Below are 57,320 nucleotides of genomic sequence, written 5' to 3'. Positions count from 1 at the left end.
CCGGCAACCTCGACCAACTGGAGCGCCAGGCCGGCGCCGCGGCCGCTGCCGGCGTGCAGCTGTTGCTCTGCCCCGAGCTGTGGCTGGGCGGCTACAACGTCCCGCAGCGCATGAACGAGCTGGCCGAAGCCGCGGACGGCTCCTCTGCCCGGCGCATCGGCGAGCTGGCGCAGCGCTTCGGGCTGGCCATCGCCTACGGCTACGCCGAGCGCCATCCGCAGGGCGGCAAGCCGTACAACTCGGTGCAGGTGATCGGCCCGTGCGGCAGCGCTCTGGGCCACTACCGCAAGGCGCACCTGTTCGGTGCCATGGAGCGGGAAGTGTTCAGCGCCGGCGACGTGCTGGAAGCCCCGTTCGACTATGCCGGCTGGCGCATCGGCCTGCTGATCTGCTTCGACGTGGAATACCCCGAGGCGGTGCGTACCCACGCCTTGAACGGCGCCGGGCTGATCCTCATCCCCACCGCGCTGACCCCGGAATACGGCGCGGTGCCGGGGGTGATAGTTCCGGCGCGGGCGGTGGAGAACCAGCTGTTCGTCGCCTACTGCAACCACTGCGGCGTGGAGGACGGGCTGGCCTTCCTCGGCGGCTCCTGCATCGTCGCGCCGGACGGCGAGCGCCTGGCTGCCGCCGGGCCCGCGGAGAGTCTGCTGATCGTCGATCTCGACCCACAGCAACGCGCTCGCCAGGCCGAGACTTTCCCCTACCTGCCGTGCCGTCGGCCTGAGCTGTATGGGGCACTGACCCGCTGAGTGCGGGCCCTGCAGCGGTGCGCGGGTTCGCACCGTGGTGGTGCGTGACGCATCGGGCTGGTGCGGGCCTGCCCAGCTTTTTCATATACCCCGAAGACAAATTTAATAATTTTCCTTGGCAAGGCCTTGGGCGACCATCCAATCCACATTCGAACAACAACGTCCCTCGAGGGCGAGCGAAGCAGGAGTGCCCTGGTGTACGAGCTCAACGATTGGCGGCAGCGTGCTGCCCGGCAGACCTTCATCGATAGCGCGCTGATTGGCGGCCGCCGTGTCAGTGCACAGGATGGCGCCACTTTCGCCGCTCTCGACCCGGCGACCAATCGCCTGCTGGCCAATGTCGCCGCCTGTGGCGCGGCCGAAATCGACGCCGCCGTACGGGTCGCCCGCCAGGCCTTCGAGACCGGCCCCTGGGCGCGCATGGCGCCGCGTGAGCGCAAGGCCGTGCTGCAGAAGCTCGCCGAGCTGATGATGGCCAACCGCGACGAACTGGCCCTGCTCGACACCCTGAACATGGGCAAGCCGGTGATGGACGCCTGGAACATCGACGTGCCCGGCGCCGCTGGCGTGTTCTCCTGGTACGCCGAAAGCCTCGACAAGCTTTATGACCAGGTCGCACCGACCGCGCAGAACGCCCTGGCCACCATCACCCGCACGCCGCTCGGCGTGATCGGCGCCGTAGTGCCGTGGAACTTCCCCCTCGACATGGCCGCCTGGAAGCTGGCGCCCGCGCTGGCCGCCGGCAACTCCGTGGTGCTCAAGCCCGCCGAGCAGTCGCCGTTCTCCGCCCTGCGCCTGGCCGAGCTGGCGCTGGAAGCCGGCATCCCCGAAGGCGTGCTGAACGTCGTGCCGGGCCTGGGTGAAACCGCCGGCAAGGCGCTGGGCCTGCACCCGGACGTGGACGCCCTGGTGTTCACCGGCTCGACCCAGGTCGGCAAGTACTTCATGCAGTATTCCGCGCAGTCCAACCTCAAGCAGGTGTGGCTGGAGTGCGGCGGCAAGAGCCCGAACCTGGTGTTCGCCGACTGCCGCGACCTCGACCTCGCCGCCGAGAAGGCCGCCTTTGGCATCTTCTTCAACCAGGGCGAAGTCTGCTCGGCCAACTCGCGCCTGCTGGTGGAGCGTTCGATCCACGACGAATTCGTCGAACGCCTGATCGCCAAGGCCCGCGACTGGACGCCGGGTGACCCGCTGGACCCGGCCAGCCGTGCCGGCGCCATCGTCGACAACAAGCAGACCGCTGGCGTCATGAGCTGCATCGATCGCGCCCAGAGCGACGGCGCCACGCTCGCCTGTGGTGGTCGCCAACTGAGTTTCAACGGGTCGGACAACTTCATCGAGCCGACCATTTTCACCGGCGTGCGCCCGGAGCAATCCCTGGCCCGCGACGAAGTGTTCGGCCCGGTGCTTGCAGTCATCCCCTTCGACAGCGAAGAGGAAGCCGTGCGCCTGGCCAACGACAGCATCTACGGCCTCGCCGCTTCCCTGTGGAGCGACGACCTGCACCGCGCCCACCGCGTGGCGCGCAAGCTGAACGCCGGCACCGTGTCGGTGAACACCGTGGACGCGCTGGACCCGGCGATTCCCTTCGGTGGCGGCAAGCAGTCCGGCTTCGGCCGCGACCTGTCGCTGCACTCGTTCGATAAATACACGCAGCTCAAGACCACCTGGTTCCAGCTGCGCGACTAACTGCAAGACAGGCTGCCGGGTTCGTGCCCGGCGCCTGAGCAACGCCCCAATTGCTAACCGAACCGTTCGAGACGGCCGGTGAGACTGCCCAGGTAAGTCCGTCGCCCTCGATCCCCTGAAGACCCCTCAGGCCGGCTGCCGGAGCACCGCCGAGGGATAGAGGAGAAAGTCGATGACCGACAAGACTCGCGCGCCACGTGATACCCGCGACTACCAGAAAGCGGACGCGGCCCACCACATCCATGCCTTCCTCGACCAGAAGGCGCTGAACGCCGAAGGCCCGCGCGTGATGGTGCGCGGCGAGGGCCTGCACCTCTGGGACAATGACGGCAACCGCTACCTGGACGGCATGTCCGGCCTGTGGTGCACCAACCTGGGCTACGGCCGCAAGGACCTGACCGCCGCCGCCACCGCCCAGCTGGACGAGCTGCCGTACTACAACATGTTCTTCCACACCACCCATCCGGCGGTAATCGAACTCTCCGAAACGCTCTTCAGCCTGCTGCCCGACCACTACAGCCACGCGATCTACACCAACTCCGGCTCCGAGGCCAACGAGGTGCTGATCCGCACCGTGCGCCGCTTCTGGCAGATCGAAGGCAAGCCGCAGAAGAAGATCATGATCGGCCGCTGGAACGGCTACCACGGCTCCACCCTGGCGGCCACCGCGCTGGGCGGCATGAAGTTCATGCACGAGATGGGCGGCCTGATCCCGGATATCGCGCACATCGACGAGCCTTACTGGTTCGCCGCCGGCGGCGAGCTGACCCCGGCCGAGTTCGGCCGTCGCTGCGCGCTGCAGCTGGAAGAGAAGATTCTCGAACTGGGCGCGGAGAACGTCGCAGGCTTCATCGCCGAGCCGTTCCAGGGCGCCGGCGGCATGATCTTCCCGCCGGAAAGCTACTGGCCGGAAATCCAGCGCATCTGCCGTCAGTACGACGTGCTGCTGTGTGCCGACGAAGTGATCGGCGGCTTCGGCCGTACCGGCGAGTGGTTCGCCCACCAGCACTTCGGCTTCCAGCCGGACACCCTGTCCATCGCCAAGGGCCTGACTTCCGGCTACATCCCCATGGGCGGCCTGGTGCTGAGCAAGCGTATCGCCCAGGCGCTGGTGGAAGAGGGCGGTGTGTTCGCCCACGGCCTGACCTACTCCGGCCACCCGGTGGCGGCAGCGGTGGCGGTGGCCAACCTGCGCGCGCTGCGTGACGAGGGTTGGGTCAATGCGGTGAAGAACGACACCGGCCCGTACCTGCAACAGTGCCTGCGCGAAGTCTTTGGCAACCACCCGCTGGTGGGCGAGATTCAGGGCAGCGGTCTGGTTGCCGCGTTGCAGTTCGTCGAAGACAAGGCGACCCGCAAGCGCTTCGACAACGAGAACGACATCGCCTGGCGCTGCCGCACCATCGGCTTCGAGGAAGGCCTGATCATCCGTTCCACCCTCGGCCGCATGATCATGGCCCCGGCGCTGGTTGCCGGCCGTGCCGAGATCGACGAGCTGGTCGACAAGACGCGCCGGGCGGTGGATCGCACGGCCCAGGAAATCGGCGTGCTGTAACAGCCCGCGCTTCCGCTTTTTTGTAGGAGCGAGCTTGCTCGCGAATAGAGTTCCGGGGAGCGCCGGTGTTTGCGGGCTCCCCTCTCCCTAGGCACCGTTCGCGAGCAAGCTCGCTCCTACGAATAGCCGAAATGCCCAACAACAACGCCGCGAGCGCGAAGACGCCCGCGCGATGGAACCCTTTTGCCCGGCTTCTGGCCGGGGGTACTGCCCAGCAACACAACAACGCCAATCCGGCTGTGGGAGTCGTTCCATGAAAGTGTCCTTGCTCACGCGCATCTCCATCACCTGTGCCCTTGCCGCCGCTGTCGGCAGCGTTAACGCCCAAGCTTCAACCGGGCCCCAAAGCATCACCGTCATCTCCTTCGGCGGCGCCACCAAGGCGGCCCAGGAGCAGGCCTACTTCAAGCCCTTCGAGGCCAGCGGCGCCGGCAAGATCGTCGCCGGCGAATACAACGGCGAGATGGCCAAGGTGAAAGCCATGGTCGATGTCGGCAAGGTCACCTGGGACGTGGTCGAGGTGGAAAGCCCGGAGCTGCTACGCGGCTGCGAGGAAGGCCTGTTCGAGCGCATCGACCCGGCGGCCATCGGCGACGAGAAGAACTTCGTCCCCGGCACCCTCAGCGAGTGCGGCGTGGCCACCTACGTCTGGTCCATGGTCATGGCCTACAACGGCGCCAAGGTCGCCAAGGCTCCGCAGTCCTGGGCCGACTTCTGGAACACCGCCGAATACCCGGGCAAGCGCGGCCTGCGCAAGGGCGCCAAGTACACCCTGGAAATTGCCCTGCTGGCCGACGGCGTGAAGCAGGAAGATATCTACAAGGTGCTCGGCACCAAGGAAGGCGTCGATCGCGCCTTCGCCAAGCTCGACCAGCTCAAGAGCAACATCCAGTGGTGGGAAGCCGGCGCGCAGCCGCCGCAGTGGCTGGCTGCCGGTGACGTGGTGATGAGCGCTGCCTACAACGGCCGCATCGCCGCCGCGCAGAAGGAAGGCGTGAAGCTGGGCATCGTCTGGCCGGGCAGCCTGTATGACCCGGAATACTGGGCCGTGGTGAAGGGCACGCCGAACAAGGCGCTGGCCGAGAAATTCATCGCCTTCGCCAGCCAGCCGCAAACCCAGAAGACCTTCTCCGAGAACATCCCCTACGGCCCGGTGCACAAGGGCACGCTGGACCTGCTGCCGGCGGACGTGCGTGACGCATTGCCCACCGCGCCGGCCAACCTCGAAGGCGCGCGTTCGGTGGATGCGGCCTTCTGGGTCGACCACGGTGAAGAGCTGGAACAGCGCTTCAACGCCTGGGCCGCCCGCTGATTTTCCCTTGATCCTTTTCTGATCCCTGCCCGGCGCTCGCGCCGGGCCTGCCTTGCCAACGACGCGTGAGAAACACAATGACAACGACGCAAAACCAGGCGACGACGCTGGAGCTGAGCACCATCCAGCCCATCGCCGCACATGAACGACACGGCCGCGCCCGCGACCTCTTCACCATCTGGTTCGGCAGCAACATCATGCTGCTGACCGTGGTTACCGGCGCCCTGGCGGTCACCGTGTTCAAGCTGCCGTTCTTCGCCGCTGTGGCGGCGCTGGTGCTTGGCAACCTGGTGGGCGGCGTGTTCATGGCCCTGCACTCGGCCCAGGGCCCGCAGCTGGGCGTGCCGCAGATGGTGCAGACCCGTGGCCAGTTCGGCTCCTTCGGATCCTTGCTGGTGGTCGCCCTGGTGGTGATCATGTACCTGGGCTTCTTCGCCTCCAACCTGGTGCTCGGCGGCCAGGCGCTGCACGCTCGCTTCGAGGTGATCGGCACCAACACCGGCATCCTGCTGGTGGGCGCGATCAGCGTGATCGCCACGGTGTTCGGCTACCGCCTGATCCACGGCTACACCCGCGTGATGTCCTGGCTGTCCGGCGCAGTGCTGCTGGTCAGCTTCGTCTGGCTGGTATTCGTCCACGGCCTGCCGGCGGACCTGTTGCAGCGCAACGAGAACAACATCCCCGGCTTCCTCGGCGCGCTGTCCATCGCCGCCCTCTGGCAGCTGGCCTACGCACCGTACGTGTCCGACTACTCGCGCTACATGCCGCAGGGCACCGGTTCGCGCACCGCATTCTGGTCGAGCTACTGGGGCTGCTGCCTGGGTTCGATCCTGCCGATGCTGCTGGGCGTGCTGGTCGGCCTGTCGGTGGGCGAGGGCGACGTCATCGCCGGCCTGATCGAGATGACCGGCGGCTTCAGCGCCATCATGGTCGCGGTGTTCTCCATCGGCATCGCCGCTACCAACTCGATGAACCTGTACTGCGGCACCCTGTCGGCCATCACCGTCGGCCAGACGCTGATTCCCGCCTGGTCGGCCAAGGCCGGCTGGCGCGCGGTGATCGCCCTGGCGCTGTTCGGCGGCTCGCTGACCATCGCCCTGCTCGGCCAGGACAACTTCATGGCCAACTACACCAACTTCATCCTGCTGCTGCTCTACGTGCTGGTGCCCTGGAGCGCGATCAACCTGGTCGACTACTACCTGATCGCCCACGGCGAGTACGACGTGCTGTCGTTCTTCCGGCGTGACGGCGGCATCTACGGCACCTTCAACTGGACCGCGGTGAACTGCTACATCCTCGGCATCCTGGTGCAGGTGCCGTTCATGTCCACCGCGCTCTACACCGGCGCCGCCGCGCAGGCCATGAACGGTGCGGACATCTCCTGGGTCGTCGGCCTGGGCGTGGTCTCGCCGGTCTACTGGCTGTTCAGCCGCAAGCGCCAGCGCGCCCTGAAGGCAGCCCGCGCATGAGCCGCCGTACCGGGTTCTTCTTCGACGAGCGCTGCTTCTGGCACGCGACCGGGCTGCATGCGCTGATCCTTCCCGTCGGTGGCTGGCTGCAGCCGCCGGTGGGCGGCGGCCATGCCGAGTCGCCCGAGAGCAAGCGCCGGCTGAAAAGCCTGATGGACGTCTCCGGCCTGAGCGCCCAACTGCACCTGTCCAGCGCGCCGCTGGCCAGCGAGGAAGACCTGCTGCGGGTACACCCGGCGAGCTACCTGGAGCGCTTCAAGGCCTACAGCGAAGTCGGCCACGGCGACATGGGCGAGGAAACCATGGTCAGCCATGGCACCTACGACATCGCCCGGCAGTCCGCCGGCCTGACCATCGCCGCGGTGGACGCGGTGCTGCGCGGCGAGCTGGACAACGCCTACGCGCTGTCCCGTCCGCCGGGCCACCACTGCTTGCCGGATCGCGGCATGGGCTTCTGCTACCTGGCGAACATCGCCGTGGCGGTGGAGACGGCCAAGGCGCGCCATGGCATCCAGCGCGTGGCGGTGCTGGACTGGGACGTGCACCACGGCAACGGCACCGAGGCGATCTTCTACGGCCGTGACGATGTACTGACCCTGTCGATCCACCAGGCCGACTGCTACCCCACCGGCACCGGCGCGGTGGACGACATCGGCGAGGGCGCGGGCAAGGGCTACAACCTCAACGTGCCGCTCTATCCGGGCAGCGGTGACGATGCCTACCGCGCGGCCATGGAAACGATCATCGTGCCGGCGCTGGAACGCTTCCAGCCCGAACTGATCGTGGTCGCCAGCGGCTTCGACGCCAACGGCGTGGACCCGCTGGCGCGCATGCTCGCCCACAGCGAGACGTTCCGCTTCATGACCGCCTCCGTGCGCGACGCTGCCGAGCGCCTGTGCAATGGCCGGTTGGTGGTGGTGCACGAAGGCGGTTACGCGGAAGCCTATGTGCCGTTCTGCGGCCACGCGGTGATCGAGGAAATGGCCGGCGTGCGCACCGAAGTGGTCGATCCCTTCCTGCCGATGCTCGAAGGCCAGCAACCCGACGCGGACTTCCGCGCCTTCCAGCGCCAGGCGCTGGAGCGGATGGCAGGCAAACTGCTCGGCTGAGGACGTCGACCTGACGGCGGATAACCGCGAGCGGTTATTCGCCCTACGTTTCGGCCAGGGGCGGGCGTTCGCGTAGTGCGCATAACGCCCCAAGCGTTATCCGCCGCTTGGTCGGGTTATGGCCAAAGCGGCTAGAGTGGGGATTCCATCCAAAACAACGGATAGCGTCCCCATGAAGTTGCTGCTCTTGCTCCTGCCAGCCAGCCTGCTGGCGTTCTCCACTGCCGCCCAGGCCGCCGCCGACTGCGCCGACGCCCAGACCCAGGCGGATATCAATGCCTGCATCGGGTCCGCTTACAAAGCCAGCGACAAGCGCCTCAACGACCTCTACGGGCAGTATCGCCAGCGCCTGGATGCCGGGCAGAAGAAGGCCCTGACCGCTGCGCAGAAGGCCTGGCTGAACTACCGCGACCTCAGTTGCCAGTTCGAGACCTCCAGCGTTGGAGGCGGCTCGGGCTTCCAGATGGCTTACAGCAATTGCCTGGAGACCATGACCGACAACCGCATCAAGGAACTGCAGACGCTGTCCGACTGCCAGGCAGGCGATTTCAACTGTCCCGCGCCCAAGCCCTGATCCTTGTAAGAGCAACTGTTTTTCTCCGGATAGCTCCGTGTTTGCGCTTTCCCCTCACCCCAGCCCTCTCCCAGAGGGAGAGGGAGCAGATCGTGCCGGCTGACGCTGTGGTTTCCTCCTGCACCGCACAGTCCCCTCTCCCCCCGGGAGAGGGTTAGGGTGAGGGCCGATCCGAGCGCAGGAATTTCTGGTGGTAGCGAGCCGCCTTTTTGGAAAAGCATCGAGGGCGCGCTCCTGCAGGGTGAGCCTGTGCCAGTCGATCGGGCACAAAAAAAGGGAGCCTTGCGGCTCCCTGGAGAGACGGCCGCGCGGGGGAGCGCGGCCGGGAGCGGGTGCGCCGTCAGGCGGCGCGGAACAGGCTGTGCGGGTCGATGACGAATTTCTTCGGCACGCCGGCATCGAATTCGCCATAGCCCTTGGGCGCGTCGTCCAGGGTGATGACTTCCACCCCGACGATATCGGCGATCTTGATGCGGTCCCACATGATCGCCTGCATCAGCTGGCGGTTGTACTTCATCACCGGGGTCTGGCCGGTGTGGAAGCTGTGCGACTTGGCCCAGCCCAGGCCGAAGCGGATGCTCAGCGCGCCATGCTTGGCGGCGTCGTCTACCGCGCCCGGGTCCTCGGTCACATAGAGGCCGGGAATGCCGATCTTGCCGGCCACCCGCACCACGCCCATCAGCGAGTTCAGCACGGTGGCCGGAGCCTCGTGCTGCGAGCCCGAATGACCATGGCCGCGAGCCTCGAAGCCCACCGCGTCGACCGCGCAGTCCACCTCCGGCTCACCCAGCAGATCAGCGATCTGCTCGTGCAGCGGAGTGTCCTTGGACAGGTCGGCGATCTCGAAGCCCTGGGCCTTGGCGTGGGCCAGTCGAGTCGGATTGACGTCACCGATAATCACCACGGCGGCGCCCAGCAGGCGGGCCGAAGCGGCGGCGGCAAGGCCGACCGGACCGGCACCGGCGATGTAGACGGTGCTGCCCGGACCGACGCCGGCCGTCACCGCGCCGTGGTAGCCGGTGGGGAGGATGTCGGAGAGGCAGGTCAGGTCGCGGATCTTCTCCATCGCCGCGTCGCGGTTGGGCAGGCGCAGCAGGTTGAAGTCGGCGTAGGGCACCAGCACGTATTCGGCCTGGCCGCCGACCCAGCCGCCCATGTCGACGTAGCCGTAGGCGCCGCCGGCGCGAGCCGGGTTGACCGTCAGGCAGACGCCGGTGTGCTGCTCCTTGCAGGTGCGGCAGTGGCCGCAGGCGACGTTGAACGGCACCGAGACCAGGTCGCCGATCTTCATGGTTTCCACGCCACGGCCGATCTCCACCACCTCGCCGGTGATCTCGTGGCCGAGCACCAGGCCTGCCGGCGCGGTGGTACGGCCACGCACCATGTGCTGGTCGGAGCCGCAGATGTTGGTGGACACCACGCGCAGGATCACCCCGTGGTCGATCTGCTTGCCCTGCGGGTCCTGCATCTTCGGATAGGGGATGTTCTGCACTTCGACCTTGCCCGGGCCGAGATAAACCACACCACGATTGCCAGACATACGCATTCCTCATTGTGTTTGTGGGTACAAAGGCGGGCCTTGCGGCGCGCGGTTTTGCACTGGGATGTCGTGTGTTGCGCGACAGGGCCGGTACGTACTGCTGGCAGCCGGCGGGTCTGTCGGTGTTGCTCGGTGCTTGGGAGCTGGGCGCTTTCAAAAGCCCCTCTCCCTAACCCTCTCCCGCAAGCGGGAGAGGGTATATCCGTGCGTGGCGGGAGCGCCGTTTCAGCCGGCGACTCCGCACTGCTCTTGCCCCCTCTCCTTTCGGAGCGGGGCGCGTAGCCAGAGCTGGGGAGAGGGCGCTCTAGAGCGAGCGCCGCAATCCAGGTGAAACGTAGAAACGTAGGGCGGATGAGCTCCATCCATCCGCCGCTCGGGTCGGCATGGCGGATAACGCCTGTGGCGTTATGCGCCCTACAGGAGCGGTGCCGCTACAGCACCACGGTCCTGTTGGCATTCAGGAACACGCGCTTCTCGATGTGATAGCCCACGGCCTTGGCCAGGGTCAGGCACTCCACGTCGCGGCCCTTGGCGATCAGGTCCTCGGGGTAGTGGGAGTGGTCCACGGGCTCGACGCCCTGGGCGATGATCGGGCCCTCGTCGAGGTCGTTGTTGATGTAGTGGGCGGTGGCGCCGACCAGCTTCACGCCCTTCTGGTAGGCCTGGTGGTAGGGCTTGGCGCCCTTGAAACCGGGCAGCAGCGAGTGGTGGATGTTGATCGCCCAGCCGTCCAGGCGGCGGCACAGCTCGGGGGAGAGCACCTGCATGTAGCGGGCGAGGATCACCAGCTCGGCGCCGGATTCCTCGATCACCTGCCAGACCTTCGCCTCCTGCGCGCCCTTGTCGTTGGGGTCGAGGGCGAAGTGGTGGTAGGGGATGCCGTGCCAGCGCGCCAGCGGTTCCAGGTCCGGGTGGTTGGAGACCACCGCCACCACGTCCATCGGCAGCTGGCCGATGCGCTGGCGGTAGAGCAGGTCGTTCAGGCAGTGGTCGGCCTTGGAGACCATGATCACCACCTTGCTGCGGTAGCCCGGCGGGGTCAGTTCGACATTCATCTGGAAGGGCGCGACGCGGTCGGCGAGGCCGGCGCGGAAGGCCGCTTCGTCGAAGCCGTCGCCGGCGCGGAATTCGATGCGGATGAAGAAGCGCTGCGCCAGGCGGTCGTCGAAGGAGTGGTGCTCGGTGACGTAGCAGCGCTGCTCGAACAGGTAGCGCGTGACCACGTCCACCGTGCCCAGCAGGCTCGGGCTGTCGGCGGTGAGGATCCAGGTTTCGGGGGTGCGGCTCATGGTCTGGCTCCGAAATTTCCTCTCCTTGGAGAGGTTGGGGTGGGCTAACCCTCACCCCGGCCCTCTCCCAGAGGGAGAGGGGGACAAGGCACCGCTTACGCGGCTACTTGCAGGCCGTACTCGGCGCAGGAGTCCTGCAGCCACAGCCAGAAGTAGTCGGAGAAGCTGCGGCGCACCACCAGCTCCCAGGTGTGCTCGCCGGTATGGCGGATCACCAGTTGGGACTTGGCGAAATTCGTGCCCACCGCCTTGCCCACCGGGAAGTTGCTCGGGTGCACGTCGTAGCCGGTGGACTTCATCAGCACTTCGCGGACCTTGGCGCCTTCGAGTTCCAGCAGGGTCTGGCCGCCGCTGACGTTGATCACCGAGTAGTGCAGCTCTTCGCCCAGCGCCTCGCGCAGGCGCTGCTCGATGGCGAATTCCTCGCCGCCGGGGACGATCAGCAGCCACTCGTCCGGGCCAAGCCACTGCAGCGAGGTGCCGCCGTTGGCCACCAGGGTCAGGGCTACCGGCAGCTCCAGGCCCAGGGCCTTGTGCACGCCGCCGGCGAAGGCCGGGTCGTGGGCGTCGCCGCGCAGGGTCAGGTGGCCGAGGAATTTCTTCTCGCGCAGGGTCACGCCGGCGTTGGCCACCTTGCGCGCGGCGAGCTTGTCCAGCTCGGCGTGGTGCAGGGGCGATTCGGCCTGGATGCCGTCTTCGGGGCGTTGCTGGTAGAGATTGGCTTTGCTCATGTTCTGTTCACCTTGGGGACGCTCTGCCCTTGTTATCCCTCACCCCAACCCTGGCTGCGCTCCCCGCTCCTGAGGGAGAAGGGGCCGAGCTGAGTGTGCTGTGAGTGTCGTACTCGCCGGCGGCTCCGAACTGTCCTCTCTCCCTGTGGGAGAGGGTGAGGGCAGCCGGCGGCTCCGAATCAATCCACGTTCTGCCGTTCGCCTTTCGGGTCGTAGAACACCGAGCTGCAGATTTCCGCCTCGATCACGCGGCCGTCCGGCAGCGGGGCGTAGACCTTCTCGCCCAGGCGCTTGAGGCCGCCCTTCACCACCGCCAGGGCAAAGCTGTAGCCCAGGCTGCTGCTCAGGTAGCTGGAGGTGACGTGGCCGACCATGGTCGCCGGCACCGTGTGCTGCGGGGTGAACAGCAGTTGCGCGCCCTCGGGCAGCAGGTCCATCGGGTTGGTGGGCTTGAGGCCTACCAGCTGCTTGCGGTCTTCGCGCTGGCAGTCGGCGCGGTTCATGCCGCGCCAGCCGATCCAGGAGAAGGGCTTGGTGCGACCCACCGCCCAACCCATGTTCAGGTCGTCCGGGGTGACCGAGGCGTCGGTGTCCTGGCCGACGATGATGAAGCCCTTCTCGGCGCGCAGGACGTGCATGGTCTCGGTGCCGTACGGCGTCAGGTTGTACTGGGCGCCGGCGGCGACGATGGCCTCCAGCACACCCATGGCGTAGTTGGCCTGGATGTTCACCTCGTACGACAGCTCGCCGGTGAAGGAGATGCGGAACACCCGCGCCGGTACGCCGGCGACCTTGCCTTCCTTCCAGGTCATGAAGGGGAAGGCGTCCTTGTCCAGGTCGATGTCGGTGACCTCGGCCAGCAGCTTGCGGCTGTTGGGGCCGGACAGGGTGAGGGTGGCCCAGTGGTCGGTGACCGAGGTGAAGTACACCTTCAGTTCCGGCCATTCGGTCTGGTGGTACAGCTCCAGCCACTCCATGACGCGCGCCGCGCCGCCGGTGGTGGTGGTCATGACGAAGTGGTTGTCCGCCAGGCACGCGGTGACGCCATCGTCAAAGACCATGCCGTCTTCCTTGCACATCAGGCCGTAGCGGGCCTTGCCCACGTCCAGCTTGGTCCAGGCGTTGGTGTAGATGCGGTTGAGGAACTCGCGGGCGTCCGGGCCCTGGATGTCGATCTTGCCCAGGGTCGAGGCGTCCAGCAGGCCGACCGACTCACGCACGGCGCGGCACTCGCGGGCCACGGCGGCGTGCAGGTCTTCGCCGCGCTTGGGGAAGTACCAGGGGCGCTTCCACTGGCCGACGTCCTCGAACTCGGCGCCGTTCTTCACGTGCCAGGCGTGCAGGGCGGTGAAGCGCACCGGCTCGAACAGGTGGCCGCAGTGACGACCGGCAACCGCGCCGAAGGTCACCGGGGTGTAGTTCGGGCGGAACATGGTGGTGCCGGTGTCGGCGATGCTCTTGCCCTGGGCGCGGGCGGCGATGGCCAGGCCGTTGATGTTGCCCAGCTTGCCCTGGTCGGTGCCGAAGCCCAGCGCGGTGTAGCGCTTGACGTGCTCGATGGACTCGAAGCCCTCGCGGCAGGCCAGTTCGATGGCGGCGGCGGTGACGTCGTTCTGGGTGTCGACGAACTGCTTGGGCGCGCGCGCCGTGGATTTCTCGTGGGGCACCTGGAACAGCGCGAGGGTGGCGTCCTCGGCGCGCTCGGCGACCACCGGCAGCTCGCCATCGACAGACTTGAAGCCGCCGTCGACAGCGGCCTGGCTGCCGGCCTGGTAGCCGTCGGCCAGGACATCGGCGAGGCGGAACACGCCGTTCACCGCGCCGGCACAACTGCGCTTCTGGAAGGCCAGGCCGGGCACGAAGGCGAGGACGTCTTCACGCCATTCCGGCTTGCCACCCAGGTGCGAAGCCAGGTGCACCACCGGGCTGTAGCCGCCGGAGCTGCCGATGAGGTCGCAGTCCAGCCACTCGCCGGGTGCATTGACCTTGTGGCGGAAGGTGTCGATGGAGGCGACCTTCGCACCGGTCACGCGCTTGCTGCCGCGTGCCTCGATCACTGCGCTGCCGGTGATGACCCGCATGCCGCGCTTGCGCGCCTCCTCGACCCACTCGCCGCGCGGATTGGGGCGGGCGTCGGCGATGGCGACCACCTGCAGACCGGCTTCCTGCCAGTCCAGGGCGACGCGGTAGGCGTAGTCGTTGTTGGTGGACAGCACCAGTTTCTTGCCCGGTGCCACGCCGTAGCGGCGTACGTAGGTGGAAACGGCGCCGGCCAGCATGTTGCCCGGCACGTCGTTGTTGCCATAGACCAGCGGGCGTTCGTGGGCGCCGGCGGCGAGCACCACGCGGTTGGCGCGCACCCGGTGCACGCGTTGGCGCACCTGGCCCAGCGGGGCGGTCTCGCCCAGGTGATCGGTGCGGCGTTCGTGAATGGTGAGGAAGTTGTGGTCGTGGTAGCCGTTGACCGTGGAGCGCGGCAGCAGGATCACGTCCGGGTTGCCTTCCAGCTCGGCGATGGCCTTGGCCACCCACTCCTCGGCGGGCTTGCCGTCGAGGGTCTCACGGGTGTCGAGCAGGCTGCCGCCGAACTCTTCCTGTTCGTCGGCGAGGATCACCCGCGCACCGCTGCGCGAGGCGGCCAGGGCGGCGGCGAGGCCGGCGGGGCCGGCGCCAACGATCAGCACGTCGGCGTGGTGGTTCATCCAGTCGTAGCTGTCCGGGTCCACTTCGGTGGGTGCGCGGCCAAGGCCGGCGGCCTTGCGGATGTACTTCTCGTAGGTCAGCCACATGGACTGCGGATACATGAAGGTCTTGTAGTAGAAGCCGGGCGGCATCAGCTTGCCGCCGACCTTGCCGAAGATCCCCATGAGGTCGTTCTGCACGTTCGGCCAGCCGTTGGTGGCGGTCGCTACCAGGCCGTTGTAGAGCGCCTGCTGGGTGGCGCGCACGTTGGGCACCTGGGTGGATTCGCGCGAGCCGATCTGCAGGATGGCGTTGGGCTCTTCGGCGCCGGCGGCGACGATGCCGCGCGGGCGTGAGTACTTGAAGCTGCGGCCGAGGATGTCGACGCCGTTGGCCAGCAGGGCAGCGGCCAGGGTGTCACCGGCAAAGCCCTGGTAGCTCTGGCCGTTGAAGCTGAAGGTCAGCGGCTTGTTGCGGTCGATGCGACCACCACGGGACAGGCGATTGATCTGGCTCATGTCAGGCCTTCTCCACGGCGGGCTGAACGGCGGGCTTCTTCTCGAAATCAGCGGCGGTGATGCTGGGTTTTTCGCCGATCTTGTAGGTTTCAAGAATTTCGTAGGTCACCGTGTGGCGGGTGACGTTGAAGTACTGGCGGCAGCCGGCGGCGTGCACCCAAAGCTCGTGGTGGATGCCGCGCGGGTTATCGCGGAAGAACATGTACTCGCCCCATTCGGCGTCGGTGCAGGCGGACGGATCGAGCGGGCGCGGAATGTGCGCCTGGCCTTTGGCGTGGAATTCCTCTTCGGAACGCAGCTCGCCGCAATGGGGGCAGAAGATATTCAGCATGGTTGGAGCCTCCCGAGTTTCCTTCCGAGTGACGTGGGGTGGTGGCGCTTCGCCGAACCACCCTCACCCGCCCTTCGGGCACCCTCTCCCAGAGGGAGAGGGTCATCAGTTGTCGCCCTACGGGCGAATGTTCAATGAGCGACGGCCGCGGCGCCGTGTTCGTCGATCAGCGCGCCGGTGTGGAAGCGTTCGATGGAGAAGGGCGCGGCCAGCGGATGCGGCTCGCCCTTGGCGAGGGTGGCGGCGAAGACGTTGCCCGAGCCGGGTGTGGCCTTGAAGCCGCCGGTGCCCCAGCCGCAGTTGAAGAACAGGTTCTTCACCGGGGTCTTGCCGATGATCGGGCAGGCGTCCGGGGTGGTGTCGACGATGCCGCCCCACTGGCGGTTCATGCGCACGCGTGAGAGCACCGGGAACATCTCGACGATGGCCTGCAGGGTGTGCTCGATGACCGGGTAGGAGCCGCGCTGGCCGTAGCCGTTGTAGCCGTCGATGCCGGCGCCGATGACCAGGTCGCCCTTGTCCGACTGGCTGATGTAGCCGTGCACGGCGTTGGACATGATCACGCTATCGATGATGGGTTTCAGCGGTTCGGAAACCAGCGCCTGCAGCGGGTGCGATTCGATCGGCAGACGGAAGCCGGCGAGCATCGCCATGTGCCCGGAGTTGCCGGCGGTGACCACGCCGACGCGCTTGGCACCGATGAAGCCGCGGTTGGTCTCGACGCCGATGACGGCGCCGTCCTGCTTGCGGAAGCCGATCACCTCGGTCTGCTGGATCAGGTCCACACCCAGGGCGTCGGCCGCACGGGCGAAGCCCCAGGCCACGGCATCGTGACGGGCCACGCCGCCGCGACGCTGCACGGTGGAGCCCATGACCGGGTAGCGGGCGCTCTTGGTGCAGTTCAGGTAGGGAATCTCTTCGGCCACCTGCTGTGCATTGAGCAGTTCGCCGTCCACGCCGTTGAGGCGGTTGGCGCTCACGCGGCGTTCGCCGTCACGCATGTCTTGCAGGGTATGGCAGAGGTTGTAGACCCCGCGCTGGGAGAACATGACGTTGTAGTTCAGGTCCTGGGACAGGCCTTCCCACAGCTTCATGGCGTGTTCGTAGAGCAGCGCCGACTCGTCCCACAGGTAGTTGGAACGCACGATGGTGGTGTTGCGCGCGGTGTTGCCGCCACCCAGCCAGCCCTTCTCGATCACCGCGATGTTGGTGATGCCGTGTTCCTTGGCCAGGTAGTAGGCCGTGGCCAGGCCGTGCCCGCCGCCGCCGACGATGACCACGTCATACACCGGCTTGGGCGTGGGCGTACGCCACATGCGCTGCCAGTTCTCGTGGTGGCTCAGGGAATGCTTGAACAGGCCGAAGCCGGAGTAGCGTTGCATGGGGTGCTCCTGAAATCTCTAGTCGCCGTGCCGCCCCTGTAGGAGCGAGCTTGCTCGCGAATGGCCTCGCGGCGGGGCTGGTTCGCGAGCAAGCTCGCTCCTACAAAAGAGCTGCCAGTCTCAACGGTAGACCGGGAAGTCCGCGCACAGGCCCGCCACCTGGGTGGCCACCTTGGCCTCCACGTCGGCGTCGCCCAGGTGGTCCAGCACGTCGCTGATCCAGCCGGCCAGCTCGCGGCACTGTTCTTCCTTCAGCCCGCGGGTGGTCACCGCCGGGGTGCCGATGCGGATGCCGGAGGTGACGAACGGGCTCTGCGGGTCGTTCGGCACGGCGTTCTTGTTCACCGTGATGCCGACGCGGCCGAGGGCGGCGTCTGCTTCCTTGCCGGTCAGGCCCTGCTTCACCAGGCTGATCAGCATCAGGTGATTGTCGGTGCCGCCGGAAACCACGTCATAGCCACGCTCGATGAACACCTTGGCCATGGCCTGGGCGTTCTTGATCACTTGCGCCTGGTAATCCTTGAAGCCGGGCTCCAGCGCCTCCTTGAAGCACACCGCCTTGGCGGCGATCACGTGCATCAGCGGGCCGCCCTGGGCGCCGGGGAAGACGGCGGAGTTGAGTTTCTTCTCGATCTCTTCGTTGGAGCGCGCCAGGATCAGGCCGCCGCGCGGGCCGCGCAGGGTCTTGTGGGTGGTGGTGGTGACCACGTCGGCGTAGGGCAGCGGGTTCGGGTACAGGCCAGCGGCAACCAGGCCGGCGACGTGGGCCATGTCGACGAACAGCAGCGCCCCGACCTTGTCGGCGATGGCGCGGAAGCGCGGGAAGTCGAGGGTCTTGGAGTAGGCGGAGAAGCCGGCGACGATCATCTTCGGCTGGTGCTCCACGGCCAGGCGCTCGACCTCGTCGTAGTCGATCAGCCCGGTGTCGGTGTTCAGGCCGTACTGCACGGCGTTGTACAGCTTGCCCGAGGACGACACCTTGGCGCCGTGGGTCAGGTGGCCGCCATGGGCCAGGCTCATGCCCAGGATAGTGTCGCCGGCATTGATCAGCGCCAGGTACACAGCGGAGTTGGCCGAGGAGCCCGAGTGCGGCTGGACGTTGGCGTAGGCGGCACCGAACAGCTGCTTGGCGCGATCGATGGCCAACTGTTCGACCTTATCCACATGCTCGCAGCCACCGTAGTAACGCTTGCCCGGATAACCTTCGGCGTACTTGTTGGTCAGCCCGCTGCCCTGAGCCTGCATGACGCGCTTGCTGGTGTAGTTCTCCGAAGCGATCAGCTCGAGGTGGTCCTCCTGGCGCGCTTCCTCGGCATCCATCGCCGCGAGCAGTTCGTCGTCATAACCCTGGATCTGGTCTTGCTTGCTGAACATCGCTGGTCTCCCTGCGGCGCGGTGGGGCGCCATGGCCGGTGCGGGGCGCAACTGGCCCCCCTTGGAAGCGATGGTATGACTGGCCCTGTCGGTCCAGATGCCTGCGCACGTCGCGGGGAGGTGCGTTTGCGACATGCCGCCAACGGCGCAGAAGCGAACGGGTGCGTGGAATGGCCCGCGATGGCTGGTCAGAATGCGACATGCCTGGGCCAGGACCGCACGGCGTACGGAGCAGCCGATACGACGAAGCCCCCGGCTGGCGGCTTTGCAAACCCGTGCAATGAAGCTGCCGATAGGAACCGCCCGGCCAAGGGACTAAACTGCGCCCCTCACGAAATGCGAGGACGCCATGAACCGTTCCCTGACTCTGCTTTCCGCCCTGCTGCTCACCGCGACGCTGCAGGGCTGTGGTGACGACAGCAAGCCCGCCAAGGCCGAAGCGCCCGAAGCTGCGAGCGCCGCTGCCGCCGCGACCCCGGCTGGTGACAGCTGCACCGGCCATGTGCTGGAGAAGTCCCTGCCGCCGGCCAAGGCCATCTACGGCTACCCCTACCTGTCCCGCGAGTGCGGCTACGACGACGCCACCATCGTCTATGGCAAGGCCGACGGCAGCCTGCATCTGGTCGTGACCCTGACCGACACCGGCCTGCCGGCGCCCGGCGCAGACCAGCAGGGTGAGGCCGCCAAGCAGTACCTGGCCGCCCAGGCCAAGCTGCGCGACACCACCGCGAAGAACGTCTCGCTGCTTAACCAGGCGCGCCAGGCCGCGCTGCAGAACGGCACCGCCGCGCAGTTCGGCGGCGAGCAGTACCTGCCGCTGATCGACAGCACCCGCATGGGCGACCCGCTGGCCATCAGCGTGCCGGGCCCGGACGACAAGGCCGGCGAATCGAGCCTGACCGGCCTGATCAAGGGCCGTTACGTGCTCAACATGGTCTCGCCGGACAAGCCCAACGGCGGCACTGCCCAGTCCCTGCGCGAGCTGTTCGTGCCCCTCTCCGAGCAGATGGCGCTGACCAAGCTGCCCTGATCGAACGAGAGAGTTCTGACAGGGAATACTCCCACTCTCTGATCCTCCACCTCGCCTCGTTCTGAGGAAAATTCCCGGCGTCGAAATTTCCCAATCGCCAGGAAGAGGTGGAGGACCATGACATTCAAGACGAGAGGCCTGCCGCTATTTCTGGCGGTCCTGCTGTCGCTGTCCGCGCAGGCTACGCAGATGCCCGTGCAACCGGTGCATGAGGTCAAGGCCTACAGCGGCGCCGATGGCGTCAAGGTATGGGTGGAACAGATCGGGCCGCGCCGGGCCAACATGTATCTGGTGCGCATCGGCGGCGTCGATCATGCCTGGAACATGCGGATCCACCGGATGGACGGGCTGAGCCTACTGGATGAGTCGCTGTTCAAGCTGCATTCCCGGCAGGAGGAGCCGGTTGCCCTGGTGCTGCGTGGCGAGTGTGGCGAGGTGATGCTCCCCGGCGAGCGCAGTGGCCGCAAGGTCTGCTACGACCAGGGGCTGTCCGAGACCCAGGACGCCCGGCAGTTCGTGACGGCCTACGTGAACCAGCGCAGGTAAGACTGGCGGGTGCACGAGGGGCGGGGATTTCGCTACGCTGCTGACTGACTTTATGCGCAGTGCCGAGGCAGCCCCATGACCGACAACACCCAACAGTTCGCCAGCGACAACTATTCCGGCATCTGCCCCGAAGCCTGGGCGGCGATGGCCGAGGCCAACCGTGGCCACGAACGCGCCTATGGCGACGACCAGTGGACCGCCCGCGCCTCCGACTACTTCCGCGAGCTGTTCGAGACCGATTGCGAAGTCTTCTTCGCCTTCAACGGCACCGCGGCCAACTCCCTGGCCCTGGCGGCGCTGTGCCAGAGCTACCACAGCGTGATCTGCGCCGAGACCGCCCACGTCGAGACCGACGAGTGCGGTGCGCCGGAGTTCTTCTCCAACGGCTCCAAGCTGCTGCTGGCGCGCACCGACGCTCAGGGCAAGCTGACCCCGGAGGCGATCCGCGAGATCGCCCTGAAGCGCCAGGACATCCACTACCCGAAGGCGCGCGTGGTCACCATCACCCAGGCCACCGAGGTCGGCACCGTCTACCGCCCGGACGAGCTGCAGGCGCTCAGCACCACCTGCCGCGAGCTGGGCCTGCACCTGCACATGGACGGCGCGCGCTTCTCCAACGCCTGCGCCTTCCTTGGCGCCACCCCGGCCGAGCTGACCTGGAAGGCCGGCGTCGAGGTGCTCTGCTTCGGCGGCACCAAGAACGGCATGGCGGTGGGCGAGGCCATCCTGTTCTTCAACCGCGAACTGGCCGAAGGCTTCGACTATCGCTGCAAGCAGGCCGGCCAGCTGGCCTCGAAGATGCGCTTCCTCGCCGCGCCCTGGGTGGGCGTGCTGCAGGACGACGCCTGGATGCATTACGCCAGCCACGCCAACCGCTGTGCACAACTGCTGGCCGAACGCGTCGCCGACGTGCCGGGCGTGCAGCTGATGTTCCCGGTGGAAGCCAACGGCGTGTTCCTGCAGATGTCCGAACCCGCGCTGGAGGCCCTGCGCCAGCTGGGCTGGCGCTTCTACACCTTCATCGGTGCCGGTGGCGCGCGCTTCATGTGTTCGTGGGATACCGAGATCGAGCGCGTCGAGGCTTTAGCGGCGGACATCCGCAAAGTCATGGGGGCAAGGTAAAGAGCGCCTGAGTTGTCTCCAGGCGCTGGGGACGGTTGCTCGCGCAACCTGTCCCCAACCTGTGGATGAATGTCTGCAGGCCACGGTTGGCGTGGCTTGTGTCGGTCTACTCAAACTTTGATCGATAGTTGCAGGAGCGGGCCACGCCCGCGATCGCGCGCAGGGCGCGCTCCACAAGATCAAGGGCCCCTCACCCTAACCCTCTCCCGCAAGCGGGAGAGGGGACCGTACGGTGCAGGATGAAGCGATGGCGTCAGTCGGCACGATCTGCCCCCTCTCCCTCCGGGAGAGGGTTGGGGTGAGGGGAGGGGGGAGGCACAGACTCCCCTGAGGGAAATAGACGCTCCTGCGGGCATCAGATACGCACCGCCGTCCCGCTCACGCTGACCATCAGCATGCTGCCGTTCTGCCCCACCACTTCGTAATCCAGGTCGATGCCGACCACGGCGTTGGCGCCCAGCTCCTGCGCGCGCTCTTGCAACTCCTCGAAGGCGATCTCACGCGCCCTGCCCAGCTCCTTCTCGTACGCACCGGAGCGCCCGCCGATGATGTCGCGCAGGCCGGCGAACAGGTCGCGGAACACGTTCGCGCCGAGGATCGCCTCGCCAACCACGATGCCGCGGTATTCCTGGATGGTCTTGCCCTCGATGGTGGGCGTGGTAGTCAGGATCATGGGACGGGCTCCTCTGCTGGGGATATCCAGCATAGACCCGCACCCCGCCGAAGGCCGCGCCGGCTGTGTTTCAGCATTTGGCGGAAATCCGGGGGAAACCTTGTGATAAAGCTGTGGATAAAGGGGTGGAAAATAACCGCGGCGTGGCGCTTTCATGCACTGCCTGAAATCTCCGTTAATTTTCACCATAGCCCCGTCGTTCATGGCTTGCAGGTGTGAATGAGGGCGCGCGGGAGATCTCCACAGCTGCTGTGGAGGCAAGCTTGTCCAACCTGTGGAAAACCTGTTTGCCGGTGCCTGCGAGGCCGATGTTCCGTGGCTCCGCCGGAGTTGATCGTTTTCTGATCAACTCAGTTCTTTCAATCACTTGCAGCCCTGTGTATCGATTCCGGCGGGATTTCTGTGTACGACCTTTCCACCGCTATCCCCGGTTTGTGTTGACGCCCTTGTGCGCCTCCTGTGGAAAACACTTCCAGCGCCATGCCTGGCGGGGCTTCCACAGGCTTGCTCAAAGATTGACCAGTGATGGATGCAAGCGACTGATCCACGGCCACTTTTCCCCAACGGCGCAGGCTGCGGGAAACTTTCCACAATCCCTGTGGGGCGAATCTCGCAGAAGGTGTGGACAACCTGTACCCAGATCGCTGCAGGCCACGCGGGGCGCGCCCTCGTCTGCTTAGTACGTTTTTTGATCAAATGGCGAAAGTCGCGCCGTTACTGGCTTTCAGAGGATTTTCCGCTGGGTTTTCCACAATGGCTGTGCAGCGTTCTGCCAGGAACTTGTGGGCGGGTTGTGGATGGATCGCTGCGAGCCCCACTGCCACTGGCTCGCGCCGGTCTGGTCAATTTTTGTCCAGGGGCGAAGGGACGGCTGCCTATAATCCATGAACGGTGGGCAGAGACCCTGGGGGCGGGAGATTCAGCATGTCCAGTTACTCGGTGGAACAGATCCGCACCGTGGCCCTGGTCGGCCACGGTGACAGCGGCAAGACCCTGCTTGCCGAAGCGCTGCTGCAGCACAGCGGCGCCATCGCCAGCATGGGCTCGCTGGAGCGCGGCGACACCCTGTGCGACTCCGACCCGCTGGAGCGCGAGTACCACCACTCGCTGGCCGCCGCCCTGGTGCATTTCGAGCACGAGGGCGCGCACGTCCGCCTGGTCGACACCCCCGGCTATCCCGACTTCATCGGCCACGCGCTGCCGGCGCTGGCGGCGGTGGAAACCGCGCTGGTGGTGGTGAACGCGCAGAACGGCATCGAGCTGAGCACCCGGCGCATGATGGACTGGGCCGGCGAGCGCGGGCTGTGCCGGATGCTGGTGGTGAACAAGATTGACGCCGAACGCGTCGATCTGCCGGCTTTGCTGGCGGGTTTGCGCGAGTCGTTCGGCAAGGAGGTATTACCGCTCAATCTGCCCGCCGACGGCGGTGCGCGAGTGGTGGATTGTTTCTTCAATCCCGACGGCGAGGCCGACTTTTCCTCGGTGGCCGAGGCGCACCAGGCGCTGGTGGACCAGGTGGTGGAGGTCGACGAGGCGTTGATGGCGCATTACCTGGAGGAGGGCGAGGTGGCGCCCGAGGCGCTGCACGAACCCTTCGAACGCGCCCTGCGCGAAGGTCATCTGATTCCGCTGTGTTTCGTCTCTGCGCGCACGGGCGCCGGTGTGCCGGAGCTGGCAGACATTCTCGCGCGCCTCGCGCCCAACCCCACCGAGGGCAACCCGCCGCTGTTCCTGCGCACTGACGACAAAGGCGTCGAGCACCCGGTGAAATCCAGCCCCGACCCGGCCGCCCACGTGCTCGCCCATGTGTTCAAGGTGGTGATCGACCCCTTTGTCGGCCGCCTCGCCGTGTTCCGCGTGCATCAGGGCACGATCCGCCGGGAGATGCAGCTGTTCGCCGGCGATGGGCGCAAACCGTTCAAGGTCGGCCATCTGCTACGCCTGCAGGGCAAGAAGCACGAGGAGGCGCCGTGGCTGATTCCCGGTGACTTCGGCGCGCTGAGCAAGGTCGACGAGCTGGAGTACGGCGTGGTCCTGCACGACTCCCACGAAGAGGACCACATTCACCTCAAGCCGCTGGAATTCCCCACGCCCATGCAGGGCCTGGCCATCGAGGCGAGCCGGCGCGGCGACGAGCAGCGCCTGGCGGAAATCCTCCAGCGCCTGCAGGCCGAAGACCCCTGTGTGCGCCTGGACTACAACGCCGCCACCCAGGAAACCGTGCTGCGCGGCATGGGCGAGATGCACCTGCGCTACCTGCTGGAGCGCATGGCCGGGCAATACAAGGTCGAAGTGCAGACCCGCGCGCCCAGCGTGCCCTACCGCGAGACGGCAACTCGCAGCGCCGAGGGCCACAGCCGGCACAAGAAGCAGACCGGCGGCGCCGGGCAGTTCGGCGAAGTATTCCTGCGCATCGATCCGTTGCCGCGCGGCGAGGGCTTCGCTTTCGTCGATGCGATCAAGGGCGGGGTGATTCCCGGCAACTTCATCCCCTCGGTGGAGAAGGGCGTGCGCTCGGCCCTGTCGGCCGGGCCGCTGGCCGGCTTCCCGGTGGAGGACGTGAAGGTAACCGTCTATGACGGCAAGAGCCATTCGGTGGACTCCAAGGACATCGCCTTCCAGGCCGCCGGGCGCAAGGCCATGCTCGATGCGCTGCGCAATGCCGGTGGCATCGTGCTGGAGCCGGTGATGCAGATCGAGGTGACCACGCCGGACGGCCATCTGGGTGACATCACCGCCGACCTCACCGGCCGCCGTGGCCAGGTGCTGGGTACCGAGTCACTGTCGGCCAGCGTCGCGCTGGTGCGCGGGCAGGTGCCGCTGGCGGAGCTGGACGGCTATGCCAACCGGCTGAAATCCATCACCGCCGGCCAGGGGCTCTACAGCCTGTCGGCCAGCCATTACAGCGCGGTGCCGCAGGACGTGCAGCAGCGCCTGTCCAGCGGCTACAAGGCGACCCCGGAAGAAGACTGAGCGAATGTGGATATTCGTCGCAGCCGGTTGCTGGAAAGGCCCGTGGCTGTGCGCTTGCGTGCGTCCTGGCGGGTATCTGGCGGAAAACCTGGAAGCCACGTGGCATGCGGGTTGCAGGCGGGATCGAGGCGGCCAGGCGGTTCGGCCAGAGGTGTCTCCGAGCTTGCCTCGGGGCACCTCCAGCCTGTGGATAACTCAGTGGGTAACATGTGTGGCGGGTGGGGGCAGGCTGTGATCAGTATTCGATGACCACGTCGCCCTTGGGCACGCTGCAGCAGGACAGGATGTAGCCTTCGGCGACGTCTTCGTCGGTGATCCCGCCGTTGTGCTCCATCTCCACCTCGCCAGAGCGCTTCATCACCTTGCAGGTGCCGCAGATACCCATGCCGCAGGCCTTGGGAATGTGCAGGCCGAGCTGGGCGGCGGCGGCGTGGACGGTCTCGCCCGGCGCCACGCGGATGCTCTTGCCGGTCTCGCAGAACTCGACCAGGTTCTGCTCGGCCAGGGGCACGGCGGGCGCCTCGGCAGCTTCGGCGGCCAGTTCCTTCACGTCGGCGCGGACTTCCGGCGGGGTCGGGCCGAAGGCCTCCTCGTGGTAGCGCGCCATGTCGTAGCCCTCGGCTTCGAGCAGGTGCTTGACCGCGTGCATGTAGGGCGTCGGGCCGCAGCAGAACACCTCGCGCTCGAGGAAGTCCGGCGCCATCAGCTGCAGCATCGCCTTGGTCAGGAAGCCCCGGTAGCCGGCCCAGGACTGGCCCATCTCGTACTTCTCGCAGATCAGGTGCAGCTTGAAGTTGTTGATCCGCGAGTTCATGTGCTCCAGCTCGCGGTGATAAATGATGTCCTTGGGCGTGCGCGCGCTGTGCACGAAGACCATGTCGACGTTGCCGTTGGTATCGAAGAACCAGCGCGACATGGACATCACCGGGGTGATGCCGACACCGCCGGAGAGAAACAGCACCTTCTCGGCCGGGAAGTCGATGGCGTTGAAGTTGCCCACCGGCCCGTGCACCGGGACCTGGTCGCCTTCCTTGAGGTTGTCGTGCAGCCAGTTCGAGACCTTGCCGCCGGGCACGCGCTTGATGGTGATGGAGAAGCTGTAGGGCACCGAGGGCGAGCTGGAGATGGTGTAGGAACGCATGATCGGCTGGCCGTCGATCTCCAGCTCCAGGGTGACGAACTGCCCCGGCTTGAAGAAGAACATGATCGGCGCGTCAGCCATGAAGCAGAAGGTGCGCACATCCCAGGTTTCCTGGATGGCCTTGACGCAGCGCACCAGGTGGCGCCCGTTGGCCCAGGTCTGGGTGTTCACCGGATTGAGGAAGGTGTTCGTCGACATGCTGTCTCTCCGCGCACGCGGGCCGTGCTGGGCCTGATGGGGCAGCGCCGGGGGCCGCTTGCCTACGTCTTTTGAGCGTAGAGAACACGGGGCCTTTCGGCATGCCTGATGGGGCGGATTGTGTGCACGAGGATGGCCGCTGCATTTACCTGCCAGCGACATTTGCATGCTTATCGCGACCTGCCGCCTGGGACGTGCTGTTGCGCGTCGGGAAATGATCTGGCCGTGTCGCCCATGGATAAGGGTAATCCCGGGGTGCGGCCCCACACTCAGCTCCATGCCGAGCAACTCCCAAGGTTGAGCGCGACGGCGGGAAACGGCGCACTCGGCGCGCCTGGCACCTGCCGCAACCAAGCCCTGCGTGGCAAACCGTATCAGCCACTTATTTCCGCCGGCAGCCCGACCGGGCTGCGGCATGAGGACCGAGCAATGGACGTCACCACTACCCTGAGTCTGGGCGACCCGCTGGAACCGGCCCGCAAGGCCACCGCCGAGATGCTGCGCAGCCGCGACCACAGCTTCTCGCTGCCGCAGCCCTTCTACAGCGACGAGCGCCTGTTCCAGCTGGACATGCAGGAGATCTTCCACAAGGAGTGGCTGATCGCCGGCATGACCTGCGAGATCCCCGCCAAGGGCAACTTCCTCACCCTGCAGATCGGCGACAACCCGGTGATCGTCCTGCGCGGCGCGGAAGGCAAGATCCACGCCTTCCACAACGTCTGCCGCCACCGCGGCTCGCGCCTGTGCGTCAGCGACAAGGGCAAGGTTGCCAAGCTGGTCTGCCCCTACCACCAGTGGACCTACGAGCTGGACGGCCGCCTGCTGTTCGCCGGCACCGAGATGGGCGCCGACTTCGACATGAAGGACTACAGCCTGAAACCGGTGAACGTGAAGACCGCCGGCGGCTACATCTTCATCTCGCTGTCGGAGAACCCGCCGGCTATCGATGACTTCCTGCGTACGCTCGAGCACTACATGGAGCCGTACGACATGGAGAACACCAAGGTTGCGGTGCAGACCACGCTGCTGGAAAAGGCCAACTGGAAGCTGGTGCTGGAGAACAACCGCGAGTGCTACCACTGCAACGGTTCGCACCCGGAGCTGCTGAACACCCTGCTGGAGTGGGACGACGTCACCGACCCGCGCGCCAGCCAGGCGTTCAAGGACCAGGTCGCCGCCTGCACCACCGCCTGGGAAGCCGAGAAGATTCCTTATGCCCACGAAAGCTTCGGCCTGCGCAACCGCATCGTGCGCATGCCGCTGCTGCAGGGCACCGTGTCCATGACCATGGACGGCAAGCAGGGCAGCAAGAAGCTCATGGGCCGCATCCAGAACCCGGACCTGGGCTCGATGCGCATCCTGCACCTGCCGCACTCGTGGAACCACTGCATGGGCGACCACCTGATCGTCTTCACCGTATGGCCGATCAGTGCGCAGGAAACCCGTGTCACCACCAAGTGGCTGGTGCACAAGGACGCGGTGGAAGGCGTCGACTACGACGTGGCGCGCCTGCGCGAAGTCTGGGACGCCACCAACGACCAGGATCGTCGCCTGGCCGAGGAGAACCAGCGCGGTATCAACTCCACTGCCTACCAGCCGGGACCGTATTCCAAGACCTACGAGTTCGGGGTGATCAACTTCCTCGACTGGTACAGCGAGCGGATGCTCAACAACCTGGGCGAGGAATCCGCCCACGCCCGCCTGGTCGTCGAGCAGTAAGTCCCAGCCATCCAGCGCCCCCGTCTTCCGGGGCGTTGTCGTTACGCGCTGTCGTTACTGAGGAAGCCACGTGGACGCCATGCTCTTCTACAGCAGCTCCGCCTTCGTCACCGGCCTGGTGGCGTGGAACCTCTTTGCCTGCTGGCGCAAGCGCTGACGCCTGCCGCGGGGCTTGCTCATTGTAGGAGCGAGCCTGCTCGCGAACATCTCCCAGGCAGGCTCGGTGCTGCCGCCGTACTTCCCCCTCCCTAACCCTCTCCCTTCGCAGCGGGGCGCGCAGCCAGGGCTGGGGAGAGGGCACTTCCCACCCGCGCGGCGCCCCGCAACGAAGCGCCTTCGCGAGCAAGCTCGCTCCTACAAGTCAGCGCCAATCCTCGCTTCCAGCCCCGACATTCCCCCGCACGACGCAAACGCTGTCGCCCATGTCGCCGGCTTGACGCTTTCGGGTCGACCCTGGTCGTTTTCGAGCCGGGTCGCCTCGGGGTGCAGGGATATCCTGCCTGCAAAGCGTCGGGGAAAAACCCGCCGCGCCAAGCCTGACAAGCCTTGCCTGACCAGCCGGCCCTGATAAGAGAGACGCCAAGATGAGCCCAGCCGAACTTCACGCCGACAGCATCGTCATCGATGGCCTGATCATCGCCAAATGGAACCGCGAGCTGTTCGAAGACATGCGCAAGGGCGGCCTGACCGCCGCGAACTGCACCGTGTCGGTATGGGAAGGATTCCAGGCGACGGTGAACAACATCGTTTCCAGCAGCAAGCTGATCCGCGACAACAGCGACCTGGTGCTGCAGGTGCGGACCACCGCCGACATCCGCAAGGCCAAGGAACAGGGCAAGACCGGCATCCTCTTCGGCTTCCAGAACGCCCATGCGTTCGAGGACCAACTGGGCTATGTCGAGGTGTTCAAGCAGCTGGGCGTGGGCATCGTGCAGATGTGCTACAACACCCAGAACCTCGTCGGCACCGGCTGCTACGAGCGCGACGGCGGCCTCTCCGGCTTCGGCCGCGAGATCGTCGCGGAGATGAACCGCGTCGGCATCATGTGCGATCTGTCCCACGTCGGCTCCAAGACCTCCGAGGAAGTCATCCTCGAGTCGAAGAAGCCCGTCACCTATTCCCACTGCCTGCCGTCGGGCCTGAAAGAGCACCCGCGCAACAAGTCCGACGCCGAGCTGAAGTTCATCGCCGACCACGGCGGCTTCGTTGGCGTGACCATGTTCGCGCCGTTCCTCGCCAAGGGCATCGACTCGACCATCGACGACTACGCCGAAGCCATCGAATACGTGATGAACCTGGTCGGCGAGGACGCCATCGGCATTGGCACCGACTTCACCCAGGGCCACGGCCAGGACTTCTTCGAGTGGCTGACCCACGACAAGGGTTACGCCCGCCGCCTCACCAGCTTCGGCAAGATCGTCAACCCGCTGGGCATCCGCACCGTGGGCGAGTTCCCCAACCTCACCGAGACCCTGCTCAAGCGCGGCATGCCCGAGCGCGTGGTGCGCAAGGTCATGGGCGAGAACTGGGTGCGCGTCCTCGGCGACGTCTGGGGCGAGTAAGCCGCTTTTCCCCCTCTCCCTCCGGGAGAGGGCCGGGGTGAGGGCTGTCGCGCTCACCCGTAGAACCCCTTACCCCAACCCTCTCCCCAAGGGAGAGGGAGCCAAAAGAATTGGAGCGAAACCTCATGGCCAAACACGCCCCCGAACTGCCCATCGAAGTCGACAGCGAAACCGGCGTCTGGACCTCCGACGCCCTGCCGATGCTCTACGTACCGCGGCACTTCTTCGTCAACAACCACATGGGCATCGAGGAAGAGCTGGGCGCCGAGCGCTACGCGCAAATCCTCTACAAGGCCGGCTACAAGTCCGCCTGGCACTGGTGCGAGAAGGAGGCCGAGTGCCATGGCCTGGTTGGCGTGGAAGTCTTCGAGCACTACATGAAGCGCCTGTCCCAGCGCGGCTGGGGGCTGTTCCAGATCGAGCAGATCGACCTCGACAAGGGCACCGCCCAGGTACGCCTGAAGCACTCGGCCTTCGTCTACGTCTACGGCAAGGTCAACCGCAAGGTCGACTACATGTTCACCGGCTGGTTCGCCGGTGCCATGGACCAGATTCTCCAGGCGCGCGGCAGCGATATCCGCACCGTGGCCGAGCAGGTCTACAGCGGCGCCGAGGACGGCCACGACGACGGCCTGTTCGTCGTCAAACCGCTCTGACCTTCCTCGTGTAGGAGCGAGCTTGCTCGCGAACCAGCGGCCCGCAGGGCCGCCAGACAACAAGAAACCTCTGATCCCGTGAGGATGCCGCAATGGCTTTCGAGGCAATGTTCCAGCCGATCCAGATCGGCAAGCTGACCATCCGCAACCGCGTGCTCTCCACCGCCCACGCCGAGGTCTACGCCACCGATGGCGGCATGACCACCGAGCGCTACGTGAAGTACTACGAGGAGAAGGCCAAGGGCGGCATAGGCCTGGCCATCTGCGGCGGTTCCTCCGTGGTCGCCATCGACAGCCCGCAGGAATGGTGGAGCTCGGTGAACCTCTCCACCGACCGCATCATCCCGCACTTCCAGAACCTCGCCGACGCCATGCACAAGCATGGCGCCAAGATCATGATCCAGATTACCCACATGGGCCGCCGCTCGCGGTGGGACGGCTTCAACTGGCCGACCCTGATGTCGCCCTCGGGCATCCGCGAGCCCGTGCACCGCGCCACCTGCAAGACCATCGAGCCGGAAGAGATCTGGCGGGTGATCGGCAACTACGCCCAGGCAGCACGCCGGGCGAAGGAAGGTGGCCTGGACGGAGTCGAGCTGTCTGCCGTGCACCAGCACATGATCGACCAGTTCTGGAGCCCGCGCGTCAACAAGCGTACCGACGAGTGGGGCGGCACCTTCGAAGGCCGCATGAAGTTTGGCCTGGAAGTGCTCAAGGCCGTGCGCCAGGAAGTCGGTGACGACTTCTGCGTCGGCATGCGTATCTGCGGTGACGAGTTCCACCCGGACGGCCTCACCCACGACGACATGAAGCAGATCGCCAAGTACTACAGCGACACCGGCATGATCGACTTCATCGGCGTGGTCGGCTCGGGCTGCGACACCCACAACACCCTGGCCAACGTCATCCCGAACATGACCTACCCGCCGGAGCCCTTCCTGCACCTGGCCGCCGGCATCAAGGAAGTGGTCAACGTGCCGGTGCTGCACGCGCAGAACATCAAGGACCCGAACCAGGCCACGCGCATCCTCGAAGGCGGCTACGTGGACATGGTCGGCATGACCCGTGCGCACATCGCCGACCCGCACCTGATCGCCAAGATCAAGATGGGCCAGATCGACCAGATCAAGCAGTGCGTCGGCGCCAACTACTGCATCGACCGCCAGTACCAGGGCCTGGACGTGCTGTGCATCCAGAACGCCGCCACGTCCCGTGAATACATGGGCGTGCCGCACATCATCGAGAAGACCACCGGCGTGAAGCGCAAGGTCGTGGTCGTCGGTGGCGGCCCGGCCGGCATGGAGGCGGCGCGCGTCGCCGCCGAGCGTGGTCACGACGTCACCCTGTTCGAGAAGAAGGAGCAGCTCGGCGGGCAGATCACCACGGCCTCGAAGGCCCCGCAGCGCGACCAGATCGCCGGCATCACCCGCTGGTACCAGTTGGAGCTGGCGCGGCTGAATGTCGACCTGCGCCTGGGCACCGGCGCGGACGCCGACACCATCCTGGACCTGCGCCCCGACGTCGTGGTGCTGGCCAACGGCGGCCATCCGTTCCTCGAACAGAACGAACACTGGGGCGCCGCCGACGGGCTGGTGGTCAGCAGCTGGGACGTGCTCGACGGCACGGTGGCGCCGGGCAAGAACGTACTGGTCTACGACACCATCTGCGAATTCAGCGGCATGTCGGTGGCGGACTTCCTCGCCGACAAGGGCGCCCAGGTGGAAATCGTCACCGACGACATCAAGCCCGGCGTGGCCATCGGCGGCACCACCTTCCCGACCTACTACCGCAGCATGTACCCCAAGGAAGTGATCATGACCGGCGACCTGATGCTGGAGAAGGTCTACCGCGAGGGCGACAAGCTGGTGGCGAGGCTTACGAACGAATACACCGGCGCAGAGGAAGAAAGGGTGGTCGACCAGATCGTCGTGGAGAACGGCGTGCGCCCGGACGAGAGCCTCTACTACGCGCTCAAGCAGGGCTCGCGCAACAAGGGCCAGATCGACGTCGAGGCGCTGTTCGCGATCAAGCCGCAGCCGTGCCTTTCTGCTCTCGATGACAAGAGCGGGGGCGACGGCTACCTGCTGTTCCGCATCGGCGACTGCGTGGCCCAGCGCAACACCCACGCCGCGATCTATGACGCGCTGCGTCTGTGCAAGGACTTCTGACGCCCCCGTAGGATGGGTGGAGCCTGCGATACCCATCGATTGTCGAGGCAGCATGGGTATCGCTGCGCTCCACCCATCCTACGAGTCCTTTCAGCGTTAGCCCGGTCCCGTAGGGAGACCAAAAACAATGCTCAACACCATCCTCCCCATCCTGCTCTTCAGCGCCCTCGGCCTCGCCATGCTGGGCGCCGTGAAGCGTTTTTCGATGTGGCGCCGTGGCCGGCCCGCCCAGGTCGACTGGATCGGCGGCCTGCTGAAGATGCCGCGCCGCTACCTCGTCGACCTGCACCACGTGGTCGAGCGCGACAAGTACATGTCCAAGACCCACGTGGCCACCGCCGGCGGCTTCGTTGCCGCCGCACTGCTGGCCATCCTCGTGCACGGTTTCGGCCTGCACAGCCGCATTCTCGGCTTCGCCCTGCTGGCCGCCACCGCGCTGATGTTCTGCGGCGCGCTGTTCGTCGCCAAGCGCCGCCTCGACCCGCCGTCGCGGCTGTCGAAAGGCCCGTGGATGCGCCTGCCGAAAAGCCTGCTGATGTTCTCGGCGAGCTTCTTCATCGCCACCCTGCCGGTGGCGGGCATCCTGCCGGAAGGCATGCTTTCTACGGGAATAGCCGGTTGGTTCCTTGCGGCCCTCCTCGCCGTCGGCGTGGCCTGGGGCGTGTCCGAGCTGTTCTTCGGCATGACCTGGGGCGGCCCGATGAAGCATGCCTTCGCTGGCGCCCTGCACCTCGCCTGGCATCGCCGTTCCGAGCGCTTCGGTGGCGGCCGCTCTACCGGTCTCAAGCCGCTGGACCTGGAAGACCCCATGGCGCCGCTGGGCGTCGAGAAACCCACCGACTTCACCTGGAACCAACTGCTCGGCTTCGACGCCTGCGTGCAGTGCGGCAAGTGCGAGGCCATGTGCCCGGCCTTCGCCGCCGGCCAGCCGCTGAACCCGAAGAAGCTCATCCAGGACATGGTCATCGGCCTGGCTGGCGGCAGCGACGCCCACTTCGCCGGCAGCCCTTACCCATCCCTTGACGGCAGGGGCAAGCCACTGGGCGAACACAGCGGCGGCCCGCACCAGCCGATCGTGGCGCTGGACGGCAAGGCGCTGGTGGATGCCGAGACCCTGTGGTCCTGCACCACCTGCCGTGCCTGCGTCGAGGAGTGCCCGATGATGATCGAGCACGTCGACGCCATCGTCGACATGCGCCGCCACCTGACCCTGGAAAAGGGCGCGACCCCGAACAAGGGCGCTGAGGTGCTGGAGAACCTCATCGCCACCGACAACCCCGGCGGCTTCGCCCCCGGCGGACGGCTGAACTGGGCGGCGGACCTGAACCTGCCGCTGCTGGCCGACAAGCAGCAGGCCGACGTGCTGTTCTGGGTCGGCGACGGTGCCTTCGACATGCGCAACCAGCGCACCCTGCGCGCCTTCGTGAAAGTCATGCGCGCGGCGAACGTCGACTTCGCCGTGCTCGGCCTGGAAGAGCGCGACAGCGGCGATGTGGCCCGCCGCCTGGGTGACGAAGCCACCTTCCAGACCCTGGCCAAGCGCAACATCGCCACCCTGGCCAAGTACCGCTTCAAGCGCATCGTCAGTTGCGACCCGCACAGCTTCCACGTGCTGAAGAACGAGTACGGCGCGCTGGGCGGCAACTACCAGGTGCTGCATCACACCACCTTCATCGATGAACTGGTGCGGGGCGGCTCGCTGAATCTTGGCCAGAGCAAGGCCGCCAGCGTGACCTACCACGACCCGTGCTACCTCGGCCGCTACAACGGCGAGTACGAAGCCCCACGCGCTGTGCTCAAGGCCATCGGCATCGAAGTCAGGGAAATGGAACGCTCCGGCTTCCGCTCGCGCTGCTGCGGCGGTGGTGGCGGCGCGCCGATCACCGACATCCCCGGCAAGCAGCGGATTCCCGACATGCGCATGGCCGACATCAAGGAGACCGGCGCCGAGCTGGTGGCCGTGGGCTGCCCGCAGTGCACCGCAATGCTCGAAGGCGTGGTCGCGCCGCGCCCGGAGATCAAGGACATCGCCGAACTGGTTGCCGAGGTCCTCATCGAGGCCACCGAAGTGCCGGCAAAAAAGCCTTCGCTGGCTCGCCGTGAAGAAGCGGTGGAGGTGCACTGATGGATACCCGCCCCTGCGGAATTGAACCTGTAGGAGCGAGCTTGCTCGCGAACCGCCCAAACTTCGGTGCTCATCCGTTCGCGAGCAATAACGAGGGCGTCCCCCTCGCTCCTACGAAAAGCACCTTTGCGCTGGAGGCCCAGCCATGAGCGACATCATCCGCCGCGACCCGCGCGCCGAGTGGATCGCCCGCAACCGCCTGCATCCGCTGCACGCGGCCATGCAATCGGCCCAGGGCGGCGAGAGCCGCTGGATGGGCCCCAACGGCGTGGTGCGCAAGAACCCCCACGCCGTCGGCTTCATCGGCCCCAACGGCATCAAGCGCATCGACCGCTCCGGTGGCCAGCAGGGCACTGGCGGCAAGCGCAGCAGCGCGCCGGAAGTGGTGCAGCTGCCACTGGTGATTCTTGAAGAACCCGCGTTCCTGATTGCCGTGGTGCCGGATATGGTCGGCGGCCGCCTTTCCAGCCACGACCGCGACCTGCTGGGCCTGGCCCGCAAGCTCGCAGGCAGCGACGGCGCGGTGCTTGCCGTGGTGTTCGGCGAGCACAAGGAAAGCAGCTTCGATACCGCTGGCGTCGACCGCCTGCTGCAGATCGAAGGCAACGAGTACGACGGCTACGCACCGGAACAAAGGGTGCTGGCGCTGCGCTCGGCCCACAGCCAGTTCGCCCCGCGCCACTGGTTGCTGCCCGACAGCCGCAGCGGTGGCGGCGAGCTGGGCCGCCGCTTGGCCGCGAGCCTCGGCGAACGCCCGGCGACCCGCGTCTGGCAGGCCGAAGGCGAGCGCTGCGTCGGTCGCGCTGGCGCCGGCCAGCAGGACCTGCACCGCGTGCTGCCGCGCCTGATCCTCGCCGCCGCCGAGTGCGCCGAGCCGGTCAGCGAGACCCGCCACGAAGCCCGCGCGGTGGAGCTGGAGTCCAGCGTCGCGCGCAATCTCCCGCGCATCGAGGACCTCGGCCCGGTGGCCGTCGACCCGGCGCAGATTCCCATGGCCGAGGCGGAGTTCATCCTCTCCGGCGGCAATGGTGTGAAGGACTGGGACCTGTTCCACCGCGCCGCCGTTGCCCTCGGCGCCACCGAAGGTGCTTCCCGCGTGGCGGTGGACGACGGCCACATGCCGCGTGCCCGCCAGGTCGGCGCCACCGGCACCTGGGTCACGGCACGGGTTTACCTTGCCGTCGGCATTTCCGGGGCGATCCAGCACCTGCAGGGCATCGGCTCCTGCGACAAGGTGGTGGCGATCAACATGGACCCGGGCTGCGATATGATCAAACGCGCCGACCTCTCGGTGATCGGCGATTCCACGGCGATCCTCAAGGCGCTGATGGCACTGGCCGAAGCCCATCGCAATGGAGCGGCGCGCGATGCGGCCTGAACCTGGAATGCTCTTCGTAGGAGCGAGCTTGCTCGCGAACCTGCCAAGCCAAAAGCTTCGCGAGCAAGCTCGCTCCTGCACCAGTTTCGTAGAGCGCATAAAGCCGAAGGCTTTATCCGCCGCCGTAGCCCCATCGGCGGATAACGCTGCGCGTTATTCGCCCTACGCCAGCTTGCAAGCCCGAGGTGGCTTATGAATGACCTGAACATCGTCGCCCTGGTGTCCATCGGCGCCCATCCGGCCTCCGGCCGTGCGCGCCGCGCTGACCAGGATGCCCGTGCGGTCGAGCTGGGCATGAGCCTCGCCGGCAAGCGCCTGCGCGTGGTGCATGCCGGCGACGCCGGGGAAGAAGCGCTGCGCGGTTATCTCGGCATGGGCCTGGACGAACTGGCGGTGCTGGAGCAGCCCGCAGGCGCCGACGCGCTCCCGGCGCTGGCGGCCTACCTCGGCGACAGCGATGCGCAACTGGTCCTCACCGGCACCCAGGCGGAAACCGGCGAAGGCTCCGGCATGTTGCCCTTCCTGCTGGCCGAGCGCCTGGGCTGGCCGCTGGTGGTCGGCCTGGCGGAAGTGGAGAAGGTGGAAGGCGGCAGCGCCCTGGTGCTGCAGGCCTTGCCCCGTGGCCAGCGCCGCCGGCTGAAGGTGCGTCTGCCCTTCGTCGCCAGCGTCGATACTGCCGCGCCGGTGGCTCGCCAGAGCGCCTTTGGCCCGGCCCGCCGTGGTTATCTGGAAGCCCACGAGGTGGAAGTGGTGGACGACCCGCTGCTCGCCGACGGCAACCTGCAACCGGCCCGCTCGCGGCCCAAGCGGCTGAAGGTGATCAAGGCGAAGACCGGCGCCGAGCGCATGAAGGCCGCCACCGCCAAGGCTTCCGGCGGCACCGGGCAGGTGCTCAAGGACGTCACGCCCGAAGCGGGGGCCGAAGCCATCTTCAAACTGCTGCGCGAAGAGGGCGTGATTCGCCTGTGATCGCGCCGAACAGCTCTTCGTAGGAGCGAGCTTGCTCGCGAACATCTCCGCTGCGGAGCGGGTTCGCGAGCAATAACGATGGCGTCCCCCTCGCTCCTACAGGATCTCTCTAACCTCGGCGCGAGAGCCGAGACTTGGTCGAGAACCTTGCCGGCGATTTTTTGGTCCAAAACTCACTGGCGGCTGGAAATCATTGAATTAACACGAGAATAATTCCGTAAGCTATTGAATTGACAGCATACGGCTTGTCAGAAGATTGCCGTTTCCGCTGGCCCCGCCGCGCCCCTTTCTTTATCCTCCGCACCCTTTGAAAGGCTTTGCGGAGGCTCCCATGCTTGATTCCACCCTCGAACAACTTGAACAGCTGGTCGCCGAACTGCTGCAGCAGAACGAAGTGCTGGTGCAGGACAACGCCGCTGTGCGTGAAGAGCTGCTCAAGGCTCGTGAGGAAAACGACAGCCTGCAGCTGTCCCTGATGGAACAGGAAGAGAAGCACAACGCGACTGCCACCCGCCTGCAGGCGCTGATCAGCCGCGTCAGCGACAGCCGCGCCAGCGCATGAGTGGTGACGGCGTCCGCGTCCTGCGCATCCTCGGGCGCGAGTACAGCGTCCGGGCGCCGGCCGGTGAAGAGCGCCGGTTGCAGGACGCGGCCGCGCTATTGCAGGCGGAGATCAGCGCCAGCAAGAAGAAATTCCCCTACGTCACCAGCAATGAACTGATGGTGCTCTCCGCGCTCAACCTCTGTGCCCGCCAGCTTGGCGCGCAGGACGAGGAGTGCGACGAGGCGGACGCCGCCCAGCGCATCGCCGCCCTCAACCGGCGGATTCTCGATCACCTGCAACGGCAGGACTGATCCCCGCGCGTCGCTTCGTGCGAATCATGCCAATCGCGGACGGAGTCCGCTCCTGCGCAACCTGAAGCTGCGTAGGAGTAGCCTCCGATAATCCTGTGTCTGCGCTTCCCCCTCACCCCAGCCCTCTCCCTCAGGGAGAGGGGGCAGGCCGTGCCGGCTGACGCCATGGTTTCATCCTGCACCGAACGGTCCCCTCTCCCCCTGGGAGAGGGTTAGGGTGAGGGCTGACCCGAGCTCAGAGCTATCCATCCACGATGCTCTTCGCCCCACCCAAATCACAGGCAAAAAAAAGGGGACACCGGGGTAAGCGGTGTCCCTTTGAAAGGAGAGTGGGCCAAGAGGCCCCTCAACCGGTGAGACGTGGCGCTTCGGGCAAGTCCGCCGCGCCGGGCATAAAAGAAGGGAGTGGTGGTAACCAATCCCTGAAAGGTGAGGAAGGAGTACTCCCCCTCAACCGGTGAGACGTGCCCGGCTCGCGCCGGGCGGGTGATCAGGCGCGCAGCGGAATCAGGCGCGGGGCGATCATGTTTTCCGGCTTGAGGATGTCGGCCAGGGTGGCCTCGTCCAGCAGCTGTTCCTCGCGAACCAGTTCCAGTACGCCGCGGCCGGTTTCCAGCGCGATCTTGGCGATGCGGGTGGAGTTCTCGTAGCCGATGTACGGGTTCAACGCGGTCACCAGGCCGATGCTGTGCTCCACCAGCTGGTGGCAGCGCTCGACGTTGGCGGTGATGCCGGTGATGCAATGCTCGCGCAGCATGTCCATGGCGCGCTGGAGCAGGCGGATCGAGTCGAGCACCTTGTAGGCGATCAGCGGCTCCATCACGTTCAGCTGCAGCTGGCCGCCTTCGGCCGCGATGGTCAGCGCCAGGTCGTTGCCCATGATTTCGAAGGCGCACATGTTCACCGCCTCCGGGATCACCGGGTTGACCTTGCCCGGCATGATCGAGCTGCCCGGCTGGCGAGCCGGCAGGTTGATCTCGTTGATGCCGGTACGCGGACCGCTGGAGAGCAGGCGCAGGTCGTTGCAGATCTTCGACAGCTTGACCGCGGTGCGCTTGAGCATGCCGGAGAACAGCACGAAGGCGCCCATGTCGGAGGTGGCTTCGATCAGGTCGGCGGCCGGGACGACCGGCTGGCCGCTGATTTCAGCCAGGCGCTCGACGGCCAGCTTCTGGTAGCCGGGGTCGGCGTTGATGCCGGTGCCGATGGCGGTACCGCCGAGGTTCACTTCGGTCAGCAGCTCCGGCGCCAGGCGACGCAGGCGGTCGAGGTCTTCGCCCAGGGTGGTGGCGAAAGCACGGAATTCCTGGCCGAGGGTCATCGGCACCGCGTCCTGCAGCTGGGTACGACCCATCTTCAGTACGCTGGCAAACTCGACGCTCTTGGCGGCGAAGGCCTGGATCAGGCTGTCGAGGCTGGCCAGCAGGGTGTCGTGGCCGAGCAGCAGGCCCACGCGGATGGCGGTCGGATAGGCGTCGTTGGTCGACTGCGCCATGTTCACATCGTTGTTCGGGTGCAGGTACTTGTACTCACCCTTGGCGTGGCCCATGGCTTCGAGTGCGATGTTCGCGATGACTTCGTTCGCGTTCATGTTGGTCGAGGTGCCGGCACCGCCCTGGATCATGTCGACTACGAACTGGTCGTGGAAGTCGCCACGGATCAGGCGGGCACAGGCTTCGCTGATGGCGGCGTGCTTCTCTGTCGACAGGTGGCCGAGCTTGTGGTTGGCATCGGCTGCCGCCTGCTTGACCATCGCCAGGCCGACGACCAGTTTCGGGTAGTGCGACAGTGGCACGCCCGAGAGGCGGAAGTTGTTCACAGCGCGCAGGGTCTGAATGCCGAAGTAGGCGTCAGAAGGTACTTCGAGGGTGCCGAGGAGGTCTTTCTCGATGCGGAACGATGCAACAGGGGACATGACAGGGGTTGTCTCAAAGGAACACGGCCAGCGCCGCGATGCCCGGTAGACTAGGGTTTTCGCCTTTCGTCGGCCAATGCTGTTAAAGGCTGCCTCATGCACGAACGGCATAATGTACCCTGTGACGAATTGATGACGGCGAGCGTATGCCTGTGTTACGCGCGCCCGGCTCCTGACCAATCGATCAGCGCGTGAAAGCGTTGGAGTTGACGTGAACCTCGAGACCAAATGGCTGGAAGACTTCAGCACCCTGGCCACCACCCGCAGTTTTTCCCAGGCCGCTGAAAAGCGCTTCGTTACCCAGCCCGCGTTCAGCCGGCGCATCCGCAGCCTGGAAGATGCTCTCGGGCTGATCCTGGTGAACCGCCAGCGCACGCCCATCGAGCTGACCGAGGCCGGGCAGTTGTTCCTGGTTACCGCCCGCGCCGTGGTCGAACAGCTCGGCCAGGTGGTGCGCCACCTGCACCACCTGGAAGGCGGGCAGGGTGAGGTGCTGCAGTTCGCCGCCGCGCACTCCCTGGCGCTGGGCTTCTTCCCGCCGTGGATCGCCCGCCTGCGCTCCGAAGGCCTGAACATCGCCAGCCGCCTGGTGGCGACCAACGTCGGTGAGGCGGTGCACCTGCTGCGCGAAGGTGGCTGTGACCTGATGATGGCCTTCTATGACCCGGATGCCGCGTTGCAGATGGACCCGGAAGTCTTCCCTTCGCTGCACCTGGGGCGCACCGAGATGCTGCCGGTGTGTGCGGTGAACTCCGCTGGCGTGCCGCTCTACGACCTGGACAGCGGCCAGAGTGTGCCCCTGCTGGCCTACAGTGCCGGCGCATTCCTCGGCCGTGGGGTCAACCTGCTGCTGCGCCAGCGCAACCTGCGCTACACCACCGTCTATGAGACGGCGATGGCCGACAGCCTGAAGAGCATGGCGCTGCAGGGCATGGGGGTGGCCTGGGTGCCGCGGTTGAGCATGGAGTCCGAGCTGGCGCGCGGCGAGCTGGCGCTGTGCGGCGGCCCGCATTGGATCGTCCCGCAGGAAATCCGCCTGTACCGCTGCGCGCTGGTGCGCAAGGCGCAGATCCGCCTGCTCTGGCGCAAGCTGGAAGGCGGCCTGGGGCTGGACGAGACCCCCTGATCAGCAGGAAACGGCGGCAGCGCGAGAGCTTGACCGCCGCGAAGGACCGCGGTGGATGCGCACAGATGCCGGAGGAGCGCTTTTGTAGGATGGGTGGAGCGAGCGATACCCATGCTGTCTGCGTCGCGATCGATGGGTATCGCTGCGCTCCACGCCATCCTACGTCGTGCGTGGAGCGCGGAGAGCTTACATCTCGACCACGATCCGCCCTTCGATCTGCCCGGCGCGCATGCGGTCGAAGATGCTGTTGATGTCGTCCAGCTTGCCGGCGGCGACGGTGGCCGTTACCAGGCCTTCGCCAGCGAAGTCCAGGGCTTCCTGCAGGTCGGCGCGGGTGCCGACGATGGAGCCGGTGATGTGCAGACCCTTGAGCACCACGTCGAAGATCGGTGTGGGGAAGTCACCCGGCGGCAGGCCGACCAACGATACAGTGCCGCCACGGCGGGCCATGCCGATGCCCTGGCCGAAGGCGCTGTTGGACACCGCCGTGACCAGCACGCCGTGGGCGCCACCAATATCGCGCTGCACCACCTCGACCGGGTCTTCCTTCTTCGCGTTGACGGTCAGGCTGGCGCCCAGACGCTTGGCCAGTTCCAGCTTGGCGTCATCCACGTCCACTGCCACCACATGCAGGCCCATGGCCTTGGCGTACTGCACGGCCACGTGACCGAGGCCGCCGATACCCGAGATCGCTACCCACTGGCCGGGACGTGCGCCGGTTTCCTTCAGGCCCTTGTAGACGGTAACGCCCGCGCAGAGGATCGGCGCGATCTCGAGGAAGCTGACGCCCTTGGGCAGGATGCCGACGTAGTTCGGGTCGGCCAGCACGTACTCGGCGTAACCGCCGTTCACCGAGTAGCCGGTGTTCTGCTGGCTCTCGCACAGGGTTTCCCAGCCGGTCAGGCAGTGTTCGCAGCAGCCGCAGGCGGTGTACAGCCAGGGCACGCCGACGCGATCGCCTTCCTTCACACGGGTGACGCCGGCGCCGACCGCGGCGACGAAGCCGACGCCTTCATGGCCGGGGATGAACGGCAGGCTCGGCTTCACCGGCCAGTCGCCCTCGGCGGCGTGCAGGTCGGTGTGGCAGACACCGGAGGCTTCGATCTTCACCAGAATCTGCCCGGGGCCGGGCAGCGGGACTTTGACTTCCTCGATCCGCAGTGGCTCGCCAAAGGCGTGGACGACAGCAGCTTTCATGGTCGTGGGCAGGGTCGTGGACATTGCGCTCGCTCCTTGAAGGGTGAGGGACCTGCCCCATCCGGGCAGGATCGTCAGACGAGTCTGAGCCCATGAGCCTAGGTCATCTTGAGCTGAGGCAAGCTTTTCCGAAGTCGCTGAAGGGCATTTCAATCGGGTAATGACGAAATCGGGACCAACGGTCATGCCCAGTGCACTGCGCCACATCCTTTGCGGTATACTGCGCCGCCTTCAAGCCGGCACTGCCCGCCGGTTTGGCCACGTACAAGCCACGCCCTCACGGAGTCGTGGCTTGTTGGTTTCTGACGCGCCCAAGAGCGCACTTGAGAGAGGCACGACGATGAGCGCACTGGTTGGCGTGATCATGGGCTCCAAATCCGACTGGAGCACCCTGAGCCACACCGCAGACATGCTGGACAAGCTCGGCATTCCGTATGAAGTGAAGGTGGTTTCTGCCCACCGGACTCCGGACCTGCTGTTCCAGTACGCCGAAGAGGCCGATGGCCGTGGCATCGAAGTGATCATCGCCGGCGCTGGCGGTGCCGCCCACCTGCCGGGCATGTGCGCCGCCAAGACCCACCTGCCGGTCCTTGGCGTGCCGGTGCAGTCCTCCATGCTCTCGGGCGTCGACTCGCTGCTGTCCATCGTGCAGATGCCGGCGGGCGTCCCGGTGGCCACCCTGGCCATCGGCAAGGCCGGCGCGACCAACGCAGCCCTGCTCTCCGCCAGCATCCTGGGCGCCAAGTACCCCAAATACCACGAGGCGCTGAAGCAGTTCCGCGCCACCCAGACCGAGACGGTGCTGGACAATCCCGATCCGCGCGAGGCCTGAGTACGACCATGAAGATCGGTGTCATCGGTGGCGGCCAGCTGGGCCGCATGCTGTCCCTGGCGGGCACTCCGCTGGGCATGAACTTCGCCTTCCTCGACCCGGCGCCGGACGCCTGCGCGCAAGCCCTGGGCGAGCACATCCGCGCTGACTACAGCGACCAGGACCACCTGCGCCAGCTGGCCGATGAAGTCGACCTGGTGACCTTCGAGTTCGAGAGCGTGCCGGCCGAGACCGTGGCCTTCCTCTCGCAGTTCGTGCCGGTCTACCCGAACGCCGAGTCGCTGCGCATTGCCCGCGACCGCTGGTTCGAGAAGTCCATGTTCAAGGACCTGGGGATTCCGACCCCGGCCTTCGCCGACGTGCAGTCCCAGGCCGACCTCGATGCCGCGGTGGCCAGCATCGGCCTGCCGGCGGTGATGAAGACTCGCACCCTGGGCTACGACGGCAAGGGCCAGAAGGTCCTGCGCAAGGCCGAGGACGTCAGCGGCGCCTTCGCCGAACTGGGCAGTGTGCCCTGCATCCTCGAAGGCTTCGTGCCCTTCACCGGCGAAGTCTCGCTGGTGGCAGTGCGCGCCCGCGACGGCGAAACGCGCTTCTACCCGCTGGTGCACAACACCCACGAGAACGGCATCCTGCGCCTCTCCGTGGCGAGCACCGAGCACCCGCTGCAGGCGCTGGCCGAAGACTATGTCGGCCGCGTGCTGGACAAGCTGGAATACGTCGGTGTGATGGCTTTCGAGTTCTTCGAGGTCGACGGCGGCCTGAAGGCCAACGAGATCGCCCCGCGCGTGCATAACTCCGGTCACTGGACCATCGAAGGTTCCCAGTGCAGCCAGTTCGAGAACCACGTGCGGGCCATCGCCGGCCTGCCGCTGGGCTCGACCGCCAAAGTGGGCGAGAGCGCCATGCTCAACTTCATCGGCGAAGTGCCGCCGGTGGCCGAGGTGCTGAACATCGCCGATTGCCACCTGCACCACTACGGCAAGGCCTTCAAGGCCGGGCGCAAGGTTGGCCACGCCACTCTGCGCAGCACCGACCTGCCGACCCTGAAGGCGCGCATCGCCGAGGTCGAGGCGCTGATCGCCAAGGTCTGACGGCCCGTCGGTCCGAGTGACAAGAGAAAGCCGCGTCAATCACTGACGCGGCTTTTTTCATGGGCGAGCGGCGGACTGCTGTAAGGCTCGCGAAACACTCGGGGTCGCTCTGGCGCGCGGGGGAACACGGAACGCCAGGCTTTCCTACACTGTCCCATGACAGGCGCGCACCCACCGCGCTCAACCCACAAGGAGGGACTGTCATGGGATTAATCGGAACCATCGTCATCGGCCTGATCGTTGGACTCATCGCGCGCTTCATCAAGCCGGGCGATGACAGCATGGGCTGGATCATGACCATCCTGATCGGTATCGGCGGCTCGCTGTTGGCCACCTATGGCGGCCAGGCGCTGGGCATCTACGCTGCCGGCCAGGCGGCGGGCTTCATCGGCGCGGTGATCGGCGCCGTGGTATTGCTGGTCATTTACGGTCTGATCAAGAAGAATTGACGGTGATTTCCGCCCCTCTCCCGCCATGGGGGAGGGCGCAGGAAGCTCTTGCCGCCTGTGCCCGACCGGGCCTTTCGAGTCCACGATGCGCCGACCATTGCTCGCCTGCTGCCTGATACTGCTGACTTCCCTGGCGTCCGCCGCCGAACTCCCCGAAGCCGACTGGCTGTCCCTGATGCCGCCCAGCGACCGCAAGGCGCTGGAAGACATGCCGGAGATCACCCACAGTGGCCCCGAAGCCAACGGCACCTTCACTGACAAGGGCGGGCTGAAGCAGACCGACAAGAAGCTGCCGCAGGTGATGTATTCCACGAAAACCGTGGCCGCGCTGAACGGCAAGGCGTTGCGCCTGGGCGGCTATCCGGTGCCGCTGGAGAACGACGCCAAGGGCCGGGTCACCGAATTCTTCCTGGTGCCTTACCCGGGCGCCTGTATCCACGTGCCGCCGCCTCCGCCGAACCAGATCGTGCTGGTGCGCTACCCCAAGGGCATCCAGATCGACGACATCTACAACCCGATCTGGGTCAGCGGCACGCTGAAGGTGGAGAAGGTCAGCAATGACCTGGCCGACGCGGCCTACGCCATCGACCACGCCAAGGTGCGGCCGGTGGAGGAGAGCGATCTTTAATCACCGCGTCTCGAACCCTGCGTAGGAGCGGACTCCGTCCGCGATGCTATCCGGCGCGATGCGGGGCCGATCGCGGACGGAGTCCGCTCCTACGATACCTCTTGCCGCCGAGCGATTACTTGCTCAGCGGCTCACCCCAGATTTCCATGCTCATGGTCTCGCTGCTTCCCGGCGCCACGCTCAGGGCGTCGTCCATTACCCGCGCGGTCTCGATGCAGAGCATATCGGTCCAGGCATCGTCGGGCATTTGCGACAGGCGTGCGGCCTTGTCGATCCAGGGGTTCCAGACCACCGCCGAGCGCGAGCCGCTGGCTTTGACATGGATGCCGCGTTGCCACTGCGGGTCGTGAATCACCAGGGGTTTTTCCACGTCCAGGTAGACGCGGTCGGTCTCGCCGGTGAAGCGGACCAGCCCGTGCTGCTGGCGTTCTTCCCAGTTCTCCATGGCGTCCAGGTAGCGGTTGCCCTGCAGGCCTTCGATGCTCACCTGGCGGCAGTCGCTGACGGCGAAGTAGGTGTGCAGCGCCTGGGTCAGCGGCAGCGGCTTGTCGCCCAGGTTGTGGGTGGTCATCTCCAGGGTCAGGTGTTCGCCGAAGCGCATCACCAGCTCCAGCCGCGCCGAGTGCGCCCAGCCGGGCAGGCCCTGGCTGGCGTCATAGCTGAAGTGCACCGAGAGCTGGCCCAGCTCGTCGGCGATATCGTCCAGTTGCCAGTCGAGGGCGCGCACCAGACCGTGGGCCGGCGGCTTGTCGCCCTGGTAGGCGGTGCGGATGTCCACCGGGTTGAGGTCCAGGTTGCCGAACCAGGGCCAGCACACTGGCACGCCGCCGCGCACGGACTGGCCGTGGCGGTACTCGGCGGTCTCACTCAGCCACACCAGTGGCGGCTGTTCGTGGGGCTGGTAACTGAGCAGTTGCGCACCCTGCTGGGCGATCAGGGCTTCACCATGGGCGGTGTGGATACGCCAGCAGGACAGTTGATCGATCTGTACCTGCTCGACGCGGGGAGTCTGGATGTCGCTGCTCATGGGGGTCTCCGGGACTGCGCTGCGAAAGTTTCAGTATCACCGATCCTTCGCACAGCGGGCAGTTCCCGGAGAGTGAAAAGATCAGCGCAGGCGCAGGTCTGCCAGCTGCGTCCGCTGCCGCCCTTCGCCGTCGAAATTCGAGGCACCCAGCCAGGCCTCGAAGGCCTGCTGGCAGCGTGGCCATTCGCTGTCGATGATGGAGAACCACGCGGTGTCGCGGTTGCGGTCCTTGACCACCGTGGCCTGGCGGAAAGTGCCCTCGAAGACGAAGCCCAGGCGCACGGCAGCGCGCATGGAGCGGGCGTTGAGCGCGTTGCACTTCCACTCCAGACGGCGGTAGCCCATCTTGAACGCCCAGCGCGCCAGTAGGTAGACCGCCTCGGTGGAGGCCGGCGAGCGCTGCATCACGCGGCCGTAGGCGATGTGGCCGATCTCGATGCTGCCGTCCTTGGGGAATATCCGCAGGTAGCTGAGCAGGCCGACGGCGCGGCCGCTCGCGCGGTCGATCACGGCGAAGAACAGCGGGTCGTTGCTCGCTGCGTTGCCCGCCAGCCAGGCGTCGAAAGGCGCGCGCTCGGGGAAGGGGCCGTAGGGCAGGTAGTCCCACAGCACCGGATCGGAGTCCGGGCCTTGCAGCGCTTGCCACAGGTCATCGCCGTGGAGGGCGACGTCCAGCGGCGCCAGGTTGATGGTGCGGCCGGTCAGGGTGCGGCGTTCGGGGCTGGCGGCGGGACGCCAGTTCAGCAGGGGTTGGTCGTTCATGGGCGCTCCGGCTCAGAGAGTCTTGCGGTACTGGACGAACCCGGAGCGGTCGGCGATCCGGTCGTAGAGGAACATGGCGTCGGTGTTGCTCTCGTGGGTCAGCCAGTGCACCCGTGAGGCGCCGTTGGCGCGAGCGTCGGAGTAGACGTGCTCGATCAGCTGCGCACCGATGCCGCCGCCGCGCTGGCCTTCGGCGACGTACAGGTCCTGCAGGTAGACGTAGTCGCCCTGGGTCCAGCAGGAACGGTGGTAGATGAAGTGGACCATGCCGATGGCCACGCCATCGCGCCAGGCGAGGGCGGCGTGCATCGGCTCGGCCGCATCCAGGAAGCGCTGCCAGGTAACGGCCGTGGTGGCCTCGTCAATGGTGGTCTTGTAGAAGCGCTGGTAGCCCTGCCAGAGCGGCAGCCAGGCGGCGTGATCATCGGCGGTAATCGGGCGGATCTCGACGGCGGAAGACATGCTGGGGACCTTGTGTGCGTTGGAGTGTCTCCAGCCTAGGCTGGGAATTGGTTCTGCTAAAGAGCCATTCATGGTGAAATAAAAGGAACCATTGCCGTCGTCCTGGAAGTTGCCTGCATGAGCGTCCCGTTGCCCTTCAACCCTTCGGGCATTCGCCTTGATCCCGCCCGACCGCTGGGTCTGCAGCTGTTCCAGGCACTGCGCGAGCGCATCCTCGACGGCCGCCTCGCCGCCCGTTCGCGGCTCCCGGCCAGCCGCGATCTGGCTGCCTCATTGAGCGTTTCGCGCAACACCGTGGTGCGCGCCTACGAGCAGCTCTACGCCGAGGGCTACATTGAAGGCCGCACGGGCGATGGCACCTACGTGGCGGAGCGTGTTCAGCCCTCCGTCGATGCAGTGCGTAGCGAGGTACGCAGCGCGGATGCGCCTTCCCTGGAGCGCCTCGCGAGGCACCACCTGCCGTTGCCGCCCACGGGCGCGCCAAGGGCGTTCAGGGTTGGCGTACCGGCCTTCGACCTCTTCCCTTTCGACACCTGGGCGCGGCTGCAGGCGCGCTTCTGGCGCGATCCGCCGCTGGATTGCCTGGGCTATGGCGACCCGGCTGGCGAGCAGCGTCTGCGCGAACTGGTCGCCGCCTACCTGCGCACTACCCGAGGCCTGCACTGCGACGCCGGGCAGATCATCATTACCAGCGGCGCCCAGCAGGGCATCACGCTGTGCGCCCAGGTGCTGCTCGCCGAGGGTGACGGTGCGGCCATCGAGAACCCCGGCTACCGCGCCGCCGGCCACGCGTTCGCCACGGCGGGTGCGCGCCTGCACGGCGTGCCGGTGGATGCCGATGGCCTGTGCACGGCGCAGCTGGAGCAGTTGCCGGATTGCCGGCTGGTCTACGTCACGCCCTCGCATCAATACCCCACCGGCGTGACCCTGTCGCTGGCGCGCCGCCTGGAGCTGCTGGAGTGGGCCGAGCGCAGCGGCGGCTGGATAGTCGAGGACGACTACGACGGCGAGTACCGCTACAGCGGAACCCCGCTGATGCCGCTGGCGGCGCTGGATCGGCATGACCGCGTGCTCTACGTCGGCACTTTCTGCAAGATCGCCTTCCCCGCGCTGCGCCTGGGCTACCTGGTTGTCCCGCCGGCGCTGGCGCAGGCATTCTCCCGTCGCCGCGCGCTGGATGTGCGCCACTCGGAGGTCGGCACCCAGCGGGTGATGGCCGACTTCATCGCCGAAGGGCATTTCCAGCGTCATGTGCGCCGCATGCGCCGCGCCGCGCGCAGCCGTCGCGACGCGCTGCTGCGCGGCTGGCCGGAGGTGGCCGGGTGCGCTCCGATGCCGGTGGTCGAAGCGGGATTGCATCTGTGCGTGCGGGTCGATAGCCGCGAACGCGAGCTGGAACTGGTGCAGCGCGCAGCAGCGGTTGGCGTGGAGCTGAACGCCCTGAGCGATTACTGGCTGCCTGAATCTGCGGAGCCAGCGGATGAGCGAGCCGGATTGGTACTGGGCTTCGCCGCGGTGCCGGAGGTGCGGATCGCCGAGGCGCTCAAGGCCTTGCGCAAGGCTTGGAAATGAAGAGCCCCTCTCCCTTCAGGGAAAGGGTTAGGGAGAGGGAAAAGCACTCAGCCCCGACCGCAGAGGCGGGCCGAGCTCTCTACCGCTTGTAACCCCCAGCTATTTCCTTAGCTGCCTTACGAAGTTGGCGACCGGCACTGCGCACCCTAGAATATCGCCCCTCTCGAAAACACCCCGGAGCCGTCATGAGCCTAGCCCTGTCCACCGTCCCTGAGCGCAGGTCCACCGCGCCCTGGGTCGCCTTCCTCCTGCTGCTGGCGGGTGCGCTGTTCCTCGCCCAGGTGGTGAGCGGCCGGCAGGCCCTGCTGTTCCTGGTCGGAGGCGCGCTGGGGCTGACGCTCTACCACGCGGCCTTCGGCTTCACTTCCGCCTGGCGCGTGTTCATCCGTGAGCGCCGTGGCGCTGGCCTGCGCGCACAGATGGTGATGCTGGCGCTGGCGGTGCTGCTGTTCTTCCCGGGGCTGGCCGCCGGCACCTTGTTCGGCGAACCGGTGAAGGGGCTGGTGTCGCCGGCCGGTACGTCGGTCATCGTCGGCGCCTTCATCTTCGGCATCGGCATGCAGCTGGGCGGCGGCTGCGCCTCCGGCACGCTGTTCACTGTGGGTGGCGGCAATGCGCGGATGCTGGTGACGCTGCTGTTCTTCATCGTCGGCTCAGTGGTCGCCACCCAGCATATTGGCTGGTGGTTCGCCCTGCCGTCGCTGCCGCCCACCTCCATTGTGCAGTCGCTCGGCCTGTTCCCGGCACTGGCGCTGAGCCTGGCGCTGTTCGCTGCCATCGCTGCCGTCAGCGTGGTGCTGGAGCGACGCCGTCACGGCGTGCTGGAACTGATCGCCAGCAATGGTGAGAAGGGCATCGGCCGGTTGTTCCGTGGGCCCTGGCCGCTGGTGTGGGGCGCGGTGGCGCTGGCGCTGCTGAACTTCGCCACCCTGGCGCTGGCCGGGCGTCCGTGGGGCGTTACCTCAGCGTTTGCGCTGTGGGGCGCCAAGGCTTTCGAGGGACTGGGGATCGCTGTGCATGACTGGACCTTCTGGCAGGCCGAAGCCAACGCCAAGGCGCTGGCCGCACCTGTCTGGCAGGACGTCACCAGCGTCATGGACTTCGGCATCATGATCGGTGCGCTGCTGGCCGCCGGGCTCGCCGGCCGCTTCGCACCGAGCCTGAAGATTCCCGCGCGCTCGCTGATCGCAGCGGTGATCGGCGGCCTGCTGCTCGGCTACGGTGCGCGTCTGGCTTATGGCTGCAATATTGGCGCGTACTTCAGCGGCATCGCTTCCGGCAGCCTGCACGGCTGGCTGTGGCTGGTGGCGGCATTCTTCGGCAACGCGGTGGGCGTGCGCCTGCGCCCGATCTTCTTCCCCGCCGAGCGCGTGGAAGCGCGCCTGACTGGCTGCTGAGTCAGGCTGGGCGGAGCATTTCGCGCTCTGCCCAGTAGGTCTGCCGGTGGCCGCGGGCCTGATAGTCCCGCGCCAGGGCTTCGGCCTCGGCGCGGGTCAGTTGGCGGCGCATGACGAAGCGGTTGCCGTTGTCGTCCAGGCGCAGCAGGCACCAGTCCCGCTCATCAGGCATTGAAGGTGGAAGTCTTGCGCAGGCGCAGCGCGAGCAGGATCAGCAGGACGCCGAAGAACACCGAGTAGGCGCCGATCACCCAGGCCACGGCAATCGCCCCGGCACCGGGATTGGCGATCATCAGCACGCCGAACAGCACCGACACCGCGCCCGAAAGCCCCAGCCACCACTCGTTCTGCAGCGCCTTGCGCAGGCGGATCGCGGCGATGATCTGCAACACCCCCATCACCAGCGCCCAGCCGGCGATCAGCATCAGCAGGCCCAACGCGGTCAGCTGCGGCCAGAAGAAGGCGACCAGCCCGGCCGCTATCCCCAGCAATCCCACCAGCACCAGCGGCCACAACGGTCGGCCGGATTCGCGCATCTGTGCGGCGGCGATCAGGGTGAACAGGCCGTCGACAAAGGCGTAGGCGCCGAAGAACAGCACCATCACGGTGAGCACGATGCCCGGCCAGACCATGGCCAGGATGCCGAACAGCACGGCCGCGACGCCGCGCAGGGCGATCCATTTCCAGTGGCGGCCCAGGGCCTGCCAGAGCGGGTGTTGCGACATAGGGGCGATCCTCGTGAGGGGTATGGCTGAAACCATAGTCCTACCCACACGGCGGCGCTTGAGCCAGATCATGCTGCTCTTCGTAGGAGCGAGCTTGCTCGCGAACGACATGGCACCGTGCCTTGCAGGTTCGCGAGCAAGCTCGCTCCTACGAGAAGCGCAAAAAGAAAGCCCGGCACGGGCCGGGCTGTGGAAGGCCCGTCGCAACGGGCAGGTGCCGTCAGGCGACGTCACCGGGGAGAGCGGCTGCGACACATCCGGCGCGGATTCTGCGATCCTTGCCGGTTGGAATGCGGCACAGCGATGAACGGTGCGGGCTCCGCCATGCGGGCGCCACGGAGGTGTTGATGCAGTGCAGCATATTCTTAGTTGATTGAGCGTTCAATAAAAAACGAATAGACTGGCCCACATTATCGCCGGACGGCACAGGCACGCCCGGCGAAGAGGAGATTGAACAATGCCCAAGGTCGGTATGCAGCCGATTCGCCGCTCCCAACTGATCCACGCGACCCTCGAGGCGGTGGACCAGGTGGGCATGAGCGACGCCAGCATCGCCCTGATCGCCCGCCTCGCGGGGGTCTCCAACGGCATCATCAGCCACTACTTCCGGGACAAGAACGGGCTGCTGGAAGCGACGATGCGACATTTGATGTCGGCCTTGAGCAAGGCCGTCGCCGAGCGCCGCGCTACCTTGCGCAACGACGAACCGCGCTCGCACCTGCGGGCCATCATCGCCGGCAACTTCGACAGCTCGCAGGTCAACGGCCCGGCCATGAAGACCTGGCTGGCGTTCTGGGCGACCAGCATGCACCAGCCGGCGCTGCGCCGACTGCAGCGGATCAACGACCACCGGCTGTATTCGAACCTGTGCAGCCAGTTCCGCCGCGAACTGCCGCTGGCCCAGGCCCGCAGCGCCGCTCGCGGATTGGCCGCGCTGATCGACGGCCTCTGGCTGCGGGGCGCGCTCTCGGGCGACGCCTTCGACACCGAGCAGGCGTTGGCGATTGCCAACGACTACCTCGACCAACAACTGGCCAAGCGTCCCGGATAGCGGGCGCAGCCTTGCGCTGACACCGACAAGAGAGGACCACCGCACCATGGCTCGATTCGAAGTACAGAAGCTCTACATTGGCGGTCGCTACGTGGAAGCCACCAGCGGCGCCACCTTCGAGACCATCAATCCGGCCAACGGTGAAGTTCTCGCCCAGGTACAACGCGCCTCGAAGGATGACGTCGAGCGTGCCGTGCAGGCAGCGGTGGAAGGGCAGAAAGTCTGGGCGGCGATGACCGCCATGCAGCGCTCGCGCATCCTGCGCCGCGCCGTGGACATCCTCCGCGAGCGCAACGACGAACTCGCCGAACTGGAAACCCTCGACACCGGCAAGCCGCTGGCCGAGACCCGCTTCGTCGACATCGTCACCGGCGCCGACGTGCTCGAATACTACGCCGGCCTGGTGCCGGCCATCGAGGGCGAGCAGATCCCGCTGCGCGACACCAGCTTCGTCTACACCCGTCGCGAGCCGCTCGGCGTGGTCGCCGGCATCGGCGCCTGGAACTACCCGATCCAGATCGCCCTGTGGAAATCCGCCCCGGCCCTGGCCGCCGGCAACGCGATGATCTTCAAGCCCAGCGAAGTGACGCCGCTGTCCGTACTCAAGCTCGCCGAGATCTACACCGAGGCCGGCCTGCCCGATGGCGTATTCAATGTGCTCACCGGCAGCGGCCGCGAAGTCGGCCAGTGGCTGACCGAGCACCCGCTGATCGAGAAGATCTCCTTCACCGGTGGCACCGCCACCGGCAAGAAGGTCATGGCCAGCGCTTCGGGCTCCTCGCTCAAGGAAGTCACCATGGAGCTGGGCGGCAAGTCGCCGCTGATCATCTTCGAGGACGCGCACCTCGACCGCGCCGCCGACATCGCCGTCATGGCCAACTTCTTCAGCTCCGGCCAGGTGTGCACCAACGGCACCCGCGTGTTCATCCCGCGCAACCTGCAGGCGCGCTTCGAAGCCAAGGTGCTGGAGCGTGTGAAGCGCATCCGCCTGGGCAACCCGCAGGACGAAAACACCAACTTCGGCCCGCTGGTGAGCTTCCCGCATATGGAGAGCGTTCTCTCCTATATAGAGTCCGGCAAGGAACAGAAGGCCCGCCTGCTGTGCGGTGGCGAGCGCGTCACCCAGGGTGAGTTCGGCAAGGGTGCGTACGTCGCACCGACCGTCTTCACCGACTGCCGTGACGACATGACCATCGTCCGCGAGGAAATCTTCGGGCCGGTCATGAGCATCCTCGTCTACGACACCGAAGACGAGGCCATCCGCCGCGCCAACGACACCGAGTACGGCCTCGCCGCCGGCGTCGTGACCCAGGACCTGGCCCGCGCGCACCGGGCGATCCACCGCCTGGAGGCGGGCATCTGCTGGATCAACACCTGGGGCGAGTCGCCGGCCGAGATGCCGGTTGGCGGATACAAGCAATCGGGTGTCGGTCGTGAGAACGGCCTGACCACCCTGGCTCACTACACTCGCATCAAATCCGTACAGGTAGAGCTGGGCGACTACACCTCGGTGTTCTGACCGCCGCGATCGAGCCATGAAAGGCCGGTCGCAGGCATGACTCCCTGACCACCGGCCATCCCGAACACGCAGACACCGGCGCGCACGCGTCGCGGGCGGTGTCGTGCCTGAAAAAGAGGAAGGCCTGCATGTCCCAGGAATACGACTACATCATCATTGGCGCGGGTTCCGCCGGTAACGTACTGGCTGCCCGCCTGACCGAGGACGCCGAGGTCAGCGTCCTGCTGCTCGAAGCCGGCGGCCCGGACTACCGCGCCGACTTCCGCACGCAGATGCCCGCGGCGCTGGCTTACCCGCTGCAGGGCCGCCGCTACAACTGGGCGTACCTGACCGACCCGGAACCGCACATGAACAACCGTCGCATGGAGTGCGGGCGCGGCAAGGGCCTGGGCGGTTCCTCGCTGATCAACGGCATGTGCTACATCCGTGGCAACGCCATGGACTTCGACGGCTGGGCGCAGGAGAAGGGCCTGGAAGACTGGACCTACCTCGACTGCCTGCCGTACTTCCGCAAGGCCGAGACCCGCGACATCGGCGCCAACGACTTCCACGGTGGCAGCGGCCCGGTCAGCGTCACCACGCCCAAGGCCGGCAACAACCCGCTGTTCCATGCCATGGTCGAGGCCGGCGTGCAGGCGGGTTATCCGCGCACCGACGACCTCAACGGCTACCAGCAGGAAGGCTTCGGTCCGATGGACCGCACCGTCACCCCGCAGGGCCGGCGCGCCAGCACCGCCCGCGGCTACCTCGACCAGGCCCGCGAGCGGCCGAACCTGGCCATCGTCACCCACGCGCTGACCGACCGCATCCTGTTCAGCGGCAAGCGCGCCATCGGCGTGACCTACCTGCATGGCGATGACAATGCGCTGAAGGAAGTGCGCGCACGCCGCGAAGTACTGGTGTGCTCTGGCGCCATCGCTTCTCCGCAACTGCTGCAGCGCTCCGGCGTCGGCCCGTCCGCCCTGCTGCGCGACCTGGGCATCGAGGTCGTGCATGACCTGCCCGGCGTCGGCCAGAACCTCCAGGACCACCTGGAGATGTACCTGCAGTACGCCTGCAAGCAGCCGGTGTCGCTGTACCCGGCGCTGCAATGGTGGAACCAGCCACAGATCGGCGCGGAGTGGATGTTCCTCGGCACCGGCCTGGGCGCGAGTAATCAGTTCGAGGCGGGCGGTTTCATTCGCAGCCGCCCGGAGTTCGAGTGGCCGAACATCCAGTACCACTTCCTGCCGGTCGCCATTAACTACAACGGCAGCAACGCGGTGAGTGAGCATGGCTTCCAGGCTCACGTCGGCTCGATGCGCTCTCCCAGTCGGGGGCGGATCAACGTCACTTCACGCGATCCGCGCAAGCACCCGAGCATTCTGTTCAACTACATGTCCTGCGAGCAGGACTGGCAGGAGTTTCGTGACGCCATCCGGATCACCCGCGAAATCATGAACCAGCCGGCGCTCGATCCCTATCGCGGCCGCGAGATCAGCCCGGGCCTGGACAAGCAGAGCGACGCCGACCTCGACGCCTTCGTCCGCGAGCATGCGGAAACGGCTTTCCACCCGTCGTGCTCCTGCAAGATGGGCGATGACGACATGGCGGTGGTCGATGGCGAAGGCCGCGTGCACGGCATGGAGGGGCTGCGGGTGATCGACGCCTCGATCATGCCGCTGATCATCACCGGCAACCTCAACGCCACCACCATCATGATGGCCGAGAAGCTGGCCGATAAGGTGCGCGGTCGCCCGGCACTGCCGCGCAGCACCGCGGACTACTTCAAGGCTGAAGGTGCACCGGTGCGCGGAAAACCGCAGCGCTGATTCTGAAACGCAGAAACGAAAACGCCGGCGAGAATGCCGGCGTTTTCAGTTTTCAGCCACGACGCGGAGGAACCGTGCGGGTACGCCCGCTACCGTCGATGGCAACGAAGACGAACACGGCCTCGGTGACCTTGCGCCATTCGCTCGACAGCGGGTCGTCGCTCCACACTTCGACCAGCATGCGGATCGAGCTGCGGCCGACTTCCAGGGTCTGCGTATAGAAGGAGAGCTGCGCGCCGACAGCGACCGGGACCAGGAAAGCCATGCGGTCGATGGCTACCGTAGCCACGCGGCCTCCGGCAATGCGGCTGGACATGGCGGTTCCGGCGAGATCCATCTGCGCCACCAGCCAGCCACCGAAGATGTCGCCGAAGCCGTTGCTCTCGCGCGGCAGGGCGGTGATCTGCAGGGCCAAGTCGCCCTGCGGGATGGGATCTTCTTGTTCAAGCTCGATCATAGGTAAGGGCCTCTTGCCCCCGGCATACTCATGGTGAGGTTATCGAAAAACTCTCCCAAGACACCTGCCGGCGCAAGGCCTTGGGACAGCTTTTGATCGGCCCACCTGCATTATATAGAGGGAGAACCGGCGCGACGACCGCTGGAATTCGAGAATTTCCAGCGGGTGCGGCCGCTGTGTCGCTTCCGCGCAATTTGCTATGGTGCGGCACCTGCGGCTGCCGGTCGCAGCCTCCTTGCCTGCAGAGATAACAAGCACCATGCCTTCTGTGAACGCTCCTGCCGCGCCTGCGTCACGTCCGTTGACCCGCAGCGACTACAAGACTCTTTCGTTGTCCGCCCTGGGCGGCGCCCTTGAGTTCTACGACTTCATCATCTTCGTGTTCTTCGCCACCGTGGTCGGCAAGCTGTTCTTCCCCGCCGACATGCCCGACTGGCTGCGTCAGCTGCAGACCTTCGGGCTGTTCGCCGCCGGCTACCTGGCCCGTCCGCTGGGTGGTGTGGTGATGGCCCACTTCGGCGATCTGCTGGGCCGCAAGAAGATGTTCACCCTGAGCATCTTCCTGATGGCCGTTCCCACGCTGATCATGGGCCTGTTGCCTACCTATGCGCAGATCGGCATCTGGGCGCCGTTGGCCCTCCTGCTGCTACGCGTCATCCAGGGCGCGGCCATCGGTGGTGAGGTGCCTGGTGCCTGGGTGTTCGTCGCCGAGCACGTCCCGCATCGCCATGTGGGCTATGCCTGCGGCACGCTCACCTCGGGTCTGACCGCTGGCATCCTCATCGGTTCGCTGGTGGCGACGCTGATCAACAGCGTTTACAGCGCCGAGGAAGTCCTGGGCTATGCCTGGCGTATCCCCTTCCTGCTGGGCGGCATCTTCGGCCTGTTCTCCGTCTACCTGCGCCGCTGGCTGCACGAGACCCCGGTGTTCGCCGAACTGCAGCTGCGCAAGCAACTGGCCGAAGAAGTGCCGCTGGGCGTAGTGGTACGTGAGCATCGCCCGGCGATCGTGCTGTCCATGCTGCTGACCTGGGTGCTCTCCGCCGGCATCGTGGTGGTGATCCTGATGACACCGTCGGTGCTGCAGACCGTTTACGGCTTCGACGCCGCCATTTCGCTGAAAGCCAACAGTGTGGCCATCGTCTGCCTGAGCATCGGCTGCATCCTGTCCGGCCGCCTCGCCGACCGCTTCGGCGCGGGTCGCACCTTTATAGTGGGCAGCGTCCTGCTGGGCGTCGTGTCCTGGACCTTCTACACCAGCCTGAAGGCACACCCTGACTGGCTGTTCCCGCTGTATGCGGTCACTGGCCTGTGTGTCGGCGTCATTGGCGCGGTGCCTTACGTGATGGTCAACGCCTTCCCGGCGGTGGTGCGCTTCACCGGGCTGTCCTTCTCCTACAACCTGGCCTACGCCATCTTCGGCGGCCTGACACCGATGGTGGTGGCTCTCCTTATGAAGGAAGACCCGCTGGGCCCGGCGTACTACGTGGTTGCCCTGTGCGTGGTTGGCCTGCTGGTGGGTGCTTACCTGCTGCGCCAGGAACGCCGACTGGTAGGGCAGGGAATGGCGGTAAACTGATCACCCAGACAGCTTTTTGCAGAAAGTTTAAATTAGTCGTTGACGGCTGATTTAAACTCCCTATAATGCGCACCACTCCCAGCGACGAAGCGCTGAAAGAACTTGAAAATCAAGTACTTACAGATGCTCGAGGTTGGGAGTGGTGATCAGGCAGGTGATGCACTTGCCGCTCTTCATTAGCTGCTCCGGCAGCGAGCTGAAAAGAAGGTCACCGAGGTGCTTGACAGTGGGTTTGATCGCTGTAGAATGCGCCTCCCGCTGATGAGAAGGTTCGCCTTCGCTGAAGCCCAAGCGA

General features: G+C 66.2%; 48 protein-coding genes (1 of these 48 running past the window's edge). 31 read left to right on the top strand and 17 right to left on the bottom strand.

The window, feature by feature from the left end; all coding sequences use genetic code 11:
- The 7 genes from CTR55_RS22375 to CTR55_RS22345 all read left to right on the top strand — a co-directional run.
- On the top strand, positions 1-752 hold the 3' portion of the coding sequence (locus CTR55_RS22375) for a carbon-nitrogen hydrolase family protein (protein ID WP_296289475.1). Its footprint begins 46 nt before the window's first position; the window shows 752 of its 798 coding nt (coding positions 47-798); its start codon lies off the left edge, out of view; it ends in the stop codon at positions 750-752.
- A 195-nt stretch (positions 753-947) separates the two neighbouring features.
- Positions 948-2,441 (top strand): aldehyde dehydrogenase, encoded by a 1,494-nt coding sequence (locus CTR55_RS22370; protein WP_296289473.1) that lies wholly within the window; start codon positions 948-950, stop codon positions 2,439-2,441.
- A 172-nt stretch (positions 2,442-2,613) separates the two neighbouring features.
- Entirely contained in the window at positions 2,614-3,996 is a 1,383-nt protein-coding gene (locus CTR55_RS22365) for an aspartate aminotransferase family protein (RefSeq protein ID WP_296289472.1), read from the top strand.
- A gap of 253 nt (positions 3,997-4,249) precedes the next feature.
- Complete coding sequence (locus CTR55_RS22360) at positions 4,250-5,308, top strand: ABC transporter substrate-binding protein (protein ID WP_296289470.1); 1,059 nt, start codon at positions 4,250-4,252, stop codon at positions 5,306-5,308.
- Positions 5,309-5,385: 77 nt separating this feature from the next.
- On the top strand, positions 5,386-6,777 hold the full coding sequence (locus CTR55_RS22355; RefSeq protein WP_296289468.1) for a cytosine permease: 1,392 nt from the start codon (positions 5,386-5,388) through the stop codon (positions 6,775-6,777).
- Positions 6,774-7,886: a class II histone deacetylase gene (locus tag CTR55_RS22350; RefSeq protein ID WP_296289467.1), complete on the top strand. Its 1,113-nt coding sequence runs from the start codon at positions 6,774-6,776 to the stop codon at positions 7,884-7,886. Before CTR55_RS22355 ends, CTR55_RS22350 begins: the two co-directional genes overlap by 4 nt.
- A 172-nt stretch (positions 7,887-8,058) precedes the next feature.
- A complete protein-coding gene (locus tag CTR55_RS22345) occupies positions 8,059-8,460 on the top strand; it encodes a lysozyme inhibitor LprI family protein (protein ID WP_296289464.1) in 402 nt (133 codons plus the stop codon).
- 340 nt (positions 8,461-8,800) lie between these two features.
- On the opposite strand, the gene fdhA is transcribed toward CTR55_RS22345, so the two are convergent.
- The 7 genes from fdhA to glyA all read right to left on the bottom strand — a co-directional run bounded on the left by fdhA (position 8,801) and on the right by glyA (position 18,307).
- The gene (fdhA, locus tag CTR55_RS22340) at positions 8,801-10,000 is read right to left on the bottom strand and encodes a formaldehyde dehydrogenase, glutathione-independent (RefSeq protein ID WP_296289462.1); all 1,200 of its coding nucleotides are present in this window, start codon (positions 9,998-10,000) and stop codon (positions 8,801-8,803) included.
- Positions 10,001-10,431: 431 nt separating this feature from the next.
- Complete coding sequence (locus CTR55_RS22335; RefSeq protein ID WP_296289460.1) at positions 10,432-11,289, bottom strand: formyltetrahydrofolate deformylase; 858 nt, start codon at positions 11,287-11,289, stop codon at positions 10,432-10,434.
- Between the two features lie 95 nt (positions 11,290-11,384).
- Complete coding sequence (gene soxG / locus CTR55_RS22330) at positions 11,385-12,020, bottom strand: sarcosine oxidase subunit gamma family protein (protein WP_296289458.1); 636 nt, start codon at positions 12,018-12,020, stop codon at positions 11,385-11,387.
- A gap of 179 nt (positions 12,021-12,199) precedes the next feature.
- Positions 12,200-15,220, bottom strand: coding sequence for a sarcosine oxidase subunit alpha (locus tag CTR55_RS22325; protein ID WP_296289457.1), 3,021 nt, complete (start codon positions 15,218-15,220; stop codon positions 12,200-12,202).
- Position 15,221: 1 nt separating this feature from the next.
- A complete protein-coding gene (locus CTR55_RS22320; protein ID WP_296289455.1) occupies positions 15,222-15,551 on the bottom strand; it encodes a sarcosine oxidase subunit delta in 330 nt (109 codons plus the stop codon).
- A gap of 131 nt (positions 15,552-15,682) precedes the next feature.
- On the bottom strand, positions 15,683-16,933 hold the full coding sequence (locus tag CTR55_RS22315) for a sarcosine oxidase subunit beta (RefSeq protein ID WP_296289453.1): 1,251 nt from the start codon (positions 16,931-16,933) through the stop codon (positions 15,683-15,685).
- 120 nt (positions 16,934-17,053) lie between these two features.
- Positions 17,054-18,307 (bottom strand): serine hydroxymethyltransferase, encoded by a 1,254-nt coding sequence (gene glyA, locus CTR55_RS22310; RefSeq protein ID WP_296289451.1) that lies wholly within the window; start codon positions 18,305-18,307, stop codon positions 17,054-17,056.
- Between the two features lie 349 nt (positions 18,308-18,656).
- Here glyA and CTR55_RS22305 point away from each other — a divergent pair, with 349 nt between their 5' ends.
- From CTR55_RS22305 to CTR55_RS22295, 3 genes are all read left to right on the top strand, one after another.
- On the top strand, positions 18,657-19,337 hold the full coding sequence (locus tag CTR55_RS22305) for a hypothetical protein (RefSeq protein WP_296289449.1): 681 nt from the start codon (positions 18,657-18,659) through the stop codon (positions 19,335-19,337).
- A 117-nt stretch (positions 19,338-19,454) separates the two neighbouring features.
- On the top strand, positions 19,455-19,883 hold the full coding sequence (locus tag CTR55_RS22300) for a hypothetical protein (RefSeq protein ID WP_296289447.1): 429 nt from the start codon (positions 19,455-19,457) through the stop codon (positions 19,881-19,883).
- Positions 19,884-19,958: 75 nt separating this feature from the next.
- Positions 19,959-21,005 carry a low specificity L-threonine aldolase gene (locus CTR55_RS22295; RefSeq protein WP_296289445.1) on the top strand — a complete coding sequence of 349 codons (1,047 nt, stop codon included), beginning with the start codon at positions 19,959-19,961 and terminating at the stop codon, positions 21,003-21,005.
- Between the two features lie 355 nt (positions 21,006-21,360).
- Here CTR55_RS22295 and CTR55_RS22290 read toward each other — a convergent pair whose 3' ends face one another.
- Positions 21,361-21,678: a heavy metal-binding domain-containing protein gene (locus CTR55_RS22290; protein WP_017521552.1), complete on the bottom strand. Its 318-nt coding sequence runs from the start codon at positions 21,676-21,678 to the stop codon at positions 21,361-21,363.
- Between the two features lie 924 nt (positions 21,679-22,602).
- Here CTR55_RS22290 and fusA point away from each other — a divergent pair.
- Positions 22,603-24,651, top strand: coding sequence for an elongation factor G (gene fusA / locus CTR55_RS22285; RefSeq protein WP_296289443.1), 2,049 nt, complete (start codon positions 22,603-22,605; stop codon positions 24,649-24,651).
- A 235-nt stretch (positions 24,652-24,886) separates the two neighbouring features.
- Here the strand turns inward: fusA and gbcB are convergent, their stop codons facing one another.
- Positions 24,887-25,990 (bottom strand): glycine-betaine demethylase subunit GbcB, encoded by a 1,104-nt coding sequence (gene gbcB / locus CTR55_RS22280; RefSeq protein WP_296289441.1) that lies wholly within the window; start codon positions 25,988-25,990, stop codon positions 24,887-24,889.
- A 429-nt stretch (positions 25,991-26,419) separates the two neighbouring features.
- On the opposite strand from gbcB, the gene gbcA reads away from it, so the two are divergent.
- The 9 genes from gbcA (at position 26,420) to CTR55_RS22235 (ending at position 37,422) form a co-directional block, all read left to right on the top strand.
- Positions 26,420-27,709: a glycine-betaine demethylase subunit GbcA gene (gene gbcA / locus CTR55_RS22275; RefSeq protein WP_296289439.1), complete on the top strand. Its 1,290-nt coding sequence runs from the start codon at positions 26,420-26,422 to the stop codon at positions 27,707-27,709.
- A gap of 584 nt (positions 27,710-28,293) precedes the next feature.
- The gene (locus tag CTR55_RS22270; RefSeq protein ID WP_296289437.1) at positions 28,294-29,271 is read left to right on the top strand and encodes a dipeptidase; all 978 of its coding nucleotides are present in this window, start codon (positions 28,294-28,296) and stop codon (positions 29,269-29,271) included.
- A 125-nt stretch (positions 29,272-29,396) separates the two neighbouring features.
- On the top strand, positions 29,397-29,927 hold the full coding sequence (locus CTR55_RS22265; protein ID WP_296289435.1) for a 4-vinyl reductase: 531 nt from the start codon (positions 29,397-29,399) through the stop codon (positions 29,925-29,927).
- A 92-nt stretch (positions 29,928-30,019) separates the two neighbouring features.
- Positions 30,020-32,095 carry a dimethylglycine demethylation protein DgcA gene (gene dgcA / locus CTR55_RS22260; protein WP_296289433.1) on the top strand — a complete coding sequence of 692 codons (2,076 nt, stop codon included), beginning with the start codon at positions 30,020-30,022 and terminating at the stop codon, positions 32,093-32,095.
- Between the two features lie 127 nt (positions 32,096-32,222).
- Positions 32,223-34,220: a dimethylglycine demethylation protein DgcB gene (gene dgcB / locus CTR55_RS22255; RefSeq protein WP_296289431.1), complete on the top strand. Its 1,998-nt coding sequence runs from the start codon at positions 32,223-32,225 to the stop codon at positions 34,218-34,220.
- A 145-nt stretch (positions 34,221-34,365) separates the two neighbouring features.
- Positions 34,366-35,598, top strand: a complete 1,233-nt coding sequence (locus CTR55_RS22250) for an electron transfer flavoprotein subunit alpha/FixB family protein (RefSeq protein ID WP_296289429.1) — start codon at positions 34,366-34,368, stop codon at positions 35,596-35,598.
- A 192-nt stretch (positions 35,599-35,790) separates the two neighbouring features.
- Positions 35,791-36,567: an electron transfer flavoprotein subunit beta gene (locus CTR55_RS22245; protein ID WP_296289427.1), complete on the top strand. Its 777-nt coding sequence runs from the start codon at positions 35,791-35,793 to the stop codon at positions 36,565-36,567.
- 331 nt (positions 36,568-36,898) lie between these two features.
- Positions 36,899-37,129, top strand: coding sequence for a hypothetical protein (locus tag CTR55_RS22240; protein WP_296289424.1), 231 nt, complete (start codon positions 36,899-36,901; stop codon positions 37,127-37,129).
- Positions 37,126-37,422 carry a cell division protein ZapA gene (locus CTR55_RS22235; protein ID WP_296289422.1) on the top strand — a complete coding sequence of 99 codons (297 nt, stop codon included), beginning with the start codon at positions 37,126-37,128 and terminating at the stop codon, positions 37,420-37,422. The genes CTR55_RS22240 and CTR55_RS22235 overlap by 4 nt, the downstream gene beginning before the upstream one ends.
- Before the next feature lie 490 nt (positions 37,423-37,912).
- On the opposite strand, the gene aspA is transcribed toward CTR55_RS22235, so the two are convergent.
- Complete coding sequence (gene aspA, locus CTR55_RS22230) at positions 37,913-39,337, bottom strand: aspartate ammonia-lyase (protein WP_296289420.1); 1,425 nt, start codon at positions 39,335-39,337, stop codon at positions 37,913-37,915.
- Between the two features lie 211 nt (positions 39,338-39,548).
- Between aspA and CTR55_RS22225 the strand changes: the two genes are divergently transcribed.
- Entirely contained in the window at positions 39,549-40,463 is a 915-nt protein-coding gene (locus tag CTR55_RS22225; RefSeq protein WP_205338205.1) for a LysR substrate-binding domain-containing protein, read from the top strand.
- A gap of 186 nt (positions 40,464-40,649) precedes the next feature.
- On the opposite strand, the gene adhP is transcribed toward CTR55_RS22225, so the two are convergent.
- Positions 40,650-41,684 carry an alcohol dehydrogenase AdhP gene (gene adhP / locus CTR55_RS22220; protein WP_296289417.1) on the bottom strand — a complete coding sequence of 345 codons (1,035 nt, stop codon included), beginning with the start codon at positions 41,682-41,684 and terminating at the stop codon, positions 40,650-40,652.
- A 316-nt stretch (positions 41,685-42,000) separates the two neighbouring features.
- Between adhP and purE the strand changes: the two genes are divergently transcribed.
- The 4 genes from purE to CTR55_RS22200 all read left to right on the top strand — a co-directional run bounded on the left by purE (position 42,001) and on the right by CTR55_RS22200 (position 44,663).
- A complete protein-coding gene (gene purE / locus CTR55_RS22215) occupies positions 42,001-42,492 on the top strand; it encodes a 5-(carboxyamino)imidazole ribonucleotide mutase (RefSeq protein WP_024766741.1) in 492 nt (163 codons plus the stop codon).
- Between the two features lie 8 nt (positions 42,493-42,500).
- The gene (locus CTR55_RS22210; RefSeq protein WP_296289413.1) at positions 42,501-43,586 is read left to right on the top strand and encodes a 5-(carboxyamino)imidazole ribonucleotide synthase; all 1,086 of its coding nucleotides are present in this window, start codon (positions 42,501-42,503) and stop codon (positions 43,584-43,586) included.
- 203 nt (positions 43,587-43,789) lie between these two features.
- Positions 43,790-44,035 (top strand): GlsB/YeaQ/YmgE family stress response membrane protein, encoded by a 246-nt coding sequence (locus CTR55_RS22205; protein ID WP_296289412.1) that lies wholly within the window; start codon positions 43,790-43,792, stop codon positions 44,033-44,035.
- A gap of 85 nt (positions 44,036-44,120) precedes the next feature.
- Positions 44,121-44,663, top strand: a complete 543-nt coding sequence (locus CTR55_RS22200) for a DUF3299 domain-containing protein (protein ID WP_296289410.1) — start codon at positions 44,121-44,123, stop codon at positions 44,661-44,663.
- A 115-nt stretch (positions 44,664-44,778) separates the two neighbouring features.
- Here CTR55_RS22200 and CTR55_RS22195 read toward each other — a convergent pair whose 3' ends face one another.
- The 3 genes from CTR55_RS22195 to CTR55_RS22185 form a co-directional block, all read right to left on the bottom strand.
- Positions 44,779-45,690, bottom strand: coding sequence for a D-hexose-6-phosphate mutarotase (locus tag CTR55_RS22195; RefSeq protein WP_296289409.1), 912 nt, complete (start codon positions 45,688-45,690; stop codon positions 44,779-44,781).
- An 81-nt stretch (positions 45,691-45,771) separates the two neighbouring features.
- A complete protein-coding gene (locus CTR55_RS22190) occupies positions 45,772-46,452 on the bottom strand; it encodes a GNAT family protein (protein ID WP_296289407.1) in 681 nt (226 codons plus the stop codon).
- A gap of 12 nt (positions 46,453-46,464) precedes the next feature.
- Positions 46,465-46,914 carry a GNAT family N-acetyltransferase gene (locus tag CTR55_RS22185; protein WP_296289405.1) on the bottom strand — a complete coding sequence of 150 codons (450 nt, stop codon included), beginning with the start codon at positions 46,912-46,914 and terminating at the stop codon, positions 46,465-46,467.
- Between the two features lie 117 nt (positions 46,915-47,031).
- On the opposite strand from CTR55_RS22185, the gene CTR55_RS22180 reads away from it, so the two are divergent.
- Entirely contained in the window at positions 47,032-48,486 is a 1,455-nt protein-coding gene (locus tag CTR55_RS22180; protein ID WP_296289403.1) for a PLP-dependent aminotransferase family protein, read from the top strand.
- A gap of 185 nt (positions 48,487-48,671) precedes the next feature.
- Positions 48,672-49,883 (top strand): YeeE/YedE family protein, encoded by a 1,212-nt coding sequence (locus CTR55_RS22175; RefSeq protein WP_296289401.1) that lies wholly within the window; start codon positions 48,672-48,674, stop codon positions 49,881-49,883.
- 1 nt (position 49,884) lies between these two features.
- Here CTR55_RS22175 and CTR55_RS22170 read toward each other — a convergent pair whose 3' ends face one another.
- Positions 49,885-50,055 carry a hypothetical protein gene (locus CTR55_RS22170; protein ID WP_296289399.1) on the bottom strand — a complete coding sequence of 57 codons (171 nt, stop codon included), beginning with the start codon at positions 50,053-50,055 and terminating at the stop codon, positions 49,885-49,887.
- Positions 50,048-50,608: an HdeD family acid-resistance protein gene (locus tag CTR55_RS22165; protein WP_296289398.1), complete on the bottom strand. Its 561-nt coding sequence runs from the start codon at positions 50,606-50,608 to the stop codon at positions 50,048-50,050. Before CTR55_RS22165 ends, CTR55_RS22170 begins: the two co-directional genes overlap by 8 nt.
- Positions 50,609-51,065: 457 nt before the next feature.
- Between CTR55_RS22165 and betI the strand changes: the two genes are divergently transcribed.
- The 3 genes from betI to betA all read left to right on the top strand — a co-directional run bounded on the left by betI (position 51,066) and on the right by betA (position 54,989).
- Positions 51,066-51,659 (top strand): transcriptional regulator BetI, encoded by a 594-nt coding sequence (gene betI, locus CTR55_RS22160; protein ID WP_296289396.1) that lies wholly within the window; start codon positions 51,066-51,068, stop codon positions 51,657-51,659.
- A 46-nt stretch (positions 51,660-51,705) separates the two neighbouring features.
- Entirely contained in the window at positions 51,706-53,178 is a 1,473-nt protein-coding gene (gene betB / locus CTR55_RS22155; protein WP_296289394.1) for a betaine-aldehyde dehydrogenase, read from the top strand.
- A 128-nt stretch (positions 53,179-53,306) separates the two neighbouring features.
- The gene (gene betA / locus CTR55_RS22150) at positions 53,307-54,989 is read left to right on the top strand and encodes a choline dehydrogenase (RefSeq protein WP_296289392.1); all 1,683 of its coding nucleotides are present in this window, start codon (positions 53,307-53,309) and stop codon (positions 54,987-54,989) included.
- 52 nt (positions 54,990-55,041) lie between these two features.
- On the opposite strand, the gene CTR55_RS22145 is transcribed toward betA, so the two are convergent.
- Positions 55,042-55,446, bottom strand: coding sequence for an acyl-CoA thioesterase (locus CTR55_RS22145; protein WP_296289391.1), 405 nt, complete (start codon positions 55,444-55,446; stop codon positions 55,042-55,044).
- 259 nt (positions 55,447-55,705) lie between these two features.
- Between CTR55_RS22145 and CTR55_RS22140 the strand changes: the two genes are divergently transcribed.
- Entirely contained in the window at positions 55,706-57,025 is a 1,320-nt protein-coding gene (locus CTR55_RS22140; RefSeq protein WP_296289390.1) for an MFS transporter, read from the top strand.
- Positions 57,026-57,320: the final 295 nt, after the last annotated feature.

Origin of the sequence: Pseudomonas sp., from assembly GCF_002796985.1 — a bacterium.
Taxonomy (GTDB): domain Bacteria; phylum Pseudomonadota; class Gammaproteobacteria; order Pseudomonadales; family Pseudomonadaceae; genus Pseudomonas.
Note: the sequence above shows the minus strand (reverse complement) of the source record. Positions and strands in the feature narration are given on the sequence as shown.

Bases quoted from the DNA above. Each gene is read 5' to 3' on its own strand.
- CTR55_RS22350 (WP_296289467.1), top strand. From the start codon at position 6,774: ATGAGCCGCCGTACCGGGTTCTTCTTCGACGAGCGCTGCTTCTGGCAC.
- CTR55_RS22175 (WP_296289401.1), top strand. From the start codon at position 48,672: ATGAGCCTAGCCCTGTCCACCGTCCCTGAGCGCAGGTCCACCGCGCCC.
- CTR55_RS22195 (WP_296289409.1), bottom strand. From the start codon at position 45,690: ATGAGCAGCGACATCCAGACTCCCCGCGTCGAGCAGGTACAGATCGAT.
- CTR55_RS22180 (WP_296289403.1), top strand. From the start codon at position 47,032: ATGAGCGTCCCGTTGCCCTTCAACCCTTCGGGCATTCGCCTTGATCCC.
- gbcA (WP_296289439.1), top strand. From the start codon at position 26,420: ATGGACGTCACCACTACCCTGAGTCTGGGCGACCCGCTGGAACCGGCC.
- CTR55_RS22190 (WP_296289407.1), bottom strand. From the start codon at position 46,452: ATGAACGACCAACCCCTGCTGAACTGGCGTCCCGCCGCCAGCCCCGAA.
- CTR55_RS22240 (WP_296289424.1), top strand. From the start codon at position 36,899: ATGCTTGATTCCACCCTCGAACAACTTGAACAGCTGGTCGCCGAACTG.
- soxG (WP_296289458.1), bottom strand. From the start codon at position 12,020: ATGAGCAAAGCCAATCTCTACCAGCAACGCCCCGAAGACGGCATCCAG.
- gbcB (WP_296289441.1), bottom strand. From the start codon at position 25,990: ATGTCGACGAACACCTTCCTCAATCCGGTGAACACCCAGACCTGGGCC.
- betB (WP_296289394.1), top strand. From the start codon at position 51,706: ATGGCTCGATTCGAAGTACAGAAGCTCTACATTGGCGGTCGCTACGTG.
- CTR55_RS22205 (WP_296289412.1), top strand. From the start codon at position 43,790: ATGGGATTAATCGGAACCATCGTCATCGGCCTGATCGTTGGACTCATC.
- aspA (WP_296289420.1), bottom strand. From the start codon at position 39,337: ATGTCCCCTGTTGCATCGTTCCGCATCGAGAAAGACCTCCTCGGCACC.
- CTR55_RS22365 (WP_296289472.1), top strand. From the start codon at position 2,614: ATGACCGACAAGACTCGCGCGCCACGTGATACCCGCGACTACCAGAAA.
- CTR55_RS22295 (WP_296289445.1), top strand. From the start codon at position 19,959: ATGACCGACAACACCCAACAGTTCGCCAGCGACAACTATTCCGGCATC.
- CTR55_RS22315 (WP_296289453.1), bottom strand. From the start codon at position 16,933: ATGCAACGCTACTCCGGCTTCGGCCTGTTCAAGCATTCCCTGAGCCAC.
- CTR55_RS22235 (WP_296289422.1), top strand. From the start codon at position 37,126: ATGAGTGGTGACGGCGTCCGCGTCCTGCGCATCCTCGGGCGCGAGTAC.
- CTR55_RS22360 (WP_296289470.1), top strand. From the start codon at position 4,250: ATGAAAGTGTCCTTGCTCACGCGCATCTCCATCACCTGTGCCCTTGCC.
- CTR55_RS22290 (WP_017521552.1), bottom strand. From the start codon at position 21,678: ATGATCCTGACTACCACGCCCACCATCGAGGGCAAGACCATCCAGGAA.
- CTR55_RS22165 (WP_296289398.1), bottom strand. From the start codon at position 50,608: ATGTCGCAACACCCGCTCTGGCAGGCCCTGGGCCGCCACTGGAAATGG.
- glyA (WP_296289451.1), bottom strand. From the start codon at position 18,307: ATGTTCAGCAAGCAAGACCAGATCCAGGGTTATGACGACGAACTGCTC.
- adhP (WP_296289417.1), bottom strand. From the start codon at position 41,684: ATGTCCACGACCCTGCCCACGACCATGAAAGCTGCTGTCGTCCACGCC.
- CTR55_RS22250 (WP_296289429.1), top strand. From the start codon at position 34,366: ATGAGCGACATCATCCGCCGCGACCCGCGCGCCGAGTGGATCGCCCGC.
- CTR55_RS22145 (WP_296289391.1), bottom strand. From the start codon at position 55,446: ATGATCGAGCTTGAACAAGAAGATCCCATCCCGCAGGGCGACTTGGCC.
- CTR55_RS22305 (WP_296289449.1), top strand. From the start codon at position 18,657: ATGAACCGTTCCCTGACTCTGCTTTCCGCCCTGCTGCTCACCGCGACG.
- dgcA (WP_296289433.1), top strand. From the start codon at position 30,020: ATGGCTTTCGAGGCAATGTTCCAGCCGATCCAGATCGGCAAGCTGACC.
- CTR55_RS22300 (WP_296289447.1), top strand. From the start codon at position 19,455: ATGACATTCAAGACGAGAGGCCTGCCGCTATTTCTGGCGGTCCTGCTG.
- purE (WP_024766741.1), top strand. From the start codon at position 42,001: ATGAGCGCACTGGTTGGCGTGATCATGGGCTCCAAATCCGACTGGAGC.
- CTR55_RS22245 (WP_296289427.1), top strand. From the start codon at position 35,791: ATGAATGACCTGAACATCGTCGCCCTGGTGTCCATCGGCGCCCATCCG.
- CTR55_RS22355 (WP_296289468.1), top strand. From the start codon at position 5,386: ATGACAACGACGCAAAACCAGGCGACGACGCTGGAGCTGAGCACCATC.
- CTR55_RS22345 (WP_296289464.1), top strand. From the start codon at position 8,059: ATGAAGTTGCTGCTCTTGCTCCTGCCAGCCAGCCTGCTGGCGTTCTCC.
- betI (WP_296289396.1), top strand. From the start codon at position 51,066: ATGCCCAAGGTCGGTATGCAGCCGATTCGCCGCTCCCAACTGATCCAC.
- CTR55_RS22325 (WP_296289457.1), bottom strand. From the start codon at position 15,220: ATGAGCCAGATCAATCGCCTGTCCCGTGGTGGTCGCATCGACCGCAAC.
- fdhA (WP_296289462.1), bottom strand. From the start codon at position 10,000: ATGTCTGGCAATCGTGGTGTGGTTTATCTCGGCCCGGGCAAGGTCGAA.
- CTR55_RS22210 (WP_296289413.1), top strand. From the start codon at position 42,501: ATGAAGATCGGTGTCATCGGTGGCGGCCAGCTGGGCCGCATGCTGTCC.
- CTR55_RS22335 (WP_296289460.1), bottom strand. From the start codon at position 11,289: ATGAGCCGCACCCCCGAAACCTGGATCCTCACCGCCGACAGCCCGAGC.
- fusA (WP_296289443.1), top strand. From the start codon at position 22,603: ATGTCCAGTTACTCGGTGGAACAGATCCGCACCGTGGCCCTGGTCGGC.
- dgcB (WP_296289431.1), top strand. From the start codon at position 32,223: ATGCTCAACACCATCCTCCCCATCCTGCTCTTCAGCGCCCTCGGCCTC.
- CTR55_RS22170 (WP_296289399.1), bottom strand. From the start codon at position 50,055: ATGCCTGATGAGCGGGACTGGTGCCTGCTGCGCCTGGACGACAACGGC.
- betA (WP_296289392.1), top strand. From the start codon at position 53,307: ATGTCCCAGGAATACGACTACATCATCATTGGCGCGGGTTCCGCCGGT.
- CTR55_RS22185 (WP_296289405.1), bottom strand. From the start codon at position 46,914: ATGTCTTCCGCCGTCGAGATCCGCCCGATTACCGCCGATGATCACGCC.
- CTR55_RS22270 (WP_296289437.1), top strand. From the start codon at position 28,294: ATGAGCCCAGCCGAACTTCACGCCGACAGCATCGTCATCGATGGCCTG.
- CTR55_RS22265 (WP_296289435.1), top strand. From the start codon at position 29,397: ATGGCCAAACACGCCCCCGAACTGCCCATCGAAGTCGACAGCGAAACC.
- CTR55_RS22320 (WP_296289455.1), bottom strand. From the start codon at position 15,551: ATGCTGAATATCTTCTGCCCCCATTGCGGCGAGCTGCGTTCCGAAGAG.
- CTR55_RS22200 (WP_296289410.1), top strand. From the start codon at position 44,121: ATGCGCCGACCATTGCTCGCCTGCTGCCTGATACTGCTGACTTCCCTG.
- CTR55_RS22140 (WP_296289390.1), top strand. From the start codon at position 55,706: ATGCCTTCTGTGAACGCTCCTGCCGCGCCTGCGTCACGTCCGTTGACC.